The following is a 57,671-nucleotide window of genomic DNA, read 5'->3' on the forward strand; positions in this document are numbered from 1 at the left end:
TCCGGCGCTGTACTTCGGCAATCAAATTTTCCGGGATACCGCACAGGCCAAAACCGCCGGCCAGCACCGTCATTCCATCCGTTAACCCTTCCAGCGCCGCTGCGTAGCAGTCGACGCGCTTATCCAGTCCTGCCATGATTCACCTCTGCTGGCTTGCGATGGGGCTATCATTGGGGGCGCGGACTGATTTGATAATTTTGAATTTGTGACCCACTCATTTGGTTTTCTTATTAATTTATTGTTAACTAAATTTTTTCAATCAGTTAACAGGATGAAAAATGAGAATGAGTGTCAAACAGTTACGCGCGTTTTTAGCGGTAGCTCACACTCTGAATTTTGCCCATGCCAGCGAGCGACTGAATCTTTCGCAGCCGGCGCTGAGTTTGACCATCAAGGGGCTGGAAGAGGTGCTCGGTGGGGCTTTACTGCAGCGAAGCACCCGCAAAGTGACGTTGACCCAGGAGGGGGAGATCTTCTTACCTATGGCCCGCCAGCTGCTGGCTGACTGGGACAATGCCGAGGAGGCGATGCGCCAGAGCTTTACGTTGCAGCGCGGTAAAATCTCGGTGGCGGCGATGCCCTCTTTTGCGGCCAACGTGCTGCCTGAGGTGTTGAAAACCTTCCGCGACCGCTACGCCGGCATCAACGTGACGGTGCATGACGTGATTAACGAGCAGGTGATTGAGATGGTCCGCGAGGGGCGGGTGGAGATGGGGATCGCCTTCGAACCAGCGCCGACCAATAATTTACTGTTTACGCCGCTCGGGGTTGACCGGTTTATCGCCATAGTGCCGAAAACCTCGCCGCTCGCCAGCAAGCATCGTCTCTGCTGGCGCGAACTACTGAGCCTCGATTTTATTACCCTGCAGCGGCCTTCGGCGGTTCGCCTGATGCTGGAAGAGGAGCTGGCGCGCAGCGGGCGTAAGCTGGATGTGGCGCTGGAGAGTCACCAGCTGGTAACGGTGGGCAGAATGGTGGCCAGCGGCCTCGGTGGCAGTGCCGTTCCGGCATTATGTCAGTCACAGATGCAGGCGCTGGGCGCGGTGTGTCTGCCGCTCGACAATCCGCCGATTGAGAAGTGCGTTGGGGTGATTCACGCCGGGCATATGCAGCTGTCAAAAGCGGCGCAGGCGCTACTGGAGACGCTGAAGGGAGCGTATTCGCCGGGCTGAGTCGGCTGAGGCCAAAAAAACCGGCGCAGAGCGCCGGTTCAGAAATCAGATTTTGCAGGCGTCGCCGCAATCATCATCGGCAACAATCGCCTGGGCTTTTTTGTCGGCGTCTTCGAGGCGTTCGGCATTACGCTCTTCCGCTTCTTCCAGACCACTGAATACCAGGTTGTCGAGATCAATTTCCATGAGTTACCTACTTTGCTTCTGTTTTGACTGTCGACAGATTATAGAGCAAAACCCGGAGGGGATGAACCCTGCGCCAGCGCCTACCGCACATAGCGATAATGCGCGGCCCCGATTGTCCGTTCACTCGCGCGCTGAGATCCTCACTAATAAGTATTGACGAGGGCTGGTTTTAATTATACAGCGCAGAAAAGATTGTTTCGCTATATATTAAATGAAACGACAACGAGTTGGTGATTCACCGTTGACTTGAGTTGATTATGATATTATGCCCGCGATTATGGTTGATTCTATGGTTCTTCAATAATGACTCAAACAACAATAGTTGCCATCAAAGAATGGCGAAAAAATAATAAGTTAATCTGTCACATTAAACTCGAATATAAAAAGGTCTTACGTAAATGCAGAGAAATATCGCTGCCAGGAGGAAAATATAAAGAATACCAGGCGTTGTGCGAACAATATGCCTGCGCCCGTTTAACCGCTGCCACCGAAGGACTGGTGAGTTTTCAGGATAAGCCGTTCAAAGCCTACCTCAATAAAACCCTGTCCAAAAGAAGCAAGCTGGATATTGCGCACGGTTCTTTGATTTTTATGGAGAAAACCTTCAGCAAGGCGGCGCTGGCGGAGCTGTATAACGTCCGCGAATTTGGCCTGACGCTGGCGGAGATCCCGCTAAAAGACGGCGCGCAGATCACGGTGAATCTTCTGGCATCACCTTTTCAGGAAGAGGGCGAACTGATGCTGTTAATGCTGCAGGGCGAACAACGTCTCTACAGTATCTGTTTTTCCTGTACGGCAGATGGTCGGGCTTATATTGGCGGTATTCAGGGCGGGAAGGATATTTCCTCTGAAGAGATCAAGCTATTGACTAAAGCATTGCACGGTACCCGGCCGAAAAATTTAATTATCTCTTTGCTGTATGGCTTTTTACAGCATAGCGATATTAACGCGCTGTATGCGGTCGATTCTGATTTCCACGTGAAAAGCGAGCAGGTAAAAACCAGCTATGCGGCACTGTGGCTGGAAGTCGGCGGAGAAAAACATCGTCGCGGTTGGTATAAATTACCGGCACAGGAGGTCAGGAAAAATATCGCCGAGGTGAAAAGTAAGCACCGCAGCCAGTTTATCAAACGCGAAGGTTTGAAGGAGCTGGCGCAGCTGGAGATGCTGACCGTCCTGCGGCAAATTAGCGGGTCTTTGCCCGTCAGTTAACCTGTCGTTAACAGATTACCGGGCCAGCAGGGGGCTGTTGGCCCGGTATCTTCCGCCAAATCACGCCACGATTTCAATCAGGTTTCCATCCGGGTCTTTGATGACCGCTTCGTAATAGCCATCCCCGGTGGTGCGTGGAGGGGAAACCAGAATGCCCTCGGCCTGTGCCTGTGCCGCCAGCGCATCAACCTGCTGCGCGCCGCCGACCGAAATGGCCAGATGTACCCAGCCGGTGTGGTTATTATCCGCCGCGCCCGGCTGTAATCCTGGTTTACTCATCAGTTCAATGGCGATGTCGTCGCCGATCTTCACAAAGTAAGACTCAAAACCGGGGTTGGTCTGGCTGCAGTATTTCTCGTTAATCTGGCCGTTAAAGAACCCGGTCCAGAAACGGGCCTGCTGCTCAAGCTGGTGGGTCCATAAGGCGATGTGGGCGACTTTCATGGTAGCTCTCCTGAGAAGACGGGTTGACAGAGCAAGGGCCAATGCATGATCATGCTCTTTATTGCTCGATTAAGGTTAATAAAGGAGTTTGCGTGCTCGATTATGCAGCTTTCCCACAGCAGCGACAAGCGCTTATTTGTCAGATCCTTCAGGAGAACGGGCGGGTGGTATGTGCGGAGCTGGCAACCCGCTTAAACGTCTCAGAGCACACTATTCGCCGGGATCTGCATGAACTGAGCAAAGATGGCTTTTGCAAAAAGGTCTACGGCGGTGCAGTTATGAACCTGCCGGAAGCCGGCGACTACAGCGATCGCAAAGATAAAAATACGGCAACAAAACTCAGGATCGCGCAGAAATGCGCAAGGCTGGTGAAACCCGGCGGCTGCATTTTTATCGATACCGGCACCACCAACCTGGCGATGGCCGAAGCGTTGCCGGCAGAACTGGCGCTGACGGTGGTAACTAACTCCCCGGAAATCGCCGCGGTGCTGTTGAAAAAGCCGCGCTATGACGTGGTGATGCTTGGCGGGCAGGTGCAGCGGGCCTCGGGCGGTTGCGTCGGCGCCTCGGCGGTGGCCCAGCTGCAGGGCGTGTTGTTTGATCAAGGGTTTATCGGCGGCTGTGCGATGGCGCCGGAGTCGGGCCTGACCGGGTTTGACTACGCCGATTGTGAGTTCAAAAAAGCGGTGATTAAACAGTGCAGCGAGATAATCGTCGGCCTGACCTCCGATAAAATCCCGGCGGTGGCCCGGTTTGTGGTGACCGAAAGCAGCGGGATCGATGTGCTGGTGGTGGAGGAGAACGTCAGCCGACAGTACCGCGATGCCTTCCGCGAGCACGATATCCGCATCTATACCGTCTGACCCTCCGGTCTTGGGTCGCTGGCAGCCGCACAGGCGACCTTTATTAAATTGAGAAATTTCCCTTTATCACTTTGATAATTTCGCCGCTTGCCCGCCGTTTTCCGGCCCGGCGAGCCGCCAATCCTCACGATTTTTCCCTGCGGCCGCTGCTTTTTGCGTTTGCAGTCACAAAAAGCAGCGCTAACTGCCTGCCCGCATAACTCTGGCACAGATATTGGATTTGTTGTCCCCGATGAGGCTTTACCCGTGGTGAATCAGGCCTGCGCCGGGTTTGCCAACAACGGTCAATAATAAGGGGAATGCTATGTGTGCTTTACGTTCAGCGTCGCCAGGACGTGTGGATGGTCAGGCGAAAGTCAAAGGAACGGCCATTTATGGCGATGATATCACCCTGCCGGGCATGCTCTTTGGGGTTTGTCGCTATGCGGATATCCCGGCGGGCAAAATTGAACAGCTCGATTTAGACGAGGCGCTGGCGGTTGACGGCGTCGTGAAGATCGCCACCTGGCAGGATATTCCCGGGGAGTCGGTGGTGGGCGTAATTGTGAAAGACTACCTGCCGATCATCAAAGATGAGGTGGTCTTTCACGGTGACGTCATCGCCGTTGTTGCCGCAACTACCTATGAAGCCGCCTGTAAAGCTGCCGATAAAATTCGTGTCCGCTATACGCCCTATACGCCGCTCACCGATATCGAACAGGCACTGGCGCCGGACGCCCGTCGGATACACCCCGAACGCAGCGACAACATCGCCGCGCATCATCACACCCTCAAAGGGGATATCGACAAGGGGTTTGCCGAAGCCCGCCACGTGCTGGAACGCGAGTATGAAGTCGGTTTTCAGGAGCACGCCTACATCGAACCGGAAGTGGTTCTCAGCTGGTTAGACCCGACCGACGGCAGCCTGATTATCTCGGGCTCGATTCAAAACCCGCATCGGGTACGCGGTTTTGTCGCGAAATTTATGGGCTGCCCGCAAAGCATGATTAACATTAAGCGTGCGGTGATGGGCGGCTCTTTTGGCGGTAAAGATGATGTGATTGACCATCTGGCCTGTCGCTCTGCGTTGCTTACCCGCTTAACCGGGCGACCGGTGAAATTTACCTACACCCGCGAGCAGTCAATCATCGAAAGCTGCAAGCGTCACCCTTACAAAATGAAGTACAAGGTGGGTCTCAACGAGGCGGGACATATTGTGGCGATGAAAGTCACCATTCTCGCCGACAGCGGTGGCTATGCCGCCTCTTCGCCATTTGTCACCTGGCGCTCCTCGGTGCAGGCCGCGGGGCCATATCGTATCCCCAATGTTCACATCGATGTGAAAGCGGTCTACACCAATAACAGCTACACCTCGGCGATGCGCGGCTTTGGCTCACCGCAGGTGGTGTATGCCCATGAATCGCTGATGGATGAGATTGCGGATTACCTCAACATGTCGCCGGTGACGCTGCGGGAAATCAACGCGCTGCGCCAGGGAGACACCTCAATCACCGGGCAGGTTTTTGATAAACACACCGTGTCGGCGATCGAGGTGCTGAAAAAAGCCAGCAGCTCGGCGGAGTTTATGGCCAAACGCCAGCGCTATCATCTGCTGAACCAGCAGGGCGGCGTCTGGCGCTACGGTATTGGTCTGGCGCTCAGCTATCGCGGCTGCTCCATCGGGGCGGAAGGGGTCGATACCTCAACGGCGCTGATTCAGGTTAACGAAGACGGCAGCGTCAATATCGCGACCTCGGTGTCGGAAAACGGCCAGGGGCTGCAGACCACCATGTCGCTGATTGCCGCGCAAGCTTTTGGTATCGACCTTGCGGAGATCCACTTCAGCGAGCCGCCAACCTCGGTGATTGGCGACGGCGGTTCAACGGCGGCCACGCGTGGAACCATGGTCGGCGGCGGGGCGATTCTTGATGCTGCAGAGAAGATCAAGCAGCGCATTCTCAGCGTGGTGGGCGACACCATCGGTACCGAGGAGCTTGCGGACACCCTGTGGCAGGACGGCCTGATTATCAACAAACATGATCCTCGCCAGCAGATGGCTTTCAAAACCGCGGTGAACAAAACCAAGTGGGCCAGCGTCAGCCTGACTGAATACGGCTGGTTTGTGCCGCCGCCGATCCACTGGGACGAAGAAAAAGGCTGCGGCAGCCCTTATTTCACCTGGGTTTATGGCTGCCAGGTGGCGGAAGTTCGGGTGAACACCAGCACCGGGAAAACCGACCTGCTGCACGTGACCGCCGCGCATGACGTCGGGCGGATCCTCAATCCGGTGGGTTTCGAAGGGCAGGTGTGCGGCGGTATCGCCCAGGGGTTTGGCTATGCGCTGCTGGAAGATTTCAATATCGAGCACGGCCAGGTGAAGTCAGAAAACTTCGACAGCTACCTGTTGCCCACCATCAAAGATATTCCGCGCATGACGGTGATTGGCGTTGAGAACCCGGATATTGCCGGGCCGATGGGGGCGAAGGGGATCGGCGAGCCGGCCACCGAACTGGCTGCTGCGGCGATCAACAACGCGGTCAGTTTCGCGCTGGGGACGCGGTTCAATAAGCTGCCGTTGACGCTGGAGCAGGTGATCCTCGGCTATAACCTGAAGAAACCGGCGCGTCAGAGTGAACTGATGATCGAGGCGGATAATAAAAAACAGGTGCTGCGGTTGACCGACGTAGAGGTGGTTCGTCCGCAAAGTCTGGAACAGGCGCTTACGCTGCTGGCCCAGGAGGGGGTGACGGCGATTGCGGGCGGGACGGATGTCATTGTGCAGGGACGGTTGCAAACCCGGCCGATGAAGCTGGTGGATATTTCCCGCCTGCCGGAACTGATCGGGATAACGGAAGATCCGCACACCCATGAGGTGATGATTGGCGCTGCTATGGCTTTCAATCGTATTACCGAGCATCCGCTGCTGCGCGAACGCTATCCGCTGCTGGTGCAGGCCTGTCATACGGTAGGCTCGCACCAGATCCGCAACCGCGCCACCATCGGCGGCAATATCGTCAACGCCGCGCCCTGCGGTGATTCGCTCCCGCCGGCCATTCTCTACGATGCCAGTATCGAACTGCGCTCGCTGCACGGCGTGCGGCGGATGGCGCTGAGTGAGTTTGTGCTCTCCGGCTACAAAACCCAACGCCAGGCGGATGAACTGCTGACTAAGGTGATCCTGCCGCCGCCGGCCAGGCCGCACGCCGCCGGTTTTTATCATCAACTGGGGCGCCGCAATGCGCTGAATATCACCCGCCAGAGCCTGAGCGCGCTGATGGAGTTCGATAGCGACGGTGCCGTCAGCTACTGCCGGCTAGTGGATGGTGCATTGTTTAGCAAGCCGCAGCGGCTGTTGGATGTCGAACGTTGTCTGACGGGCCATGTGCTGAATAGTGACACCGTGGAGAGCGCCTGCGAGGTGCTGGATAAGCTGATCTATGCCGCCATCGGCAAGCGTTGGTCTGCCGCCTACAAACAGCCGGTCTTTATCAGCATGTTCCGCGACATGATGGCGCAGGCGCAGCTGGCCCACGGGAAATAATTATTACAACCGGGGCGCGGCGTCGCCCTGTACAGGACTGAGCAATGAGCACAATTAACGTGAAGGTGAATGGCAAGCTGGTGAAGGCAAAGGTTGAGGGCCGCATGCGGCTGCTGGATTTGGTGCGGGATACCCTGCATTTGACCGCTACCAAAGAGGGCTGCTCCATCGGGGAGTGCGGGGCCTGTACGGTATTGATGGATGGCAATGCCGTCTGTTCCTGTATGATTCTGGCGGGGCAGTGTGACGGGGCGGAGATAACGACCCTCGAAGGGCTGAACGATAACCCGCTGACGCAGAAGCTTCAGCAGGCGTTTGTCGAAAAAGGGGGCGTGCAGTGCGGTTTTTGTACGCCGGGCGTGCTGGTGAGCACCACCGCGCTGTTGACCGCCGAACCGCACCCGACAGATGAGCAGCTCAAGGATGTGCTGGAAGGCAATATCTGCCGCTGCACCGGCTATCAACCGATCCTGGATTCAATCCACCATGCCTTAAAGTCGTAGCCGTGCAGCACCGGGGGCGACGGGTCGTGCAGTCCGGCCGCCTCCGGGGAGGCGGCTTTGTTAACCCATGGCGCTTTCGCGCAGGCGGGCTTTCAGCTTGCTGTACTCGTCAATCACATACTGCTCGGCGGCGCGTTGATCGGCGATGCGCTCAACGTTCACGGCGCAGTACTTGTACTCCGGCGTTTTGGTAATCGGGCTCAGGTTCTCGGTCACCAGCTCGTTACAGGCGCCAATCCACCACTGGTAGGTCATATAGACCGCCCCTTTATTCGGCCGGTCGCTGACCTGGGCACGGGTGATGATCCGCCCTTTGCGCGAATTGACCCACACCAGCGCTTTATCTTCAATCCCCAGACGCGCGGCGTCGGCGGTGTTGATTTGCGCATAGCCCGGTTCATCCGCCAGCGCGGCCAGCGCCGCACAGTTGCCGGTCATCGAACGACACGAATAGTGGCCTACTTCACGCACCGTTGAGAGCACCATCGGGTACTCGTCGGTCAGCTTGTCAATCGGCGCAACCCAGTCGCAGGTATAGAACTGCGCCAGACCGTTCGGGGTATCAAACTTCTCTTTAAACAGATAAGAGGTCCCCTGATCGGCATCGGACTCGTCGCGACACGGCCACATGATGTAGCCCAGCTCGCCCATTTTCTCGTAGGTGGCACCGTAGAAATCCGGGCACAGATGCCGCAACTCGTCCCAGATCTCCTGGGTGTTGTTGTAGTGCATCGGGTAGCCCATCCGGGTGGCGATTTCACTGATGATCTGCCAGTCGGTTTTCAGGTCCCACTTCGGCTCTACCGCTTTAAAGAAGCGCTGGAAGCCACGGTCGGCGGCGGTATAGACGCCTTCATGCTCGCCCCACGACGTTGACGGTAAAATCACATCCGCCGCCGACGCGGTTTTGGTCATAAAGATGTCCTGGACGATAACCAGTTCCAGCTCTTCAAAAGCTTTACGCACGGCGGACAGCTCGGCGTCGGTCTGGAGCGGATCTTCCCCCATGATGTAAGCCGCCCGCACTTCGCCATGTGCCGCGCGGTGCGGCAGCTCGCTGATGCGGTAGCCGGTGTGTTCCGGCAGGCTGTCGACGCCCCAGGCTCTGGCGAACTTCTCGCGGTTTTCCGGGAACTTCACATACTGGTAGCCCGGATAGGTATCCGGCAGCGCGCCCATATCGCAGGCACCCTGGACGTTGTTCTGCCCGCGCACCGGATTGACGCCGACGCTCGGTTTACCGAGGTTGCCGGTCATGATCGCCAGGCTGGTCAGCGAGCGGACGGTCTCCACCCCCTGATAGAACTGGGTGACGCCCATGCCCCACAGGATCGCGGCGGATTTGGCGCTGGCGTACATCCGGGCGCATTCGCGGATTTGCTGCGCGCTGACGCCGGTGATCGCTTCCACCGACTCCGGCGTGTAGCCTTCGACGATTTTGCGATACTCCTCGAAGCCCTCAGAACGGCTGGCCACGAAGGATTTATCGTAGAGATCTTCCTCGATGATGACATGCCCGATGGCGTTGAGCAGCGCGATGTTCGAGCCGTTTTTCAACGCGATGTGCATATCGGCAATGCGCGCGGTTTCAATTTTGCGCGGATCGCAGACGATAATTTTCGCCCCATTGCGTTTGGCGTTAATCACGTGATTCGCCACGATGGGGTGTGAATCTGCCGGGTTGTACCCGAAGATAAACACGAGATCGGTGTTATCAATCTCTGTGATGGCATTACTCATGGCGCCATTACCGACCGACTGGTGCAGACCTGCAACCGAAGGGCCGTGTCAGACGCGCGCGCAACAGTCGACGTTATTGGTACCAATAACGGCGCGTGCGAATTTTTGCATCACATAGTTGGTTTCATTGCCGGTGCCGCGGGATGAGCCGGTGGTCTGGATAGCATCCGGGCCGTACTTGGCTTTAATCTCGCTGAGGCGGGTGGCGACGTAGTCGAGGGCCTCTTCCCAGGAGACGGATTCCAGTTTGCCGCCACGCTGACGGCGGATCATCGGGGTTTTCAGACGCGGGGTGAGGATCTGGGTATCGTTAATAAAGTCCCAGCCATAGTAGCCTTTCAGGCACAGGGTTCCCTGGTTATTTTTCCCCATGGCGGCTTCAGCACAGAGAATGTTCCCCGCTTCGGTCACCAGCCTGATCTTACAGCCGGCGGCGCAGTAGGGGCATACGGTCATCACGTTTTTCATTATGATAATTATCCTCGTCAGAGCGAAACGCAGGCTCAGTGGTTAAAAAAAAGCCAAAAATTAAAGCGACTATTGAGGCAAAGATAAATGGCGTGCTGGACCACAGGCAGGCTCAGCAGGGCAATAACGGTGGCAGCACAAGCAACGCGTAATAGCATGGCAATGGCTCCTGAAGTGGCGCAGGACCTGCGCGGAAAAAGCGAGTGGCGCCAGAACCAGCTCCGGCGCCACGGCAGCGAGGGTTACTCTTCGTTCTGGTGTTCTTTAACTTTGCGCATCAGTAACCACATGCGCATGGTGCGTGGCTGACGTTTCGCGGCCTGGCTGTCGGGGATCAGGCCGGTATGTTTGTTGTAACCGTTGAAGAACAGGTTGAGCGTCACCGCGCTGAATGTGGCCAGCATGATGCCGCTGTGCAGCAACGGCTGCAGCACTTCCGGGAATTTTGAGAAAAAATCGTGCGACAGGGTTGGCGTCAGCCCCACGCCAAGGCTGATGGCAACGATATACAGGTTGTAGCGGTTGGTGGAATAGTTGATGCGCGCCAGGATACGGATGCCGGTCGCCAGCACCATACCGAACATCACCAGCCCCGCGCCGCCCAACACAAACTGCGGGATAGAGGCCACCAGTACCGCCATTTTTGGCACCATCCCGAACATGATCAGAATGGCTCCCGATGCGACGCAAACCCAGCGGCTGTGGACGCGAGTCACGCTGACCAGACCGACGTTCTGGGAAAATGAAGTATGCGGGAAACTATTGAACAGTCCACCAAACAGCGTGCCGATACCATCTACACGCAGCCCGCGCACGATATCCTGCGGCGTGAGTTTGCGACCGACAATTTCCCCGAGCGCCAGAAACATCCCCATCGACTCGATGAACACGATGATCACCACCGCGGTCATGGTGATAATTGAGATCGGGTCGAAGACCGGCGTCCCCAGCGCCATCGGCGTGACTATCGCAAACCAGCTGGCGTCATTCAGGCCGGTCAGGTTCACTTCATTCATCATCATCGACAGAAAAAAGCCGAACACGATCCCCAGCAGCACGGCGACGTTCGACATAAACCCTTTAGCAAAGCGGGTGACCAGCAGGATAAACAGCAGCACGGCGAAGGAAATGCACAGATAGACCGGGTTACCGTAATCGGGGTTGCCTTTACCGCCGGCGGCCCAGTCGATCCCGACCTGCATAATGCTCAGGCCGATAGAGGTGATAACGACCCCGGTGACCAGCGGGGGAAACAGCGGCATCAGCCGCCCGATAAGCGGCGCCAGCAGGGTGGTAATGATCCCGGCGCCGATTGTCGCCCCGAAAATCCCCAACAGGCCAATATCGGGGTGCATACCGATCGCCAGCATCGGCGTCACGGCGGCAAAGGTCACCGACATAATGACCGGCAGACGAATCCCCATAAAGCGGCCGATACCGATACATTGCAGCAGCGTGACCACGCCGCAGCAGAACAGGTCGGAGCTAATCAGGAGCGCGACCGTCTCCTTACTTAACCCCAGCCTGTCCCCGATCATCAACGGCACGGCGACGGCGCCGGCATACATAACCAGAACGTGCTGCAAACCCAAAACAACCAGCTTCCCCGGAGACAAGACACGATCCACCTCATCTGTTGTGTGGGGGCTGCCAGAGACCGATGGTGGCTGAGAATCAATGGCGCTCATACTGTTTTACTCCTTATTATCCGACGTGCCTCTCTAAGAGACGGGGGTCGGGAAGAGGGATAAATAACAATGACAAAGACCTGCAGGGAATATGCTTAGGGAGTGCCAGTTTTTGGCAAGTGCGGCAGAACGTTGCTGAAATGCGTCGATGGTCACAGAACGTACCGTTTGTGTGACGGTCATGCGGGGTCTTGTGGCGGGCGAGACGCTGAAACGTCTCATTATGATAGGAATCAAATCATTCTGAATCGCAAGATGATTCAGCGTGCCGTGGGCGGGTGTTGGCCCGGCCGGAGAGCGGGTGCTTGTTTCTTTGAGGCGGTTCGCAAAAATGAACCTGTCAGACAGCGGGGCGTAAAAAGCGCCTGATTATTGCATCGTGACCCTGGTACTTATTCAGAATAATAAAAGGGACGCACATGAATCGATTTATTGTCGCCGATGCCGCCCGCTGCATTGGTTGCCATGTTTGTGAGATAGCTTGTGTGACGGGACATCATCAGGATGCCTGGCCGACACAGCGTCGTGACTTTCTTCCGCGTATCCACGTTGTCTTCTACCATAAGCAGAGCAGTGCCACTACCTGTCACCACTGCAACGATGCCCCTTGCGTCACCTCGTGTCCGACGCAGGCACTGTATAGGGCGAATAACAGCATTCAGCTTAAGCAGGCAGATTGCATTGGTTGTAAAAACTGCGTGATCGCCTGTCCTTTTGGCGCCATTGAAATGGCCGCCGCCGGGGATGAGCAGCCGCTGCTGGCGCAGAAGTGCGATCTCTGTAGTGAACATCCCTCTGGTCAGCCGTCCTGTGTAGCCGCTTGCCCGACGCAGGCGCTGACGCTGATGGATGATGCCGCTATCGAGCGGCTGCGCCGTGAACGGCAAATTCGTGCTGCTCAGGGGCAGGAGTTTGCGCCTCGGCAACAGGACCGACGCGAAGCCTTGCTGAATAAGGTACCGCGCGTCGGCGCGAAAAAAGCCGACGCTGAGGCGCGTAAGGCCCACTTCGCCGAGATTTACCACGGGCTGGACGCCGACAAGGCGCAGTACGAGAGCGAGCGCTGCCTCTACTGTGCACAGAAAGCCTGGTGTAACTGGACCTGTCCGCTGCATAACCACATCCCGGACTTTATTCGTCTGGTTCAGGAGGGCGATGTGATGGCGGCGGCGGAGCTGTGTCATCAAAGCAGTTCCCTGCCGGAAATTTGCGGTCGGGTGTGCCCGCAAGATCGCCTGTGCGAGGGGGCCTGCACCCTGAAAAAGGGCAGCGGGGCGGTCGCCATCGGCAACCTTGAGCGCTATATCACCGATACCGCTCTGGCGATGGGCTGGCGGCCCGACGTCGGTAATATCACTGCGCGAAAAGAGCGGGTGGCGGTGGTCGGTGCTGGCCCGGCGGGCCTGGGGTGCGCGGATATCCTCGCCCGTGCGGGCGTACAGGTGGAGGTCTTTGACAAGCATCCGGAAATCGGCGGCCTGCTGACCTTCGGCATCCCGCCCTTTAAGCTGGACAAAAGCGTGCTGCAGGCCCGAAGGTCGATCTTCAGCGAGATGGGGATTACCTTCCATCTCAATCACGAAGTGGGGCGCGATGTCGCCTTTAGCGACCTGGTGGCAGGATATGACGCGGTGTTTCTCGGCGTCGGGACCTACGGCCTGATGGCGGCTGGCCTGGAAGGTGAAGATGCGCCGGGGGTGATTCAGGCGCTGCCGTTTTTGATTGCCAGCACCCGTGAGGTGATGGGGATTGAAGAGAGTCAGGAGTACCCGCTGACCGAGATTAATGGCAAACGGGTGGTGGTGCTAGGGGGCGGCGATACGGCGATGGACTGCCTGCGTACCGCGATCCGCCGTGGGGCAACCAGCGTAACCTGCGCCTACCGCCGCGATGAGCTCAGCATGCCGGGGTCGAAAAAAGAGGTGGTGAACGCCCGCGAAGAAGGGGTCGAGTTCCAGTTTAACGTTCAGCCGCAGTACATTCTGCGTAACCGCAAAGGTCAGGTCAGTGCGGTCGGGATGATCCGTACCGCAATGGGCGAGGCAGGGGCCGACGGACGTCGTCGACCGCAGCCGGTGCCGGGATCCGAATTTGAACTGCCGGCGGATGTGCTGGTGATGGCGTTTGGTTTCCAGGCGCACGAGATGCCGTGGCTGCGCGGGCAGGGCGTTCAGCTCGACCGCTGGGGGCAGATCTGCACCGGCGGCAAAGGGCGCGGCGTTACGCAGACCGGTAATGACAAAATTTTTGCCGGCGGAGATGCGGTGCACGGCGCTGACCTGGTGGTGACGGCGATGGTGGCCGGGCGTCAGGCGGCCAACGACATGCTGGCGTTGTTCAGGCACAAGGAGGAGGTATGACGCATTTTATTGTTGCCAGTCCGCAGTCCTGCATTGGCTGTCGCACCTGTGAGGTTGCCTGCGCGTTGTCGCATGTGGCCGAAGGCGCGGCGTTTCATCCGCGTCTGAAGGTGATGCGCCTCGATACCCTCAGCGTGCCGGTGATGTGCCATCAGTGTGAAAACGCCCCTTGCGTGACTGCTTGTCCGGTCGGGGTGCTCACGATGGGGAGCTTGCGGGTAGAGGCCGATGCCGGGCGCTGCATCGGGTGTCAGGGCTGCGTGGTGGCCTGCCCCTTTGGCGCTATCACCGTTGTGACCGCCGCCGAACATCCACCGGCGATCGTCAAATGCGATTTGTGCGAGGGGCGCGAGCGCGGGCCTGCCTGCATGGATGTTTGCCCGACCGCGGCGCTTAGCGTGATGACCGAAGAGACGCTGGCGGCATTACAAAAGCAGCGTAACGTTGCCACCGCTAGTCTGTTAACGCTGTAAAAAAACATGCTGGCCACCTCGGGTGACCAGCATGATATTCAGTACGGTTGTTGGAAAAACGGGGCCGCCTCAGGCCAGGGCGTCCATCCGCTGCCACATTTTCGCCGCCGCTTTGCGGGCTTCGGCAAAAATCGGCTCACAGTCAAAGGTAAACTGCCGGTCTTCGTACACCATCACCCCATTGACCATCACGCTATGCACGTGACTGCTTCCCATCCCGAAGGCGAGGTGGCCGGCAATATTCTCCGCCACAAACGGCGTCGGAGAGAGGTAATCGTAGAGGGTTAAATCGGCTTTGTACCCCGCGGCAACCCGGCCAAACCGGGCGTTAAAGTTGCGGCTGAGCAGTTCATTGCCGTTACTCAACGCGCGGGCAAAGCTGTCCGGCCACAGCGGTCCACCGGCGTCGCGGTGTTTGAAGAAGGCAAACTTGAGCTCCTCGAACATATCCGAGCCGATGCCGTCGGTGCCGAGAGCCAGGTTACGGAAGGCCGCCAGCCGTTGGTTATAGCCGACGTGATTGTTCATATTGGAGCGGGCGTTATGCACCAGGAAACCGTCCCGGGCATTCAGCAATTCAATGTCACGATCGGATAAATAGAGCCCATGAGCAACCAGGGTTTTGTGGTCGAGCAGGTCGAACTCCGCCAGTCGCACCAGCAGGTCTTTGGCGTAATGATGGTGGCTATGGCAGACATCATAGCGGTCTTCCGCCGCGTGAATATGAAGCCCGCGGCCGGTGGCTTTCAGGGCTTCCGCCAGCATTGCCAGGCCCTCATCCGGCACCGTGAACGGCGCGTGAGCGCCGATATGCGCTTCGACCAGATAGGGCGTGCTGCCCTGTTCCCGGGCGCTGTCGATTTCCCGCGCAAAGCGGATATTTTCCTCTACGCCGGCCTGCAGCTCTTTGGCGCCGCCGTTACGATCGGTGGTCTCAAAGCAGGTCATCCCGCGTAGCCCCACCTGCAAAAAAGCGCGCCGCAGCTGGCTTAGCGACCCGGCAATATAGCCAGGTGAAGCATGATGGTCGATAACCGCGGTACAGCCGCTGCGGATCGCCTCCAGCGCGCAGATGACGCCGCTGTAGTACAGCGACTCTTCATCCAGCGTGCGGTCCAGTCGCCACCACAGGTTTTTGAGCGTTGAGATAAAATCCGGGCACGGTGGGATAGTGGCCTGAATACCGCGCGATAACCCGGAATAAAAATGGTTGTGCGAGCAGACGTTGCCCGGCATCACCAGCCGACCCTGCATCGCTTTAACGGTGGCCTGCGGATAGCGCTGGCTCAGGTCAGGGCCAACCTCGAGGATGGTATCGTTGTCGATAACAATATCGACATTGTCTTGTACGCTCGCCGGGTGCAGCTGCGCGACGGTGGCGTTTTTCAGTATCAGAATGCTCATACTTCGACGGCTCCTAGCAGGTAACGGTGGTGGCGATGAACATGGCTGATGATCCGGCACATGTCGGTCAGCGGTGAGGGAACGTCATCAAACTGGCTGTTGTCATCGATAGTCAGCTGCCAGGTCTGCTGGTTCTGGCGGATGTGCACCTGGCGTGCATCAATCAGAAAACCGGGGTTGCTGCTGTGAGTGAAATCCTCGGCGAGGCTAAAGACGGTGATTTTGTCTTTATAGGGTTTACCCTGCCACGGACAGAACTGCGCGCAGTTGCCGCATTCATTACAGAAAGCGTCAAGGTGCAGGGTCTGATAACGGTTCTTAAAGCCCGGTACCGCGATGGAGACGTTGGCGCGGTTAGGACATACATCCACGCATTTACTGCAGACGTAGTTGCACTCCAGGCAGCGGGCCGCTTCCTGCGTCACGAACGCTTCGCGGTCGTCCGGGCTGACCTCGGCAACCGCAATGGCGCCCTTGCGGCGGTAGATCTCCGCCGGGTCGACGTTATTCCAGTGCTTATTACCATGGTGACTGAGGATATTTTCGCGCGCCAGAATGGCGTCCGTGGCCCGCCGGGCATTGCCGATGGCCGAGACGATGGACGAGGGGCCGCGCTGCACGTCGCCGATCAGGAAGACGTTGGGCTGGCGGGTTTCGCCGTCAGCAGCCACTTCCGGCCAGCCGTGCTCATCGAGCGGAATGCCCATCGCCGCCAGCGCGTCGCTGTCCTGCTGCTCGCCAATGGCGGTGATCAGCGTGTCCACCTGCAACGTGCAGGTTTCAGGGGTGTCTACGGGGCGGCGACGTCCTTTTTCGTCCGACTCGCCGAGGGTCATCACGCGTAGCGTCAGCGTCCCGTCGGCGTCGTATCGTTCCGGGTTGTTGAGAAAACGGAACACCACGCCATCGTGCTGTGCTTCTTCAAACTCTTCGCGCCAGGCCGGCATCTCCTGTTGCGAACGGCGGTAGACGATCGTCGCCTGCTCGACGCCAGGGACGCGCAGGGCCGCGCGGGCGCAGTCCATCGCCGTATTCCCCGCGCCAACAATAGCGACATGTTTCCCCAGCCGCAGGTTATCGCCGCGGTTATATGCCCGCAGAAACTGTAGCGATTTGCGCACGTTAGGGTTATCACCGCGCAGCGTCACGCCACTGTTTTTATCGGTCCCGGTGGCGACCAGCACGTACTGGAACCCTTTTTGCTGCAGCTGTTCAACGTTCAGATGCGGGTCGCAGCCGTAGACAATATCGACGCCGTGACGGACGACAAAATCGATATCCTGCTCAATGATCTCGGCTGGTATACGAAACTGCGGGATGATATTGCGCACCACGCCGCCGGCGTTGGCCTCACGCTCAAACAGCGTAACCGGATGGCCGGCACGAGCGAGGAAATAGCCGGCAGCCAACCCCGCCGGCCCGGCACCAATGACGGCCACCGGATGGCGGCTGCCGGAACCCGCCGGTTTATGCCAGCGGCGTTGATAGTCGTCCCAACCTTTTTCCAGGGCAATTTTTTTCAGCTCACGAATGTTAAGCGCGCTGTCGTAATCCAGGCGAGTGCAATTGTTCTGGCACTGGTGGTCGCAGATATGGCCGGTAATCGCCGGCAGCGCGTTGCGCTGATAAATCAGATCCAGCGCCTCGGCATAGCGACGTTCCCCCATCAGGCGGATATATTCCGGGATATCCTGTTTGATGGCGCAGGCGGTCACGCAGGGGGCAACGTAACAGTCGGTCAGCGGCAGCGCTTCCCCGACATCAATGCGCTCATCGGGTTTCCACTGTTTCTGGGTGTAGTCCATGGTGACGGCTTTTTCCGCCAGGGCGTTCAGCCGTTGTACATCGACCTGTTTCATGTGCCAGCCGTCGGACTGCTCCAGTTCGCGCATGCATTCGCTAAGCCGCAAATAGCCGCCGGGTTTGAGTAGATCCGTCGCCATGGTAATCGGGTGGATCCCGGTTTCGAAGATCTCGCGAATGTTGAGCTGGCTGGCACCACCGGAATAGGAGATGGGCAGTTTGCCGTCGAACGCCCGGGAGAGCAGGGCGGCGACGTTAATGGAGAGCGGGAACAGCGCTCGTCCGGACATGTACATTTCGTCTCCGGGCAGCGCGCCTTTGTTGTTGACGGTCCCGAGGGTGTTGGTCAGTTTTACGCCGAAGCCGAGGTCTCGCGCTTTTGCCAGCTGCATCAGGCGCGCCAGCATCTCCAGCGCCCGGTCAATTTTCAGATCATGCTCGAACGACGCTTCGTTGAGGCCAATATAGCCAAAGCCGCAGGTATCGAGTATTTCACGCACCCGCGAATAGCCCAGTAGCGTTGGGTTGAGCTTGACGAAGGTGTTGAGGTTTTTGTCTTCCAGCATATAGCGGCAGATAGCTTCAATCTCGTCGGGCGGGCAGCCGTGCATGGTCGAGAGCGTGACGCCCTGCACCAGGGTGGCGGGGATCCGCTGCGCCAGCGTCGCCAGCCGTGGGCGGATATCGTCGAGCTGGTGGCGAACCAGGAACGCGTCGTCATGCAGCCAGCGGTCGAGGATTTCGCGATAGCGGGCAAATTCCGGCTGGCTGGTGGCGTTGAGCATGGTGTGGATAAACTGCTGCATCGGCGGCTGCTTGATGCCGTCGAGGTTGTAGCCGACACTCATATTGAAAATAAACGATTTCCCCGCCTCCATCGGCGTCAGGGGCAGGATCTCTTCCAGCAGATGCAGGATAAACCAGGCTTTCAGATACTCGTCGCTGGCCTTCTTCAGGGTAAATTCGGTCGACCATTCGGTGTTGAAACACTCATCTTCGGCGTCGATACAGGGCTTTTCCAGCTCCAGCCGGTCAAGGATCTGCACGGTTTTCAGTTCGATAAACCGGCCGCCGGTAAGCCAGGAGGTAATAATATTTTGCGCCAGCTGGGTATGCGGCCCGGCGGCAGGCCCGACCGGGGTCGCGCACGGTTCGCCGAACACGGTGATCCGCTGCTGGCGGGTTGGTGAGTAAAACTGCTGTTCGGGAATACCAAATATGGAACGATGATGGTGGTATTCATCAAAGATGCGCGTCAATAATTCCTCAAATGGAACCGGACGCATAATATCTCCCATAACCCTCTCCTTAAATGAATCGGTGAATGCGCATGGCCCGCAGGGCAAACGCGCTGACGAATTAAGAGAGCAGGAGCAACAATCACACCAGTTATTAAATAATGAACAGGGCTTGGTATGAAATTGTGAGAGGGATCGGATATTAATCGTGGTTTATGAAATGCATCACATGACGGAAATGCGAATTAAAATCACTCAGTGAGCGGGGTTTTATTTATTTCTCAAAATTATCGTGAGGCTATCACAATGATAATTTTGCCGCCGTGAACATGGGCGACTGTGGGTCATTGCAACGTCGCGGTATATTGATGCAGGCGAGTAAAGTCGGCAGGGGTATCAACATCAAAAATAATCTCGGGATAATCGAGGGTCAGCTGGCGATGCGGGCCGCTCAGCAAGGACTGGCGAACAGAAGTCGCGGTGGCGCAGAGCAGGCGCTGTAGCAATATCTCTCGCGCAATAAGAATAGGATGACCCGGCGTACCCTGATAGCAGGGCAGGATTGCGCCCTGATGGCGTAAAGGCCAGAGAGTGTGAAATACCCGTGGGGTGAGACAAGGGAGATCGCCATGGGTGATAAAACAGTATTCGCTGTTCACGGCAAGGGCCCCGGAGCGCACCGATGAGAACAATCCCTGAGCATAACCGGCATTATAAACCAGCGTTATTCGCGGGTCGTCAGCGTAGCGTGCCGCGAGCTGTTCGGCCTGAAAACCGGTGACCAGAATAATACGCGAACAGAACTGCAGGGCGTTTTTAATACTTGCATCAAGAATTGTTCCATTGCGCCAGGGTAACATCAATTTCCATTGCCCCATCCGGGTGGATAATCCTGCGGCAGTAATAATGCAGTCGATGTGCTTCATAGGCCTCTTTATATAATGGAGTTGCAGCTGAAGAATGGAGAATATACCGCACGTTGCCGATCTGTTTTGTGATTCAGACGCGTTTGCCCGTCCGTTGCTTATTGCTGCGGTGGGCGCCGGCGGTAAAACCAGCACGTTATTGTGGCTGGCTGAACTGTTTTGTCGGGCCGGGCGGCGGGTGTTGCTAACCACCACCACCCAGATGTATCTGCCGAAGCAGATGCCGGTGATGTTCTGTCGCGATCCGGGAAAACTGCCGGATGCGGTGTGGCAGCGTCCGCTGCTGGCCTGTTTCTCCCGCTGGCTGCCGCAGGCGGGAAAAGTGAAAGGCTTTACCTCGGCGCAACTGGATGCGCTGTTGACCCAGGCAAAGGTCGACGTGGTGCTGGTCGAGGCTGACGGCGCTCACGGTTTTGCACTCAAAGCGCCAGATCAGCACGAACCTTGCATCCCGTTATCCTGTCGCTGCGTTATTGCCGTGACGGGCGCCGGGCTGCTCGGGCAGTGCATCGGGCCAGACAGCGTTCATCGCTGGCCCCTTTTTTCCGGTATCACCGGGGCTGAAGCGGGCGTGAGGCTGGACTGGCCGATGTTGCATCGTCTGATTCAACATCCCAAGGGGGCTTTTAAAGGCGCGCCGCGACAGGCTCGCCGGATCTGGCTGCTAAATCAGCTTTCTCAAAATGAGAATTTGCCCGTCGACGACCTGCTTAAGCAGGGCGATGTGGATGCCATCTGGGCCGGTGCCGTGCAGGAACGACCGGCAATCAGGCGCAGACGAGTGAGACCCGTGCCGGGATGAAAGGGATAGCCATTGAGGTCGTTATGAATATTTTCTCTGAAGCTGCAAAATTCGAAGCACAAAACCGGCCGTTCGCCCTGGCCCAGATCGTCGACAGCCGGGGCTCGACGCCACGGCACTCGGCCCAGATGCTGGTCTGCGAGGACGGCACTATCGTGGGGACCATCGGCGGCGGCATGGTCGAGCGAAAGGTGATCGATGAGGCGCAGGCGGCGCTGCGGGAAAAAGCATCGCGCATGTTTCATGGCCGGATGGCGCGCAGCGGTAACGATGCCGTCGGCTCTGACTGCGGGGGCGCTATGTCGGTCTATATCAGCGTCCACGGCCTGCGCCCGCGGCTGGTGCTGATCGGCGCCGGACACGTCAACCGCGCCGTGGCGCAGAGCGCCGCGCTGTTGGGGTTTGATATCGTCGTCACCGATATCTACCGGGAGAGCCTTAACCCGGAATACTTCCCTCCTGCCACACAACTGATACATGCCGAATCATTCAGCGCCGCCGTCGAGAAGCTGGCGATCCGCCCGGACAATTTCGTGCTTATTGCCACCAACAATAAAGACCGTGAAGCGCTGGATCGCCTGATTATGCAGCCGCTGGCCTGGCTTGGTCTGCTGGCCAGCCGCCGCAAGGTGCAGGTTTTCTTACGCCAGCTGCGGGAAAACGGCGTGGCGGAAGCACAGATCGCGCGCCTGCATGCGCCGGTGGGCTATAACATTGGCGCCGAGACGCCCAATGAGATTGCTATCAGCGTCCTGGCCGAGATCCTGCAGGTCAAAAATCATGCCCCGGGAGGGCTGATGATGGCGGCTGCACACCCTTCACGACATTCGCTGGTGGTGATCCGCGGCGCTGGCGATATCGCCACCGGCGTCGCGCTGCGCCTGTGGCACGCCGGGTTTAAGGTGGTGATGCTGGAGGTGGAAAAACCGACGGTGATCCGCCGCAGCGTGGCCTTTGCCCAGGCGATATTTGAGGGCGAGATGACCGTTGAAGGGGTGGTGGCGCGGCGAGTCTCATCGGTATCAGAGGCGCTGAGCATCGTTGAAAGTGGCGCGATCCCGCTGCTGGTTGACCCTCTCTGTGATTCCCTGGCCGAGCTCAAACCCGCCAGCGTGGTCGATGCGATTCTGGCAAAAGAGAACACCGGCACCCACAGCGGGATGGCTCCGGTAGTCATTGCCCTTGGCCCCGGATTCTGCGTCGGCAAAGCCTGTCATGCGGTGATAGAAACCAACCGTGGGCACTGGCTGGGGCAGGTGATTTATCAGGGCAGCGCCCAGGAAAATACCGGGATCCCGGGCAATATTCAGGGCCACACTTCCCGGCGTGTGATCCGCGCGCCGGCGGCGGGGGTAATGAATGGCAGGGTACAACTGGGGGATATCGTCAAGGAGGGCGAGATCATCGCAACCGTCGGGAATCACGATATTCTGGCCCCGCTGGGCGGTATGGTGCGCGGTTTACTGAACGACGGGCTGGTGGTCAACAGCGGTTTTAAAATCGGTGATATAGACCCACGCGGCGCCGAAGCTGACTATACCAGCGTATCGGACAAAGCCAGGGCAATCGGCGGCGGGGTGCTGGAAGCGCTGATGACGCTGATGTACCGGGGAGTGAAAGCAAAAGAGGTGGTACTGACGGTAGCCTGATATTCGTGAGTACGTGGAGTAGCAACACGCCCGGTGATGTGCCGGGCGTGTTGTTATCTGGCGGACAGAGTTAACTCATGATCACCGTGCCGGTTTTTCCTTCGATGCCCTCCTGGGCTTTGCTCAGCACCGTAATTAAGGCTTTGCGCCCCGGGCGGGAGCGGGCAAAAGAGACGGCGGCCTCGACCTTCGGCAGCATCGAGCCTTTGGCGAACTGGCCCTCCTGAATAAAGCGTTCGGCATCGCTGAGCGAGAGGGTATCCAGCCACTGTTGCTCCGGTTTGCCAAAATTGATCGCCACTTTCTCCACTGCGGTAAGGATAATTAACATGTCGGCGTCAATCATCGCCGCCAGTCGGGCGCTGGCCCAGTCTTTATCAATGACCGCGCTGGCACCGCGCAGATGCTGGCCTTCGCGAATCACCGGGATGCCGCCGCCGCCGACGGTAATCACCACGTGGCCGGCCTCCATCAGCGTTTTCACCGTCTCTTTCTCGATGATATCCACCGGCTGGGGCGATGCCACAACCCGCCGGTAGCCGCGTCCGGCATCCTCTTTCAGGGTATACCCCTGTTCGCTCAGGCGGTCTGCCTCCTCTTTGCTGAAGAAGGAACCGATGGGTTTGGTCGGATGCTGAAAGGCAGGATCGTCTGCGCTGACTTCGACCTGGGTAATCAGGGTAGCGACCGGTACCGACAGGCCGCGGCAGAGCAGCGCTTCGCGCAGGGCGTTTTGTAAATCGTAGCCAATGTAGCCCTGGCTCAGGGCTACGCAGACCGACATCGGCAGCATCGGGGTGTGGGCTTCGGTTTTCGCCGCGGCTTCGAAGGCGAGATTGATCATCCCGACCTGGGGGCCGTTGCCGTGGGTGACGACCACCTGATGCCCCTGGGCAATCAGCTCAACGATGGCCTGCGCGGTTTTCCTGACGGCCTGCATTTGCCCGGCCAGATCGTCGCCTAAGGCATTGCCTCCGAGGGCGAGAACAATTTTCTTACTCATGGATTCCTCACTTTACGATGCGTGCCCGCTGATGGGGCGTGCGCGGTGGAGAAGGGACTGCGGCGCAAAAAACGGCCCTGGCCTGCGGTGCCGGTAAAGTGACCGTTATCAAAGATCACTCTGCCACGAGACAGGGTCTGGCGGATCGCGCCCTGGCAGATGAATCCCTCCCAGGGCGAGTAGTCGGCGTTGTCGTGGAGCATCTCGTGGTGAATGGTGGTGGTCCGCCGCGGGTCGATGATCACCACATCGCCATCGGCGCCGGGCGCAAGCTGGCCTTTTTGCGGCCACAGGCCAAACAGCCTGGCGGGGGTCGTGCTGGTCAGCGCCACGAAGCGCTCCGGTGTGATACGCCCGGTCATCACCCCGTGTGAAAACATCAGCAGCAGGCGGTTTTCTACTCCCGGCAGACCGTTCGGACAGCGGCTGAAATCGCCGCCAGAAAGCTGCTGACGCTGGGCCATCGAGAAGGCGCAGTGGTCGGTAGCGACCACGTCAATGGCGCCATCGCTGATGCCGCACCACAGGGCATCATTGTGGCTGGCGTTGCGCAGCGGCGGGCTCAGAAGATACTGCAGGGCGTCTTCCCGCTCGTAGCAACGGTCGTCGAGCAACAGGTATTGCGGGCAGGTTTCGACCCAAACCGGCTGGCGGCGGGCCTGGGCCAGGCGCAAATAATCCAGCCCCAGGCCGTTGGAGAGATGGACGATGTACAGCGGAGCATTGCCTGCCAGCTGTGCCAGATTGATCATCCGGGCAATGGCTTCGGCTTCGCACTCCAGCGGTCGGCTTAACGCGTGATAGCGCGGCGCGGTTTTCCCGGCGGCGAGAAACTCGGCGCGTTTCTGGGCGATGGCGGCATCATTTTCCGGGTGCACGGTCGTTAAGGCACCGGCACGATGCAGATGGCGCAGCGCCTGCAGGACTTCATCATCATTGAGTTTGTACTGGTAGGTCAGGTAGATCTTGAAGCTGCTGATCCCTGCCTCGACCATCATCGGAATTTCATCGAGGATGGCGTGGTTAATATGCTGGATAACGCCATGAAAGCTGTAGTCGATCACCGCTTTATAGGCGGCGTAACCGTGATAGGCCTCCAACTGGTGATGTAACCGACAACCGGCCGGGCCGAAGCCCATATGGTCGATGATGGTTGTTGTACCGCCACACGCGGCGGCGCGGGTGCCGGTAAAAAAATCATCACAGCTGCGGGCGAGTCCGGTATCAATATTAAAGTGAGTGTGAACATCGATTCCGCCGGGCATCACGTAGCACCCTTCGGCATCGATGGTGTCGCAGGGCTGCTCAGGGGTTATCTGGTGGGCGATGCGGCTGACCCGACCGTTTTCGATAAGCAAGTCCTGCTGTGTCTGACCGTCGGCGTTAACGATGGTGCCGTTTTTAATCAGTACGCGCATAAAGCCTCCAGACCCCCGTCGCCAGGCGACGGGAGGAGATGCAGACAAGATTATTCAGTTGCCAGCCAGCTCAACGGGATGGCGGCATACATCGCAGCGCAGGTCACGAGGTGCGATTTCCAGGTTTTTTCATTCGGCGCGTGGGCTTCCGGCTCTTTGCCCGGCCCGAAACCGATTACCGGAATGCCGTGACGGCCCATGATAGAGACCCCGTTGGTGGAGAAGGTCCATTTGTCGACCACCGGGGCTTTGCCAAACAGCCCCTCGTAGGCGTTGCTCAGGGCGCGGACGGTGAAGTGGTTCTCCTCCACTTTCCAGGTCGGGAAGTAGCATTCGGTCGGATAGACCAGGCCGGTCCATGACGGGCGCTCGTAGTGGTACATCGACACCTCGGCTCCGGCCTGTTGCACCGCAGGCAGGGCGCGGATCTCATCCAGCGCCCTTTCCCAGGTTTCACCCCAGGTGAGGCGGCGGTCAATGGAGACCGCGCAGCTGTCGGCGACGGCGCAGCGGCTGGGGGAGGTGAAGAAGATTTCAGACACCGTCAGGGTGCCTTTGCCGAGAAACTCATCATCACCGAGACGCTGAGACAACCCCTGCAGTTCGTTGAGAATCGGCCCCATTTTGAAAATGGCGTTATCGCCGCGCTCCGGCGCGGAACCATGGCAGCTGATGCCCTGGACATCGACGCGAATCTCCATGCGCCCGCGCTGGCCGCGATAGATTTGGCAGTCCGTCGGTTCGGTGCTGACGACAAACTCCGGGCGAATACCGCTCTGCTCGATGATGTACTGCCAGCACAGACCGTCGCAGTCCTCTTCCTGAACGGTGCCGGTAATCAGCAGGGTATAGTCGTCTTCCAGACCAAGGTCTTTGATGATTTTGCCGGCATAGACCATCGAGGCCATTCCGCCTTCCTGGTCAGAGGTCCCGCGACCGCCGATCAGCTCATCGGTTTCCATGCCCTCATAGGGATCGAAGTTCCAGTTGTTGATGTTGCCGATGCCGACGGTATCGATGTGCGCATCCATCGCCACCAGTCGCGGGCCGTGGCCGATGTAGCCGAGCACGTTGCCCATCGGGTCGATGGTGACTTTGTCGAAGCCGACCTTTTCCATCTCTTCTTTAATGCGGTGGACAACGCGCTTCTCGTCGCAGCTTTCGCTGGGGATCGCCACCATATCGCGCAGAAAACGCGTCATGTCCTGCTGGTAGTGGTTCGCTTTTTCAACAATCAGTTTAAAGGGAATTTGCTTAGCCATGAATCAGGTCTCCAGTTCGTGTTTCCCGCATCGCGGGATGAAGTCATAGGGTTCAGAGAGGGGCGGGTGCCGCCGGATATTTACCTTCCCAGACGATTTCGCGGTAGTGCGTCACGTCGGTGTCGCCTTCGGTGCTGATGGTTAACACCACCGAGTCGCGGTCGAGGCCCAGTTTGCTCATCAGCGCGTCGCGCTGCGGATGAAAATGAATGGCGGAGAGAATGCCCAGACCGACGGCGCCGGACTCGCCAGATATCACCCGTGGGTCATCGCCGGTGGGGTTGCCGAGGACGCGCATCCCAAGGGCGGCGACCGCGTCCTGACAGGAGATAAACTGGGTGGCGCAGTTTCGTAGCACCTCCCAGCCCAGCGGGTTGGGCTCACCGCAGGCGAGGCCGGCCATAATCGTCGCCATGCTGCCGCCAACGTTGACGATGTGGCCTTTGACCCCAGATCGATACAGGCAGTCCGCCCGTTCTGGCTCGACGATCACCGAATGAAGCTGGCGGGCGCCAAATGTATCCACCAGATATCCCAGTACTCCCCCCGCCATCGCGCCGACCCCGGCCTGCAGGAATACGTGAGTCGGGCGGGCTATTCCCATCGCCGACATTTGCTCGACGGCCTCATCGGCGAGGGTGGCGTAACCCTGCATGATCCAGGTCGGGATTTTGCTGTAGCCTTCCCAGGCAGTGTCCTGCACCACTTCCCAGCCGTTTTTCTGCGCGGTCTGCATGGTGAAGCGGACGGTATCGTCATAGTTCATTTCGGTAACGATGCACTCGGCGCCAAGGCGCAGGATGGCGTCAACCCGCTCCTGAGCAGATCCTTTCGGCATATAAATCACCGCATTCTGCCCCAGTTGCCGCGCCGCCCACGCGACCCCTCGACCGTGGTTACCGTCGGTGGTGGTGGCGAAGGTCATCTTGTCTTTCATGCCGGAGCGGAAGGTCTCAAAAGAGAAATCGGCAATATCGAGATGGTATTTTTCACAGAGCAGCTGCGCGATGGCGTAGGCGCCGCCCAGCATTTTGAAGGCGTTAAGGCCAAAGCGCTGTGATTCGTCTTTGACCAAAATTGTTTTTACGCCGAACAGGGTCGCCAGTGATTTCAGAGAATACAGCGGCGTCGGTTGGTAACCGGCGATTTTTTGATGAAAGTGACGTGCCTGTTGCGCCTGCTGGCGCGAAAACAACGGCGATGTTTCAGCGGTGAAAAAGCGGTTATCGGCAATATCCATTTTCAGAGAGAAAGCAGACATACACTATCCTTATCCTGCATTACGGAGGCGGTTATACTGGCCCGCAGGCCAGCCTGGTCGGTTACTTGACGCGTTTTTGTGCTTCGGTGAGCAGTTGCTGGAGTAGCTGGCCGGGTCTGGCGTATTTGCGGCACAGAATCATGGCGGCGATGATGTAGGGCTTCCAACTGGCTTCTTTGTAGGTGGCGATACGGTATTTTTCGAAAACGGCCTCGGTCACTTCCCCTTCTTCACAGGAGACGCCGGTGATATCGGCAGGCAGGCAGTGCATATACAATGCGTCACCACCGCGGGTGAGCGTCATCATCTCTTCGGTACAGTGCCAGTCTTTGTGGTTGGCGTTCTGTGCCAGACAGGCTTGTTCCAGGGCTTTCAGTCCATCGTGGTCGCTGGCGCGCAGCAGTTCGGTGCGTTTCTCCATGACCTTATAAGGAGCCCACGACTTGGGATAGACGATGTCGGCGTCACGGAACGCTTCCGCCATATCGGTGACCTGACGGAAGCTGCCGCCGGAGGCTTCGGCGTTGTTTATGGCGACTTCGATAACATCGGGGATGAGGTCATAACCTTCCGGATGCGCCAGGGTGACGTCCATCCCAAAGCGGGTCATCAGGCCGATAATCCCCTGCGGGACCGAAAGCGGTTTGCCGTAGCTGGGGGAGTAGGCCCAGGTCATGGCGATTTTCTTGCCCTTCAGGTTTTCCAGCGAGCCAAAATGCTCGCGCAGCCAGGCAAGGTCAGCCATCGCCTGGGTCGGGTGGTCGATATCGCACTGCAGGTTGATCAGCGCCGGACGCTGCGGTAGCACACCTTGCTGGAAGCCGTCATCCAGCGCATCGCCGACCTCACGCATATAGGCGTTGCCGGCGCCGAGATACATGTCGTCGCGGATGCCGATGACATCGGCACAGAAGGAGATCATGTTGGCGGTTTCGCGCACGGTTTCACCGTGGGCAATCTGCGATTTACCTTCGTCGAGGTCCTGCTGCGCGAGGCCTAGAAGGTTGAGCGCCGAGGCATAAGAAAAGCGCGTGCGGGTCGAATTATCGCGAAACACGGAAATACCCAGACCGCTGGTAAAAGCCTGAGTGGCAATATTTTCGGCCCGTAGGGTTTTTAATGCATCGGCGACATCCAGTACCTGTCGCAGTTCGTCCGGAGACTGTTCCCACGTCAGCAGGAAGTCTTTGTCATGAAGGTTAGAGTTGAGCTTATTGATATCCTTAATCAGTTCGTTAACAGTTTTCATTTTGCGATCCTGGTAGTGAATGACGAGCGTAATGATTGCTGAGCGGTAGACAGCCAGCGCTGTATATTCACTAACAATAACTGTGCCAGTTCCTGCTAAAGAAAGCGGAGGGTCATGCGGTGGGCGTATATATGCGATTAAGATCACAAAACAGGTCATATACCAGTCCTGGGTTAAATAAGATTCATTTCTATTTTGCTTGCTGTCCGGGGTTTGTATTTGGTGCAGATGGTTTACGGGGGGCGAAATGGCGACGACTAACGTCAAATTGATAAAAAATAGCTGCGGATTCTCATATTGATATAAAAGTGTGATATCAATTACATATTTTCAGTCAAAGACGGTAAAGGATGATTTATCTGCATCAAATAGTTTCAACCCAGGAGTAGTATCGGTAGAGAAAGAATAAAATAAATTAATCGGTTAGTGAGCGTAAGGGTTTATTATGATTTCCTCTAACACCTTATCCGTTTTGATGAACATTCAGCCTGTTATTCAACGATTTGCCCGTATGCTCTCCAGCGTTCTCCAGCTTGAAGTGGAGATTGTGGATAATGCCTTGTGCCGCGTTGCCGGGACCGGTGCCTACGGAAAATCTCTTGGGCGCACCCTCAACGAAGATTCGCGACTATTACGTTACATTATTGAAACAAAAAAAGAGAAGGTGGTCACCCATTCGCGTTTTGACCCGCTGTGTAAAGGCTGTACGAATAAAGAGCAGTGTAAAGAAAAGGCCTTTCTGGGAACGCCGGTAATTTATCAGGGGCAGTGCGTCGGCGTTATTAGCCTGATTGCCCTCACGCGGGAACAGCAGGAGCGTATAAAAGATAATATCCATGAGTTCTCTGATTATGTTCGCCATGTCTCATCTATATTTGTCTCACGACTGCTGGAAGATCAGGGCAACAGCGATAATATTCACAAAATATTTCTAACGATGATCGATAATATGGACCAGGGTGTACTGGTGGTGAGTCTGGATCAGCGGATTAAATTCGCCAACCAGGCGGCATTAAAGATCCTTGGCGTCACGCAGGGTAATATGATTGGCAAAACCATTCATTTCCGGCCATTAACCTTTGAACATAATTTCGTGCGCGGCCATATGCAGCACGTCATCTCTTTCGATGATAAAAAAGAAATTATTATCGGCCAGCTGCATGCTATTCAGGACCAATGGCTGTTCTTAATGGCCTTCCATCAATCTCACGCCTCGGCCGATTTTAGTGCGGCGCCGGATGAGCCGCAGATCGAGCAGTTGATCGGTGAATGCCGCCCGATGCGACAGTTGAAAAAGCTGATTAGCCGCGTCGCCCGCGGCCCTTCCAGCGTGATGATTGCCGGCGAAAGCGGGACGGGCAAAGAGGTGGTTGCCCGTGCCATTCATCAACTGAGCGACCGGCAGGCAAAACCGTTTATCGCTATTAACTGTGCCGCTATTCCTGAACAGCTGCTGGAAAGCGAGCTGTTTGGCTACGTCAAAGGTGCCTTTACCGGGGCCTCCGCCAACGGTAAAACCGGGCTGATTCAGGCCGCGAATCACGGCACGCTATTTCTGGATGAGATTGGCGATATGCCGCTGACGCTGCAGGCCAAGCTGCTGCGAGCCATCGAATCGCGCGAGATCCAGCCGGTTGGCGCCAGCCATCCGGTGCCGGTCGATATCCGCATTATTTCCGCGACTAACCAGAACCTCGAGCAGTTTATCAGCGAAGGGAAATTCCGGGAGGATCTTTACTATCGGCTCAATGTTATTCCCCTGCGGCTGCCGCCACTGCGCGAGCGTCAGGAGGATATCGAACTGCTGGTGCACCATTTCCTGCAGCTGCACACCCGGCGCCTGGAGTTAGTCTATCCCGGTATTTCGCCGGAGGTGAGCGCCTTGTTTAAAAGCTACCGCTGGCCGGGGAACATCCGCGAGCTAAGCAACCTGATGGAGTACCTGGTGAACGTGGTGCCGTCCGGGGAGGTCATCGACACGTCGCTGCTTCCGCCGAATGTGAGTAACAGCGCGAAAGTCGCAGGACGGACCGCCAGTCCGGTTGAGGCGCTGGCCGAGAGCAAAGAAGAGGAGGGCGTGACGGCGCTGGAAGCGATGGAAAAACAGATGATTCGTGACGCCCTGACGCGCTACAGCAATAAGAAGCAGGCGGCAGATGAGCTGGGGATTGGTGTGGCGACGCTGTATCGCAAAATTAAAAAGTATGAATTGCTGGGCGTATGATTTTGTCTGATGGAGGGTTCGGGGAAGTGATGCCCCGGGCGCCAGCGTGTATTATCCAGAGATCGGCATTGTTACAAAAAGATTCCATTTGAATAACGATTCCTATTCTCCCCGTCGGTGATACACTGAAGAACTGTGATCTTTGTCATACCATAATTCATACCGAGAAAAGAGACACTGCTATGCAACATATCATTGAGGGCTTCCTCAACTTCCAGAAAGAGGTCTTTCCGCAACGTAAAGAGCTCTTCCGTAGCCTGGCCTCCAGCCAGAATCCCAAAGCGCTGTTCATCTCCTGTTCCGACAGCCGCCTTGTCCCGGAACTGGTTACTCAGCAGGAGCCAGGGCAGCTCTTTGTTATTCGCAACGCAGGTAACATCGTTCCCTCTTTCGGGCCGGAGCCGGGTGGTGTGTCAGCCACTATTGAGTATGCGGTTGTTGCGCTGGGCGTGACCGATATCGTGATTTGTGGCCACTCTAACTGTGGCGCGATGACCGCGGTAGCGACCTGTCAGTGCCTTGAGCCGATGCCGGCGGTGTCTCACTGGTTGCGCTACGCCGATGCCGCGAAAGCGGTGGTGGAAAAGGGCACCTGGAACAGCGAAATCGATAAAGTGAATGCGATGGTGCGGGAAAACGTGATCGCCCAGCTGAACAATATCAAAACTCACCCGTCAGTTGCGGTTGGCCTGCGTGATAAAGGGCTGCGTCTGCACGGATGGGTCTACGATATCGAAAGCGGCGATATTAGCGCGCTGGATAAGAACACCAAGAACTTCGTGTCGTTGTCAGATAATCCGGAAGTCTACTTCGAATAACGTGTCTTCTCAGGGCAGGGAAGCCCTGTAAGTGTATCAGCATCCTTCAGTCAGACCTCTCTCAGTACTTCACACCATACCAACCTGACTATTGCCGGAGATGGCAATACAAAGCAGGCCGACCGTAGGCGGACGGCCCGGGATTATCGCTTCGTACCGCTATTAGCGCTGCAGTACTTCGGCAAATTTTGCCAGCCATTGCGGATGCGCGGGCCAGGCGGGGGCGGTAACCAGATTGTCGTCAACGTAGGCCTGATCTATGGCAATATCGGCATAGTGCCCACCGCTGAGCCGGACTTCCGGCGCACAGGCCGGGTAGGCGCTACAGGTGCGATCTTTCAGGATGCCGGCGGCGGCCAGCAGCTGTGGACCATGACAAACGGCGGCGATGGGTTTACGCGCCCGGTCAAAGGCCTGCACCAGCTTGATGACCTCGTCATTGAGGCGCAGATATTCCGGCGCTCTGCCGCCAGGGATCAGCAGGGCATCATAATCCTGCTCGTTGACGGTGCTGAAATCGGCATTGAGGGTAAAACGGTGGCCCGGTTTTTCGCTGTAGGTCTGGGCGCCGTCGAAGTCATGAATGGCGGTGATAATGTAATCGCCTTTGACTTTGTCGGGGCAAACCGCATCGACCTGATGGCCAATCATCTGTAATGCCTGAAACGGCACCATGGTTTCGTAATCTTCGGCATAATCGCCAACCAACATCAGAATCTTTTTGCTCATTATTATCGCTCCTGTAGGGATCAAGATGCCTAAGGTATAGCCCAGCGATTGGGGGAATGCGAACCGGTAAACGAGAAGAAGTTATCAGGGAGAGAAAAGAGGAGAATACGAAAACACACGATTCACTTGCTGGCAAACGAAAGTCTGGGCAACAAAGAATGGTGCGTCCGAGTGGACTCGAACCACCGACCCCCACCATGTCAAGGTGGTGCTCTAACCAACTGAGCTACGGACGCATTATGGTGCGTTTAATTGGACTCGAACCAACGACCCCCACCATGTCAAGGTGGTGCTCTAACCAACTGAGCTATAAACGCATTATGGTGCGTTCAATTGGACTCGAACCAACGACCCCCACCATGTCAAGGTGGTGCTCTAACCAACTGAGCTATGAACGCAATGTTGTGGTGACAACGGGGACGCATATTAGCGATCGGGAGGGGTTGTGGCAAGAGGCAAACGTCACTTTTCTTTCAGAACGCACGCGATTGCGGAAGTTTTACCCATATTGCTTATATTTTACTGATGATAAAGGAGAATACGTAGCCTGTTGGCTGTTTTTTGCTTACATCGTCAGGGCGACAGGGCACCGCCGGTAGCGGCAGAGCAGGAGAAAAAAGAGGGTAGCTATTTGAACATTAAGCGAAGGGCGAAAAGTGCGCACAGAATTAGCAGGATCAGAATGAGCTCAAAACGATAACGCCGCAGCATAGTGACCTCCTGGAAATAAAACCGGCGCTGAAATAGCGCCGGTTTACCATGAAACAGACTGACCTGAAGAATTATGCAGCTGGCTGTGCAGCGGGTTTAGCGGCCTGATGCTTGGTGGTTTTGTGGTGTTTCTTAGCGGCCTGGGCTTTCTGCGCTACCGCAGGTTTAGCTTCGGCTTTTTTGTGTTTTTTGGCAGCCTGAGCTTTCTGCTCGGTAGCTGGTTTAGCCGCCGCTTTGTGGTGTTTTTTGTGGTGGGTGGTTTTGGCAGTGGTGCTGTGAGCAGCAGCCGGAACCTGAGTGGTGCTTACTGCATCAGCAGCGAAAGCAGCAGAAGACAGACCCATAGCAGCGGCAACGACCAGAGCTAATACTTTTTTCATTCTGATATCCTCGAATTTGTTTCTTCAGTGAACCCCACTGCGGGGCTGTTGAAATCACTATAGGCTTCTGGTCAGGTGGCTTCAGTGAGTGTTTGGTATCGGCGCGTAACCGAATGTACAACGGGGTATCGGTGGGAGCTGTCCGCGTCGCGGACAACAAAAAAGGCACCCCGGAACGAGGTGCCTTAAGCCGTTAGCGCGCTGCGCGCTGCAATATGATGTTGGCCGGCTGGCGCTGCAGGAAGCGCATACGCAGCATCATCAGAATTGCCGCGGAGGTTAATCCGATGATAAATCCGCACCAGAAGCCCGCCGGTCCCATCCGCGGAACAACGATATCGGTTAAGGCCAGCAGATATCCGCTTGGTAAGCCGAGTACCCAGTAGGCGGTGAAGGTAATAAAGAAGATCGACCGCGTGTCTTTGTAGCCACGCAGGATCCCGCTGCCGATAACCTGCACGGAGTCCGAGAGCTGATAGATAGCCGCCAGCAGCATCAGATGAGACGCCAGGGTAACGACCTCCGGATTGTCGTTATACAGCAGGGCAATCTGCTCGCGCATGGCGACGGTGAAAATCGCGGTGATCACGGCCATGCAGACCCCAACGCCGACCCCGGTTCTGGCGGAGACCTGAGCGTCCGGCGTTGAGCCTTGCCCAAGGCGGAAACCAACCCGGATAGTGACCGCCGCCGACAGTGACAACGGGAGCACAAACATCAGCGAGCTAAAGTTGAGGGCAATCTGGTGGCCGGCGACATCGACAATACCCAGCGGAGAGACCAGCAATGCGACTACCGCAAACAGCGTCACCTCGAAGAACAGCGCCAGTGCGATAGGCAGACCTAATTGCACCAGGCGCGTCAGGACGCTGAAGTCCGGTTTGCTGAACCCGGTTTGATTGCGAATGTCGCGCATTGAACGGGCGCGGCGCACCCAGGTAATCATGCAAATGAACATCACCCAGTACACAGCAGCCGTCGCCACGCCGCAGCCAACGCCGCCCAGCTCCGGCATGCCAAAATGGCCGTAGATAAAAATATAGTTAACGGGAATATTGACAAGCAGGCCGATAAATCCCATGACCATCCCCGGTTTGGTTTTCGCGAGGCCTTCGCACTGGTTACGCGCAACCTGGAAAAAGAGGTAGCCGGGAGCGCCCCACAGCAGAGCGCGAAGGTAGCCAACGGCTTTGTCGGCGAGGGCCGGATCGATATTGTGCATCGAGCTAATAATGTACCCGGCGTTCCACAGCACCACCATGACCAGCAGCGAGACGAACCCCGCCAGCCAGAACCCTTGACGCACCTGGTGCGCAATTCGGTCGCGACGCCCGGAGCCATTCATCTGCGCGACCACCGGCGTCAACGCCAGCAGCAGTCCGTGGCCGAAAAGAATGGCGGGAAGCCAGATGGATGTCCCGATTGCTACCGCTGCCATATCGGTGGCGCTATAGCCACCCGCCATCACGGTATCGACAAAGCCCATTGCTGTCTGAGCAACCTGCGCAATGATCACAGGAATAGCCAGTGCTAATAACTGACGCGCTTCAATAAAATACTTCTGCACGTGAACACCTTTATATTGTTGTTATTTTGAAACTGAAAAGCGGCCTTAAATGGCAGCAAGAAGAAAGAGCAGAGGGGTTTTCCAGTCTATTGTAGCGAGGATACGCTATTAAGCCAGTGAAAAAATGGTAGGGCACGAAGGGCGCTGGCAACCTGTTTTAGCACCTGTTATTGTTCCAGGCAGATATAACGGTAATGATACCGTCACCAAAGTCTACAGGAGCAAAGCATGTTTACTGGCATTGTGCAGGGGACCGCGAAAGTGGTGTCCATCGATGAAAAACCTAATTTTCGCACTCATGTCGTGGAATTACCTGAGCATATGCTCGAAGGCCTCGAGACCGGCGCATCAGTGGCGCATAACGGCTGCTGCCTGACGGTGACCGAAATCGACGGTCCGCTTGTCAGTTTTGATCTGATGAAAGAGACGCTGCGCATTACTAACCTCGGTGCGGTCAAAGAGGGTGATAATGTCAACGTTGAGCGCGCCGCGCGTTTTAGTGATGAAATTGGCGGCCATCTGATGTCGGGGCATATTATGACGACCGCCGACATCGTTAAGATTTTAACCTCCGAGAATAACCGTCAGATCTGGTTTAAGGTTCAGGACCCGGCGCTGATGAAATATATTCTTTATAAAGGTTATGTCGGAGTAGACGGCATTAGCCTGACGGTAGGAGAGGTCACGCCGACCCGTTTTTGCGTGCATCTGATTCCGGAAACGCTCACGCGCACCACCCTTGGGGTGAAAAAACTGGGCGATCGGGTGAATATCGAAATCGACCCGCAAACGCAGGCGGTGGTGGATACCGTAGAACGCGTACTGGCGGCGAAAGATGCGGCGCAGAACGCCGCTGAAGAGTAATATCCCCTTCATCCTTCAAGTTGCCTGGGTGTTGGCTGCACCCGTTCGCCCCAGTCACTTACCTGAGTAAGCTCCTGGGGATTTACGGCTTTGCCGCCTACAAGCAACTTGAATTATTTTGGGTATCAGACCATACGTAGTAAAAGCATATCCCCCGTCGTAACGGGGGATGATTTAACGAGCCACCCGCAGGCCGTTTTCGACCCCGCGTGAAAAGACCACCTGCCATAGCTGAATATCGCGCGCGCGAAAAGCCCCGGCGCAAGCGTTCAGATAATAACTGAACATACGTTTAAATCGTTCTGAGTAGTTATCCGCAATATCCGGCCAGGTGGCCAGGAAACGCTCACACCACGCCATCAGCGTCGTATCGTAGTCGGCCCCCATATTATGCCAGTCTTCCATCACGAAATGCGATTCGCTGGCCTGGGCAATCTGCCGAACCGACGGCAGACAGCCGTTCGGGAAGATATATTTATTGATCCATGGGTCAACGCTGTGGTCGGTTTTTTTCGAACCGATAGTATGTAATAAGAAGCGGCCATCGGCATTCAGATTACGGTCAACCACATTAAAATAGGTGGCGTAATTTTTCGGGCCGACGTGTTCAAACATACCGACGGAGACAATCCGGTCAAAGCTGTCCTCCAGGTCGCGATAATCCTGGAGCAAAATCGTGACGTCCAGTCCCTCGCAACGCTGCTGGGCCATTTTTTGTTGTTCGGCCGAAATGGTCACGCCAACTACGCTGACCTGATAATGCTTCGCCATGTAATAGGCCAGCCCACCCCAGCCGCAACCGATGTCCAGCACCCGCATACCCGGCTCCAGCTGCAGCTTGCGGCAGATAAGATCGAGTTTTGCCTGCTGAGCCTCTTCCAGCGATTGGGCGTCTTTCCAGTAGGCGCAGGAATATTGCATGAACGGATCGAGCATCCGGCTGAAAAGGTCATTACCAAGATCGTAATGTTCTTTCCCGACAATCCAGGAGCGCTTTTTACTTTGCAGATTAAACAGGCGAGCGCCGGCAATACGTAGCGTATCTTTAAGATGGTGCGGGAGCTGATTTTCCAGCCCAGCGCGCAGCACACGGTGGAAGAATATATCCAGCCGCTCACAATCCCACCAGCCGTCCATATAACTCTCACCGAGTCCGAGTGAACCTTCTTGCAAAACGCGTTTAAAGAAAAGCGGGTTTTTTATCTGCAAATCGGAGGGAGCGGAGCCATTAATTTCAATGCCCGCGCGGCCGAGTAACTCGGCTACAATTCGGTACCAGTCGTCGTTTGGTACGCTTACTTCTTCTATACACGATGAACTCATAGCTTCTCCATCACGCCCAAGTGATCAGAACCTTAAAACAGCGTAGACGCTTTTTTGGCTTTGTGAGAAATCTCACGGAATATCCGTGAAGCTGCTATCCGACGTAGAACAGAGGAAGGGCGATAACCCTTGCCGAAAGGCCATCCATGGTGAAACGGGACGCATCCTGCCCCCGTTAAATACAATAAAAGGTCTATTTATGTGATGCCGGATCCAGTATAGGCTGCTGAAATCCGGCTTTCAATAAAAACCTCTTAGCATGCTAATTACTGGGCCTTAGCATGCTTATAACAGATCAGGCGTGCGATGACCCGACCGTCAGGCAGGCGCTCTGGCGCTGCATAACGTAGCCAATCCCGGCCAGCACAATAGAAACCAGCATCACGCTGGTGGTGGTCAGCAGCGGCGTGGCGATCAGCGCGGATACCAGCAGGCTGGTCAGGAAGCACAGCCCGAGCTGCAGGGTGTTCTGCAACGCCGCGGCGCGCCCGGTAGCCTGTGGGAATGGCTTCAGCGCCTGGGCGACAACAATCGGGTAAATCCCACCGTTCACAATCGCCATCACGCAGAACGGGATCATCACGCCGACGATTGAGGCATTTTCAAGACGCCCGACCATCCAGGTAGCGGCAACGCTGACGGCAAAAACCACCAGCAGCCACGGCAGCAGCTGTTGACCCTGCCATTTCTGCAGCGCCGCACGGCAGCCATAACCGCCAATCAGGAAGGCGATGGTTTGCGGCACGTAGCTCAGCCCGATAGCCGTCGGACCATAACCCATATCATGCAGAATAAACGGCGAGCCGGTCAGCCAGGCGAAGAAGCTGGCAGAGCAGGCGGCGTAGATCAGCACGTTACCGCTGTATTCACGAGAACGCAGCAGCGTCAGGAAGGTCAGTTTCTTCTGCGCATCGCCGGCTGGTTTGTGCACTGGCTTCAGGCGCAGGGCCGGGACCATCAGCAGCAGGGCGATGGCGAAAAGGGTAGCAAAAATCGCCTGCCATTCCAGATGGTTGAGCAGCCAGCTGCCGAGCAGCGGCGCCAGCGCCGGGGATAAACCGACCAGCGGCATGATGGTGGCAAAAATACGGTTTGTTTTCTGCGCCGGATAATAGTCCGTGACCATCGCCTGCCAGGTGACCGCGGCTGCACAGACGCCGATGGCCTGAATAAAGCGCAGGACCAGCATCAGCGTCGCGTCGCGGACCCACAGCATTCCCAGACAGCTGACGGCGAAGATCGCCAGGCCGCTCAGCAGAATCGGTTTACGCCCGTAACGGTCAGAGAGCGGGCCCCAGAACAGCTGTCCGATGGCGAAACCGGCAAGGAACAGGCTCAGGCTGGCGCTGACCGAAGCCGCGGAGGTGTTGAGGTCGTGTTGGATCGCCGCGAAGGCCGGTAGATACATGTCGGTGGCCAGGAAACCCAGCACGCTAAGTCCCGCCAGCCAAACTAAAAATCCTTTCCCAGGTTGTTGCATAACATTCTCTTCTGCTGATGCCGGAATAATGCCGCAGAGTGTAGGGAGTGCATTCTGGCTTGTGAAACGCTAATATTTGCTACATGCATTCAAAAATTTTGTAGGCAGAATATGTGGTCTGAATACTCACTGGAAGTTGTTGATGCTGTCGCCCGCAACGGCAGCTTTAGCGCGGCGGCACAGGAGCTCCATCGCGTCCCTTCCGCTGTCAGCTACACCGTTCGTCAGCTGGAAGAGTGGCTGGCAGTTCCGCTGTTTGAACGTCGTCATCGGGATGTTGAATTAACCCCGGCCGGGGTCTGGTTTTTACAGGAAGGACGCTCTGTTATCAAAAAAATGCAGATCACCCGCCAGCAGTGCCAGCAGATAGCCAATGGCTGGCGCGGTCAGTTGTCAATTGCCGTCGATGACATCGTCAAACCGGCACGAATGCGCCAGATGATTGTCGATTTTTATCGTCACTTTTCGGACGTTGAGCTGATTGTCTTTCAGGAAGTGTTCAACGGCGTCTGGGATGCGCTGGCGGATGGCCGCGTGGAGCTGGCGATTGGAGCGACGCGTTCGATTCCGGTCGGGGGGCGCTACGCCTTTCGCGATATGGGCATGCTGAACTGGCACTGCGTAGTGGCCAGCCATCATCCACTGGCGCAGATGACCAGTCCGCTGAGTGATGACGAGTTGCGCAACTGGCCCTCATTGGTCAGAGAGGATACTTCCCGGTCTTTACCAAAACGAACGACCTGGCTGCTGGATAACCAAAAGCGTGTGGTGGTGCCCGACTGGGAATCCTCTGCCACCTGTCTGTCTGCCGGGCTTTGCGTGGGGATGGTACCGACGCACTTTGCCCGTCCGTGGATCGACCGGGGAGAATGGGTCGCCCTTGAACTGGAAAACCCGTTTCCGGATGCGGCGTGCTGCCTGACCTGGCAACAGAGCGACGCATCGCCTGCGCTGCTGTGGATGCTGGATTATCTTGGCGATAGTGAAACGTTAAACCGGGAATGGTTGCGGGCGCCGGATTAGCCGGCGCCGGGAAGGGGACTAACGGCGGTAATCGACAAACGGGCCGTCAACGACGGAACGACGCTCCACCAGGCGCGGGTGAACCTCGATAGACTGGGACTCTTCACGCTTGTTGACGATACGATCCATCAGCATATTAAACGCGGCTTCGCCGAGGGAGTCTTTCGGTTGATGAATCGTGGTCAGCGCCGGGCTGAAATAGCGGGCGTTGCGCACGTTGTCATAGCCGATCAGCGAAATGTCCTGCGGTACGCGCAGCCCCATTTCATCCGCCGCGCAAATAGCACCCATCGCCATGATGTCGCCGCCGCAGAAGACTGCCGTCGGGCGGTGGTGTTGGTTCAGGATATGCTGCATCGCGCGATAGCCGGACTCCGGTTCGAAGTCACCCTGTTCAATCCAGTTATCCGGTACGGAAATCTGCGCTTCTTCCATGGCTTTCATAAAGCCTGCCAGACGTCCGGCACCGGTGTTACGTTCCAGCGGGCCGGGGATCACGCCAATTTCGCGATGGCCGCGTTCCACCAGATAACGACCGGCCATATAGCCGCCTTCAAAGGCGTTATCGATGACAGAATCGGTAAAGTCGGCCTTGGCCTCGCCCCAGTCCATCACCACCATTGGAATATGGCGGTACTCTTCCAGCATGCTCAGCACCGATTCCGGATATTCGGAGCACATGACCAGCAGGCCGTCGACGCGCTTTTGCGCCATCATTGACAGGTAAGCCTGCTGCTTTTCGAGATCGTTCCATGCATTACCCAGAATCAGGGTATAGCCTTTTTGGAAGCAGCTTTTTTCAACGGCTTCGATAATTTCAGCAAAATAGGCCGCTTCGCTGCTGGTTGCCAGCAGACCAATAGATTTGGTGTGATTAACCTTCAGGCTGCGCGCGACAGCACTCGGTGAGTAGTGCAGTTCTTTAATGGCGGCCCAGACCGCATTGCGCGTCTCTTCCGCAACGAAACGGGTTTTGTTAATAACATGTGATACTGTTGTAGTGGAAACGTTTGCGCGCTTCGCTACATCTTTAATAGTTGCCATTACTTCTCACTCCAGACCTTGACCTGAACGTCTGATAATCGGTACGTAAACGTTTGCCTAAACACACCCTGAATACAATGTTCAACATTGCATCACGTCGGGAAAACGACACAGAACGACAGGAAGGGGTCAATGGCCGATACGCTTTCAAATTAGCGTGGGATTTTGTCCGATCTTGCGGCAAAGGGGAAGAGCAAAAATGTGTATCACCCTAAATCCTGGAAGATTTTTATGCGATATTGTGCAAAAATGAGCAAGCTCACTTTTCGTGTGGGAAAAACAGGGGGAAAAATTGATGGATACAGATTTAAAATTTTCGCTGACAACAACGATTATTGTTCTAGGTCTAATCGTTGCCGCCGGGCTGACCGCAGTTCTGCACTAATTTTCCCGGGGGAGAGGTCACTTTCCCCCCGTTCCCGCCATTATTATCATTTTCGCAAAAATCTTTTGCCATTTCGTTTACTTTTGTTTTTCTGTGATTGATGTCATGCTTTTGACTTCTGATGAGATACCGTCGCCGATGACGGTCTGCTGGAGTCATGCAATGAAAATCAACTTTCCCCTGCTCGCGCTGGCGATAGGCGCATTTGGTATTGGTACGACGGAGTTTTCCCCGATGGGATTACTGCCAGTCATTGCCAAAGGCGTCGACGTGTCTATTCCGGCTGCGGGAATGCTGATCAGCGCCTATGCGATAGGTGTGATGGTTGGTGCGCCGCTGATGACGCTGCTGCTTTCTCATCGTGCGCGAAGAAACGCGCTGATTTTCCTGATGGCGATCTTCACCCTCGGCAACGTTCTCTCTTCCATGGCTCCTGATTACACCACGCTGCTGATTTCACGCATTATCACCAGCCTTAACCATGGTGCTTTCTTTGGCCTCGGTTCGGTAGTGGCCGCCAGCGTCGTCCCGAAAGACAAACAGGCCAGCGCGGTTGCCACCATGTTTATGGGGCTGACGATCGCCAATATCGGCGGCGTGCCGGCGGCGACCTGGCTTGGCGAGACTATCGGCTGGCGGATGTCGTTCCTTGCTACCGCAGGGCTGGGAGTGGTGGCGATGATCAGCCTGTGGTTCTCTCTGCCTAAAGGCAGCGCCGGTGAGCGTCCGAATGTTAAACAGGAGCTGTCGGTGCTGGTGCGTCCGCAGGTGCTTTCCGCCCTGTTGACCACGGTGCTTGGGGCGGGGGCCATGTTCACCCTCTATACCTACATTTCTCCGGTGCTGCATACCATTACCCATGCTTCGCCGCTGTTTGTCACCGCGATGCTGGTGTTGATTGGCGTGGGCTTCTCGCTGGGCAACTACCTGGGCGGTAAATTCGCCGACCGCTCCGTCTCCGGGACGCTGAAGGGCTTTCTGCTGCTGTTGATGGTGATTATGCTGGCGATTCCGTTACTGGCGCAGACGCAGCTGGGGGCCGCTGTCAGTATGGTGGTTTGGGGTGCCGCGACCTTTGCGGTGGTGCCGCCGTTGCAGATGCGGGTGATGCGCGTCGCGCATGAAGCGCCGGGTCTCTCTTCGTCGGTCAACATCGGGGCGTTTAATCTGGGGAATGCGCTGGGGGCGGCCGCCGGTGGGGCGGTGATCTCGGGTGGTCTGGGTTACGCGTTTGTTCCGGTAATGGGGGCGATCATTGCCGGTCTGGCTCTGCTGCTGGTGGTGGTGGGCAGCCGTTCGCAGCCGGAAGAGGCGCTTGTCGGGCAGTGATGCTATTTGCAGAAGGGTTACCCCTTCTGCAATATCGTTTTATGCCGCCAGTCTTTCAGCAACAAACTTCCAGTTTACCAGCGCCCAGAAGTGCGCCAGATACTCAGGGCGGGCGTTACGGTAGTCGATGTAATAGGCATGTTCCCAGACATCCACCGTCAGCAGCGGGGTCGCGTCGCCAGTCAGCGGCGTGCCAGCGTTGCTGGTGGAGACAATGCTCAGGCTGCCATCGGTATTCTTGACCAGCCAGGTCCAACCGGCACCAAAGTTTTTCGCCGCGGCATCGGTAAACTTAGCTTTGAAATCAGCAAAGCTGCCGAAAGCGCTGTTGATGGCTGCCGCCAGCGCGCCTTCCGGTTCACCGCCAGCATTCGGTGCAAGACAGTTCCAGTAGAAGGTGTGGTTCCAGACCTGAGCGGCGTTGTTGAAGATGCCGCCTTCGGAAGTGCGGACGATCTCTTCTAACGATTTGCCCTCAAACCCGGTGCCTTTGATCAGATTATTAAGGTTAGTGACATAGGCCTGGTGATGTTTGCCGTAGTGGTATTCCAGGGTTTCAGCGGAAATGTGCGGCGCCAGGGCGTCTTTTGCATACGGTAATGCAGGTAATTCAAACGACATTGTTACTCTCCTTATAACTTCTTGATTTCTTCTCACATTTAAAGGACGTATGACCATCCGGATACAGCATGTACTGTGGATTGCCGTAGCGAATACCACAGGTTTTTATTGTGATCAGGATGCTAACACTTGCCGGAGAGAGTTAAAAGCCTTGCATTCATAAAGGGTATATTTAACAAACGCGATCGAAGAAACCGTGACCCGTCACGAGGAAAAAGAGGTCAGATAAACGAGGCTGAAGAGGGGGGAATGTGATGCTCATTGCGCGTAACCGGTAGCCTGCCGCTGATGCGGCAGGGGGTTAGCGAATGGTTTTCGGGGTCATGACCCGACGCGCGCCTACGTAGTGACGGATCCAGTAATCCTCGCTTAATGAGGTTATCTGAATATCGCGACCGGTACGCGGTGACTGGATAAATTTGCCGTTGCCGACATAGACGCCAACGTGGTCGGCGGTGCCGCGCCCACGGGTGCGGAAGAAGACCAGGTCGCCGCTTTGCAGCTCGCCGCGGTCAACCGGACGGGCATCGCGCAGGTGGTACATCTCATTGGCGGTACGTGGAATGCGAATTTTCACCAGATCTTTATAGGCGTAGTAGACCAGGCCGCTGCAATCGAAACCGGTGCGCGGTGAGGTTCCACCCCAGCGATACGGTTTGCCAATCTGGTCCATCAGCTTCGACATGGCGGTACTTTGCGCTTTCTGGACCCGGGCCTTATGGGCGTCCGCCAGCGTCAGCGGCTGCGCTTCAGTCACCGGTTTACAGCGTTTTTTATAGCCTTTACGCACCACACATTTAGTCTGCAGGCTGGCCATGACCGGTGCCGGCTCTGCGCTCGACGTCAGCGATTTGGCACACTGCTTTTTATACCCTTTACGCAGGACGCATTTTTTGCTGCTACCGACGGCCTGGCGGGTTAATGCCGTTTGGCTGGCGCTGGTGGTACGGGTAGGGTGTCTGCTGCGGGACGTGGTGGCGGTTTGCTTGTTGGTGGTTTTGGTGGTGGACCTGGATTTTTGACTGCTGGCTTTTTTCTTACGTTCTGTAGTGCCTTTGGCCGGGTGCGCTTTTGGCGTAGCAGAGCTGTGCGTATGCCCTGAAGCATGCGCCAGTGGTGTAAATGAGATCGATGTAAACAGTAATGCACAGAGCGAAATCGCGATTTTGTTTAGCCGCGCCACTGAGCAATCCCCTGATTAATGACAGATATATACATACCTGACGGTGAATGACAAAACTCAACGATTCTAAAGCATAAAAACCGGGATAGTTAATACTCTTTTGTATCTAAAGTGTGAGTGAGTATTTTTACCATATAATCAATACGTTGCAAGGTGTAATTCAAAATCATTCAAAACAAATTCATTACACTATTTCAATCATGTTCCACTCTCTCCCCCGATCATCACGATATTTTGCAGTCATGGCACCCGATCGATGCCTGGCGAGGTGAGTGGGCAGCAGAACAGAAGCGAAATAGCAACAAAAAATGACTTACCAATATTGGTAATGGCGCTTTTTTGCCCTCAATTCCATGTGTGATAGGATGTTTCCGATTGTAATCAAAGGAAATATGGAATGAAAAAAATATTGGCAGTAGCATTGGGTGCGCTTTTGTTGACGGGATGTACGGTTCGCGTGGCAGACTTAACTGTAGCGAGCACTAAAAACTATAACCTGAATGGTGGCAAGTTCTATAAAGGTAAGCGAGTAACCGCGGAAGATAGCTATCCGGTTATCATCTTCCCTACAGGGATTCCAAACGTTAAAACTGCTGCTGACCGCGCGATTGAAAAAGATCGCTGTGCAGTTGGTCTGTCTGACGTAGTTGTCACTCAGCTTAACCACGCTTTCCTGTTCGGTAAGATTGGTCTGCGTGTCGAGGGTAACCTAATCATCGACCGCAGCCTGCCAGGCTGCGAGAACGCTGGTTGATCTGTCTGGCCACCTTCGGGTGGCTTTTTGCTAATGGGGGATTAAGACGTGAAAAAAGTTACGCACACCGGTTCCCACCTGGATAATCTGGCTACCTATTTTCAGTACTTGACTGACCATTAGGTTAACCGGGACGCTGAACTGATTATCCCGCCAATCATAGGTAGATTCCGTATTTATTGACACAGAACTAGCGGTCGGCCAGGTGTGGCATTTGGTCAAATCACAAAGAATGATTTTATCTGCTCAGGGTGAGTATAAAAAATTAAATATGTAAAAGCAGCCTTGGCAAGCAATAGAAGCTTTTTACTCATTCTCATTCGCATCTGATAAATAGAGTAAGCACACAATTAAACGTAAATCAGAGAATATAATAAAATGCTATAAATGTTTTTTAGCAGCATCGAAAATCTCTTGTGAGGATAACTCCCTGTCAGAAGCCACGTAAACAACACAATTATCGCCGGTTAAGGAAGGAAAACCAGCGGACATAATCCGAAGATGTGTTTCTTCACCGCTTGGATATTCCTGTCTGATAGAGGATATACCATCCAGAACGGTCATGACTTTACAGGACTCGGCATTAAAGAAAACAAGGACTTTTATCATATGCCACCATGGTTCTGTTAGTCTTTTCCATCACCCTGTTTTCATCAGCGATGTTAACGGGTTAATGCCATTAAGGTAAAAGCAAGGACGTGATGTAATGCTTTCGGAGGCTGCTAAGGCGGTTGCTAACCTTGTTATTTAAAAGGTAGTTAACTTATTATTTCAAATTTTTCATTCAGCAGTCTTGCTCTTCATTACAGCGACCAGAATTCTAATACATACGCAAAAATATGCTGGCTGGATATCAAGGATAAAATACTTTATGGATCTGTCCACTCAGGAGAAACCCTTCATCGTTGTCGCAGATCCACAAAGTTTTATTTATCGCAAAGTATTACGTTTGCAGCAGCAGGGCCTTTGTCACCGCTGTGGATGGCGAATTCAACTTTCTGTCCTTCAAATAAAGTTTTAAAGTCGTCGCCGTTAAGTGCAGAGAAATGAACGAAAACATCTTTGCTGCCATCAAGAGGGGAGATGAAACCAAACCCTTTGTCATCGTTAAACCACTTTACCAGGCCTTTAATTCTTAAGGTCATACTGATTCCTGTTACACATGATTGTATTGATAATAAACGTATAGTATTAAACGTATGGACTCAAAAGGAGGGGGTATCAGCGATAACGCCTGGTAATGAGGACTGCCCGGAAAATGTTTAACGTTCGGTTGTACATTGAACTGATGAGGTTCATTAAGGCACGGAAAATCATAATAAGCAAATTATATTTTAGCCCTCCAGATGTCCTGCAATGAAATTAAAAGTGGCAGGGTACTATTTTCAATGTTTAGCCCTTGCATGTTTTCAATAAGGAATTAAGTTGTCCCATAAAATGACAAAAATTGTTAAAAGCATTGATATCCTCAGTGGTAAAAGCCTCATCCTCCAGATGGCCGAAAAGATGTTCTGCTTTACATTTCAACCACTAACTCCCGCGAATCAAAATTACTCATCCCAGGAAGTCGCATTGAAATTTGTCGGATAAACGGTCTTAGGGACTCTGTGGTTACGAACATTTATCTTTTCTGAATTTCAGTGCCTCAAAATAAATAGGTTAAAACTTAATCATACGTGATACGGTGAAGTTCATTCATTGAAAGGTTAATGGTTATGTCTATTATCAATTACGTAATGAAACTCTTCAGCAATGCATCTACCGCCACTGCCGTTTGCACTGTTTGTGGCTTAAAATCAGCGCAGCCGCTGTCAAAAATCCGGCGCAATCAGGCCATGCTTTGCCCCGGGTGTAAGGCTCTGTTTATCTCTCAACGCTAGCTCGCCAAAATCATTCTTGAAGGTTTGCAAACCGTTATGTTTATCAGCGGGGATAATTACCGACCGCGCGATTCACTGCCGCCCATGCTGTCATTACATCACGCTGACCCAAGGCCAGTGCCTGCCTTGCCTGGATATTACTGCGCTGCGCATCCAGAACATCAATGAAATTGCTCAGCCCGCCATCATAGCGTGCCTGAATTAGCGCCAATGCCTGCCCGGCACTGTCTGCGCGTGTCTGTTGTTCGACGAGTTTTTGCTGCGCCGAAGTATAACGGCTTAAAGCATCATCGATTTCCTGCCAGGCTTTCAAAACGGTTTTGTGATAATCGACGGCCGCCTGCTGCTGATCGGTTTCCCGTAACACCACCGTCGCTTTACGACGACCACGACCAAACAGGGGCAGATTCAAACTCGGCCCTACTGACCAGCTGCGGCTACCCCATTCAGTGAAGTTATCCGCGCTGTAGGTATCCATGCCAATTCGTGCGCCAAGTGTGATGCTCGGATAAAGTTCGGCCTCCGCGACGCCAATTCGTGCCGTTGCTGAATGCAACTTCGCTTCTGCCGCCCGGATATCAGGTCGGTTGAGCGCCACTTCGGACGGTATCCCCATTTGCAGCGCCGGCAGTTTGTCCGATTTCAGGTTTTCCGGGTGATATTGCAGTTGTTGTTGCAACGCACCAGGATGTTCGTCCAACAGCAGCAATAACTGGTTCATCGCCACACCTTCCTGTGCCTGGAGATCAATCAGGTTGGCTCGAGTGGCCGCCAGTTCGCTGCGTTGTCTTTCCTGACTGGTCTCATCCAGCGCCCCACCTTGCGTTCGCGCCTCGATCAGCGACAGCCGTTCATTCAGCGCTTTTTCGTCCTGTTTGGCGAGCTGGATTTGTTGCTGAATGCCTCGCAGATTGTAGTAGTTATTCACCACATCGCCGACGATACTGAGCCGGGCCAGTTCCAGCATTGCTTTCTGAGACTGGACATCGGCATCGGAGGCTTCCACGGCACGACGGACGTGCCCCCACAGGTCGATCTCCCATGAGAAATCCAGCCCACCCTGATACCAGTTTGATGGTGCCGCCATCAGGTCGATCAGCTCATCCGGATTCGGCAGTGCCTGTTTCAGGGCACGCGTTGAGGGCGCGTTTTCACTTTGTTGAGTTCGGGTGACGCTGCCGGTGGCGTTCACCGTCGGCGTTTGCTGCGAAGCGGTTATTTGTTGTTGCGCACGGGCACTGGCGAAACGCAGCGTCGCGCTGCGGATATCCGGACTCGCGGTTAGCGCTTTATCGACCAACTCGTTGAGCACCGGATCGTTGTAGCGTTTCCACCACTGGTTATCTGAGACAACATTGCCTCCCGGTAACGCGTGCAATGCGGCATCGCCACTGCGCCAGGTTGTCCAGTCGCTCGGCGCCTCGGCGGTTGGCTTTTTAAAGTCCGGGCCAACGGTACAACCGCTGATGAGGGTTATCGCCAGGACCGCCGCTACAGCGGATAAAGGGTGGCGAGTCAGAGTAGAAAAACAGTTATTCATCTTAATTCCTGCATCAGTACAGTCGGTTACGGAACAACCACGCGGCCAGCGGCATCGTGATGACAGTCAAAGCAATCATGGGGATAAAATCAAACGCGACGTCGCTCAGCCCGGCGCCTTCCATATAGACCCTGCGTACCAGATCAATGGCAAAGCGCAGGGGATTGGCATAGGTCAAAGTATCAAGGGCCGCAGGCATGGTTTGTACCGGCGTCAGCAACCCGGAAAGCAGCATCAGCGGCATGATAAGTAAGAAGGTGTACAACATCGCCTGCTGCATGTTGATGGATACGGCAGAAATCGACAGTCCCAATCCGACGGCAGCGATATTAAAACTGAGCAGCCCGAAATAAAGCACAAACAGTGAACCGTTCATCGGGATCTGGAACCACAGCAAAATAACCAACAGAATGATGGTGGATTGCACCAGCCCTACCAGCACCGGTGGAATGGCTTTACCAATCAACAACTGCATCGGCGTAAATGGCGTCACCAGAAGCTGGTCAAACGTTCCCTGCTCACGCTCTCTGGCAACCGAAAGCGCTGACAGCAATAGCGTCTGCAACATACTGATTGCCGCAATCAGTGTAGGCATGATCCCCCACCGTGATTCCAGGTTCGGGTTATACCAGGCTCTGACTTCCACATTCAGTCCGGGCCCGCTTCCTGATCTGCGCTGATTGAAATCACTCACCACCGCGTTGATATATCCCGCTGCCGCTCCCGCGGTTGATGAGTTACGGCCGTCGAGAATAACCTGCATCGGCGACGTTTGCCCCTGATTGAGTTTGTTCTCAAAATCAGGGGGGAATGTGAGCACCATCAGCGCTTTTCCATCCATGACGATCTGCTGAATCTGCGATGCTGACGTCAGCGTAGCGGTACGGTTGAATACACCGGTTCCGTCCAGGTGCGTGATGATTTGTGTTGAGGCTTGTCCACGGCTTTGATCCAGCACGGCGTAGTCAACGTGATTAACATCGTAGGTAGCCGCATAGCCAAACAATAAGGCCTGCATCAGCACAGGAGCAATCAGGATCACCCGGTTGGCGGGTTCTTTAACAATTGTCAAAATTTCTTTTCTGACCAGAAAGCTGATGTGCCGCAGCCATTGTTGGAGTTCGGATATCATGCGCTACCTCAACCGTTTGCGAAGGGAAAGCCGTGAGGCGTTAATCAGGATCACCGCGTAAAACAGCAGAATGCTGCACTGCTGGAAATACATTGGCCAGTCGTCGCCGCCAAGAAACAGGGTCTTCGTCAGCGACATAAAATGGGTAGCGGGTAAAATCTGGCTGACGACCTGAACCACTATCGGTAAGTTGCGAATATCAAAAACAAAACCCGAGAGCATCATCGCGGGCATAAAGCTCGCGATCAGCGCTATCTGGCTCGCCAGAAACTGACTGGGCGCGAAGCCCGAGATGGTCAGTCCCATTCCGAGCGAAACCAGCAGATACAGCAGCGAGGAGGTGATAATGGCAAAGAGAGAGCCTCTGATCGGGATCGCAAACAGATAGTGCGCAGCGAGCAGGCAAATAACGAGATCAACGGCTCCAATCACCATATACGGTGCAAGTTTTGCCAGCACCAGTTCCAGTGGCCGCACGGGGGTAACAAACAAGGCTTCCAGCGTCCCCCTTTCACGTTCACGGGCAATCAGCAATCCGGTCAGAAACGCCCCAATCAGCGTCAGGATCAGCACCAGGATCCCGGGCACAATAAACCAGGTACTGATCCCGGCTTCGTTAAACCACATTCTTTGCTCAATGGAGACCGCGCCAACTGTCGACGTGAGATTTTGCCGGTCAGAATCAATGGCGGCCTGCGTGCCCAATGCACCAGTGATATAGCTTTGTGCCGACGAGGCGACACTGGTGACGGCACCATTGAGTAATACCTGAATTTTTCCCTTTCCGGATGCGGCGTTTTCGGCATAGTCGGAAGGTATGCGAACGATGGCATCCGTTTCATCTTTCTGAAGTGCCGCCTGCGCCGCCGCGAAACTCGGGTACGCCTGCACGGCAAGATAAGGGCTGCTTTGCAACGCGGTCATCACCTGATGGCTTTGGGTTGTATGCTGTTCCTGCACTACCGCGACGCGCGCCGAATTCAGATCAAAAGACACGCCGTAACCAAACAGCAAAATCAGCACGATGGGCAGCAAAAATCCGACGGCAAGGTTACTTTTATCACGCACCAGTTGGCGGGTTTCTTTGCGGGTCAGCGAGATGAGACGGCGAAGGAACGTTGAGTCATTCATGGCTGTGCTCCTTCTTTGCTGCTTCTGCACGGGAATTTTCAACGATGGCAATAAACGCCGTGTTCATATCAGCAGTGTGATCCAGCCCTGCCTGTTGGCGGACTTCTTTCGGCGTACCTAGCGCTAAAAGTTTTCCTGCATCCTGAATCGCGATCCTGTCGCAATATTCGGCTTCTTCCATAAAGTGCGTGGTGACAATAATGGTGATGCCTTTGTTTGCCAGTTCACCAATGGTGTACCAGAACAGGCGACGGGCCAGCGGATCGATTCCGCTGGTGGGTTCATCAAGGAAAACGATTTCAGGTTCGTGCAACAGGGCGACGGCCATCGATAAACGCTGTTTGAATCCGCCCGGCAGCTCGCCGCTGATGGCGTCCGGACTCAGCTCAAATTGCTTTAGTGATGCTTCAATCTGGCTGTTCAGTTTTTCACCCGACAGACCATATGCCCCGCCGAAGAACGTCAGGTTATCCCGTACGCTGAGATTGCTGTAAAGCGCAAACTTCTGCGAAACATAGCCAATTCGCGCGCGTGCTTTGGCACGAGCAGTGCGCAGATTCATTCCGGCGACTTCCAGTTGCCCGCTGGTTGCAGGAAGTAATCCACACAGCATACGGAACGTGGTGGTTTTCCCCGCCCCGTTTGGCCCCAACAGGCCAAAAATTTCGCCACGCTTAACCTCAAATGAGGTACTGGCGACGGCGGTGAAATCACCAAATTTTCGTACCAGATCTTTTACGGCAATGACCGGTTTATCACTATCGGCGTTGTTGTCTTGTGTAGAGACCATTTCTGCTTTTACCGGGCCGGAAAGCGCTGTTGAATCTTGCTGCTGCGCCTGATGCAACAGCAGCATAAAACCGTCTTCCAGCTCAGCTTCCCGGGGAGTAGCATTCACTTCCTGCGGCGTGGTTTTGTCATCAGGTGACAGACAAATAAATCGAACCGCGTCGCCTTTGGGTACCGCGTCGGCAATGGTGTCGCGTTTTTCCAGTAGATGAGCCTGTAAAATGCGTGATTTTGTCCCTTGCGGTGGAACGGCGAGCCATGTTCTGCCCGCGGCTTTCTGACGTAACGTCTCCGGTTTGCCCTTGGCAAGGATTTTGCCGTGATTCATCACGTAGATTTGTGCGCAACGCTCGGCCTCGTCCATGTAGGCTGTGCTGATGATGACGCTCAGTTGTTCATCCTGAACCAGCTGTTCGATGATTTTCCACAGGTCACGACGGGAAAGTGGATCGACTCCGACGCTCGGCTCGTCAAGCAGCAGCAATTCCGGAGAACGAACCAGCGTGCAGGCCAGCCCCAATTTTTGCTTCATCCCGCCGGAGAGTTTCCCGGCAGGGCGGGCCGTAAAGCGGGCCAAATCGGTTATCGACAGCAACCGTTCAAAGCGCTCTTTCCTGACTTGCTCGGGGACGCCATGCAAATCGGCATACAAATCAAGATTTTCCTGAACGCTGAGATCTTCATACAACCCAAAGCGCTGAGGCATGTAGCTGATACGGTTTTGCACTGACTGCGGGTCGGCGGTCACATCGGTGCCCAATACGGTCAGGCTGCCAGACGTCGGTTCATAAAGTCCGGCAATCAGCCGCTGGAAGGTGGTTTTCCCCGCGCCATCCGGGCCAACCAGCGCCGTTAACTCGCCCGCCCGAATGTTGAGCGTCAGGCCGTCGAGCGCTCGCGTTTCCGGCGCATTTTTGGTAACACCTGGAAATAAGCGCACCAGATCACGGGCAATGACGACATCCTGATTTTCAGTTATCGGCATTACGTTGATTCTCTTGCTGGGTGTTGATGCTTACTGTGGCAGGCTGACCCATGCGCAGAACATTTTCCTGGTCATCAACGACAATGCGCACTTCAAATACCAGATTGGTTCGCAGGTCTTCCGTCTGAACGGATTTCGGTGTGAATTCCGCGACCGAAGAGATAAAACCGACTTTGCCTGTCACTGGTTTATCCGGGAATGAGTCAGTGGTGACCTGCGCAGACATGCCCGATTTCACGCGGCCTAAATCACTTTCATTCAGCCACACGCGGACCCATTTCGGCTGGCTCAGGGCCAGGGTATAAACCGATTTTTGCGGGCCAGTCATGTCACCAGGTTCCTGAAGTCGGGCCCGAACAATCGCGTCAACAGGTGAGCGCAATTCAGCCTGCGAGAGGTGATATTGCATCAACGCCAGTTGTGCCTCCGTAGCTTTAACCTGCGCCACGGATGCTTCACGTTGCTCTGAGCGCACCCCTTTTTCCATCAGAGTAAGACTGGCCTGCCGCTCTTTTACGCTGGCCTGGGCAATGCGAAGATTACTGCGAGCCGTGTCCATTTCCTGCTTACTGATGCCTTTCCCGCCTGTGCTGGCAGAAATGCGCTGAATACGGCTGATGTCTTCCGTTGCTTTCTGTAACTGTGCCTGAGCGGAGGCTAATTGAGCCCTGCTCTGAGCCACTTCTTCCGGTCGGGCGCCTGCCTGCTGCTCAAGCACAGTTTGCTTTTGCGCATCCAGTTGTGCCAGGGCCTGCTGTTCCTGAATCTTCAGCGCCCGCGTGTCCAGCGTGGCGATAACCTGTCCCGCATGAACCTGATCGCCTTCATCCACGGCAAGTGTGCTGATACGGCCGCTGTCTTCAAAAGCCAGCGAGACCTGGCGAATATCGACATTGCCATGCAGCGTTAACGTATTGTTGTCATTCCTATTTAGTCCGAACAACCAGATAGCTCCAGCGGTAATAATCAGAGCGGTAACGACAGCTCCAGCGATGATTTTTTTATTCATAGTATGATGCCCTGCTGTTCTTCGGATGCATTAGTTTAAATTCAATTTAAACTTTATTTATGCAATAATAAACCCTTATTCGTGAAATTACCTTATCCGGAATCTGTTGATTATGAGCCGAGCACGCAGAAGCGACGGGGATATCACCCGGGAAAGTATCCTTGAAGCCGCAGGAGAGCTGATTGCGGAAAAAGGATTTGCGCAGACCACCAACAAAGAGATTGCTAAAAAAGCCAAAGTTGACCTGGCTGCAATCAACTATCACTTTGGTGGTCGGGATGGACTCTATCTCGCGGTTCTTGTACTGGCTCACCACCATTATCTGGACGGAGAGCATCTTGCCCAACTCGCTGCGTCGGATCTCCCTGCAGAAGATAAGTTAGGTACTTTTCTGGAGATGTTTCTGACGAAACTGAGCAACCCTAACAACTGGCACGGGCGGGTATTTGCGCGTGAAATGCTGTCTCCTTCTGCGCAACTTGGTGATTTTCTAAATGCTGAAGGAGCGAAGAAAATTCAGTCTGTAAGACGGATTGTGGGTGAAGCGGCAGGGCTTACAGAAGATGATCCTCGTCTGCTCCCTTGTATGCTGAGTGTGGTGGCCCCATGCATGATGCTGATGGTAGCAGGTAGTCGTATGCCAGGGCCCATTCAGGAAGTTGTGGCAATGCAAACAAAAGCCCTGACCGCCCATTTTAAACTTTTTTCTCTTGCCGGATTAAAGGCTATACGTGAAACCAACCTTAGCTGAGTGACCCAGTTGCCGTTAATCGCGATAGGTTTGGCTTTGTGCCATAGATGTATCAGTTCAAGTCTGAGCTGATACACTAAATGTATATATCTTTCGGAAATTACTGCCAAACCTATTCACCTATTTTCACAGCTGCAAGGATCGCCTTGTCGGTTTCCTTGTGAAAATTTGGAGTAGCCAGCTCCCTACGTCCATTTTTTATGCGCCATCAGCTGGTAATCTACAATCAGACCCGGATCTCGAACGACTGCAAATATCAGCATTTCGGAGATGGTGACATTCACCATTATCGATGTGAGAGAGGTGCGGGGCCCTGTTTAGGTTGTTACATAGGTGGGGTAACTAAACGATACAGTAACGCTGCATTTGCGGTGCCAAAGTGATATTTCTAAAGCAACTTCTGGGCACAGAAGATAAACTGTCGCGAGTGAAAAAAATGTTATTATCCGTCCAGCGTCCAGGACGCTACAATGAAAATTACTGCCGTATAGAAGTTAAGGAAGCATGACAATGACCACGACTGTAGAAAAAATCCAACGTCAAATCGCTGAAAACCCGATCCTGCTGTACATGAAAGGGTCCCCGAAACTGCCAAGCTGCGGTTTTTCCGCCCAGGCAGTGCAGGCACTCTCTGCATGTGGCGAACGTTTTGCTTACGTTGATATCCTGCAGAACCCGGATATTCGCGCGGAAATGCCGAAATACGCGAACTGGCCGACCTTCCCGCAGCTGTGGGTGGATGGCGAGCTGGTTGGTGGTTGCGACATCGTGATTGAAATGTATCAGCGCGGCGAACTGCAGCAGCTGATCAAAGAAACGGCGGCTAAGTACAACAGCGAAACGCCGAAAGCAGAATAAACCTGCGAAAAGTAAAAAGCGACTTCCGTGGAAGTCGCTTTTTTTTGTCTTTTATTCTTGTCCGGCGAGTGGCAACGGCCAGCCGCCAAGGCGTTTCCAGCGATTGACGATTTCGCAAAACAGCTGGGCGGTCTGATCGGTATCGTACAGCGCCGAGTGCGCCTTGCTACCATCAAACGCCATCCCGGCGGCCAGACACGCTTTGGACAACACCGTCTGACCCAGCGCCAGTCCGCTCAGCGCGGCGGTATCAAAGGTCACAAAAGGGTGAAATGGATTACGTTTAAGCCCGGCGCGTTCGGCGGCAGCCATCGTAAAGGTGAGATCGAAGGTGGCGTTGTGCGCCACCATGATGGCACGATTACAATCGTTATCCTTAATCCCTTTACGCACCATTTTGAAAATGGCGTGCAGGGCGTCGTACTCGCTCACTGCGCCGCGCTCGGGGTCGTTCGGATTGATGCCGTTAAAGGCCAGCGCTTCAGGCTGAAGATTGGCGCCTTCGAAAGGTTCAACATGAAAATGCAACGTTTCGTCCGGCATCAACCAGCCTTGCTCATCCATTTTTAAGGTAATGGCGGCGATCTCAAGCAGGGCATCGGTTTTCGCATTAAATCCGGCGGTTTCTACATCAATAACCACGGGGTAGAAACCACGAAAACGGTCGCACAGACCATTAAGTTGAACGTTCTCGGACATCAGATTCTCTTCACTGGAAAAAAGTAGCGCGCATTATGGCAAATTTTGCCGTGCCTTGCAGCAGGAAGGGGGAGAAAACAGCGGGCGCCGGTGCGCCCGAAGCCGGTTAGTGACCGAGACCTTTGCCAGCGTCTTTCTCTTCAATCAGTTCGATTTTGTAACCATCAGGATCTTCAACGAAAGCGATAACCGTCGTGCCGCCTTTGACCGGGCCGGCTTCGCGAGTGACGTTGCCGCCGTTCTGGCGAATCAGCTCACAGGCCTCGGCTGCGTTCTCTACGCTCAGCGCGATATGGCCATACGCGTTACCGAGGTCATACTTGTCGACGCCCCAGTTGTAGGTCAGCTCGATGACGGCGGTATCGGTTTCTTCACCGTAACCGACGAAGGCCAGCGAGTATTTATACTCGGTGTTTTCGCTGGTGCGCAGCAGCTTCATGCCAAGCACGTTGGTGTAAAACTCGATAGAACGCTGCAGATCGCCAACGCGCAGCATGGTGTGAAGTAAGCGCATGATTTTATACTCCTTTATTACAGCTTTCAGACAGAAGCCGTATATACGATGGTCAGAATAGTGTCAGTAAACGGCCAGGACGTTTTCTGACACAGAGGCACTATAACGCAAAAAAGCCGCCATTTCAGGCGGCCCTGACAATCTCATCCCGATTAGCGCCCCGATGTGTACGCTGAGCGGGCAAAGGGGAGCATGGCGGCAGTAAACCGTCTCGCTAATCCGGGAGATTACAGCATCGGATAATCGGTATAACCTTCTGCGCCACCGCCGTAGAAGCTTTCCGGGCGCTGCGGGTTCAGCGGTGCTTTATGCTGCAAACGAGCCACCAGGTCCGGGTTGGCGATATAGTCGCGACCAAAGGCCACAGCGTCGATCAACCCTTTGCCGATCAGATCGTTGGCTTTTTCCACGGTGTAGGCACCGGCACCAATAATCGCACCAGGGAAACGGGCGCGAACTTTCTGACGGAACGCGTCGCTATACGGTTGACCACCGGCCCAGTCCGGCTCGGACATGTGCAGGTAGGCGATCCCGCGTTTGGCCAGCTCTTCAATCAGATACAGCGCATCTTCTTCTTCATTCGGACCGTTATCGACATTCTGGAAACTGCCAATCGGCGAGACGCGGATGCCGATACGATCGGCGCTCCACTCTTTGCTGACCGCATCAACCACTTCCAGCACCAGGCGCGCACGGTTTTCGACGCTGCCGCCATACTGGTCAGTACGGTGGTTGGAGGACGGGGAAAGGAACTGGTGCAGCAGGTAGCCGTGGGCCGAGTGCAGTTCAACAAGGTCAAAGCCGGCGTCGCGGGCGTTACCTACCGCCTGGCGGAAATCGTCAACGATACCCGGGATTTCGGCGGTTTCCAGCGCGCGCGGCATTGAGGTATCGACGCGGATCGCATGGCCGTTTTCATCACGCAGGGAAGTTCGGGTGCCTGCGCTCAGAGCGGAAGGCGCTACCGGCGCTTCGCCGCCAGGCTGCAGGGAGTTGTGGGAGATACGGCCGGTGTGCCACAGCTGAACGGCGATATGCCCCTCTTCAGCGTGAACGCCAGCGGTAATTTTCTGCCATGCGGCGATCTGTTCCGGACTGTGCAGACCTGGTGCACCGGCGTAGCCTTTCGCCTGGGCCGATATCTGCGTGGCTTCGGTGATAATCAGGCCGGAGCTGGCGCGTTGACGATAATACTCTGCCATCAGCGGGGTCGGGATATCGCCCGGCTCAATGCTGCGCAGACGCGTCAATGGAGCCATAAATACGCGGTTAGGTACGGTTACCGCACCGACTTTCAAGGGGGA

General features: G+C 55.4%; 51 protein-coding genes and 3 tRNA genes (2 of these 54 running past the window's edge). 19 read left to right on the forward strand and 35 right to left on the reverse strand.

Features of this window, described 5'->3' with window-relative positions; translation table 11 throughout:
• Positions 1-136, reverse strand: the start of a protein-coding gene (locus ACMYSN_RS00795; RefSeq protein ID WP_462496633.1) for a CoA transferase subunit A. 572 nt of this gene lie to the left of the window's left edge; 136 of the gene's 708 nt are visible here — the first part of the coding sequence; the start codon lies at positions 134-136; its stop codon lies beyond the left edge, outside the window.
• Positions 137-278: 142 nt separating this feature from the next.
• Between ACMYSN_RS00795 and ACMYSN_RS00800 the strand changes: the two genes are divergently transcribed.
• The gene (locus tag ACMYSN_RS00800) at positions 279-1,172 is read left to right on the forward strand and encodes a LysR family transcriptional regulator (RefSeq protein WP_462496634.1); all 894 of its coding nucleotides are present in this window, start codon (positions 279-281) and stop codon (positions 1,170-1,172) included.
• Positions 1,173-1,217: 45 nt separating this feature from the next.
• On the opposite strand, the gene ACMYSN_RS00805 is transcribed toward ACMYSN_RS00800, so the two are convergent.
• Positions 1,218-1,358 carry a hypothetical protein gene (locus ACMYSN_RS00805; protein ID WP_434584464.1) on the reverse strand — a complete coding sequence of 47 codons (141 nt, stop codon included), beginning with the start codon at positions 1,356-1,358 and terminating at the stop codon, positions 1,218-1,220.
• 303 nt (positions 1,359-1,661) lie between these two features.
• On the opposite strand from ACMYSN_RS00805, the gene ACMYSN_RS00810 reads away from it, so the two are divergent.
• Entirely contained in the window at positions 1,662-2,570 is a 909-nt protein-coding gene (locus tag ACMYSN_RS00810; protein WP_462496635.1) for a VirK/YbjX family protein, read from the forward strand.
• A 60-nt stretch (positions 2,571-2,630) separates the two neighbouring features.
• Here the strand turns inward: ACMYSN_RS00810 and ACMYSN_RS00815 are convergent, their stop codons facing one another.
• Positions 2,631-3,014, reverse strand: a complete 384-nt coding sequence (locus tag ACMYSN_RS00815) for a VOC family protein (RefSeq protein WP_331850958.1) — start codon at positions 3,012-3,014, stop codon at positions 2,631-2,633.
• 92 nt (positions 3,015-3,106) lie between these two features.
• On the opposite strand from ACMYSN_RS00815, the gene ACMYSN_RS00820 reads away from it, so the two are divergent.
• The 3 genes from ACMYSN_RS00820 (at position 3,107) to ACMYSN_RS00830 (ending at position 7,900) form a co-directional block, all read left to right on the forward strand.
• Positions 3,107-3,877, forward strand: coding sequence for a DeoR/GlpR family DNA-binding transcription regulator (locus ACMYSN_RS00820; protein WP_174510005.1), 771 nt, complete (start codon positions 3,107-3,109; stop codon positions 3,875-3,877).
• Positions 3,878-4,181: 304 nt separating this feature from the next.
• Complete coding sequence (locus tag ACMYSN_RS00825; protein ID WP_462496636.1) at positions 4,182-7,397, forward strand: molybdopterin cofactor-binding domain-containing protein; 3,216 nt, start codon at positions 4,182-4,184, stop codon at positions 7,395-7,397.
• Positions 7,398-7,441: 44 nt separating this feature from the next.
• The gene (locus tag ACMYSN_RS00830) at positions 7,442-7,900 is read left to right on the forward strand and encodes a (2Fe-2S)-binding protein (protein ID WP_462496637.1); all 459 of its coding nucleotides are present in this window, start codon (positions 7,442-7,444) and stop codon (positions 7,898-7,900) included.
• Positions 7,901-7,960: 60 nt separating this feature from the next.
• Here ACMYSN_RS00830 and fdhF read toward each other — a convergent pair whose 3' ends face one another.
• Entirely contained in the window at positions 7,961-10,108 is a 2,148-nt protein-coding gene (gene fdhF / locus ACMYSN_RS00835) for a formate dehydrogenase subunit alpha (protein ID WP_462496638.1), read from the reverse strand.
• Positions 10,109-10,350: 242 nt separating this feature from the next.
• Complete coding sequence (locus ACMYSN_RS00840; protein ID WP_123754625.1) at positions 10,351-11,796, reverse strand: nucleobase:cation symporter-2 family protein; 1,446 nt, start codon at positions 11,794-11,796, stop codon at positions 10,351-10,353.
• A gap of 419 nt (positions 11,797-12,215) precedes the next feature.
• Between ACMYSN_RS00840 and ygfT the strand changes: the two genes are divergently transcribed.
• On the forward strand, positions 12,216-14,156 hold the full coding sequence (gene ygfT / locus ACMYSN_RS00845; protein ID WP_462496639.1) for a formate-dependent uric acid utilization protein YgfT: 1,941 nt from the start codon (positions 12,216-12,218) through the stop codon (positions 14,154-14,156).
• Positions 14,153-14,629 (forward strand): 4Fe-4S dicluster domain-containing protein, encoded by a 477-nt coding sequence (locus ACMYSN_RS00850; RefSeq protein WP_462496640.1) that lies wholly within the window; start codon positions 14,153-14,155, stop codon positions 14,627-14,629. Before ygfT ends, ACMYSN_RS00850 begins: the two co-directional genes overlap by 4 nt.
• A gap of 69 nt (positions 14,630-14,698) precedes the next feature.
• On the opposite strand, the gene ssnA is transcribed toward ACMYSN_RS00850, so the two are convergent.
• From ssnA to ACMYSN_RS00865, 3 genes are all read right to left on the reverse strand, one after another.
• A complete protein-coding gene (ssnA, locus tag ACMYSN_RS00855; RefSeq protein WP_462496641.1) occupies positions 14,699-16,033 on the reverse strand; it encodes an amidohydrolase family protein in 1,335 nt (444 codons plus the stop codon).
• Positions 16,030-19,134: a putative selenate reductase subunit YgfK gene (ygfK, locus tag ACMYSN_RS00860; RefSeq protein WP_462496642.1), complete on the reverse strand. Its 3,105-nt coding sequence runs from the start codon at positions 19,132-19,134 to the stop codon at positions 16,030-16,032. Before ygfK ends, ssnA begins: the two co-directional genes overlap by 4 nt.
• 284 nt (positions 19,135-19,418) lie before the next feature.
• Positions 19,419-20,000, reverse strand: coding sequence for a glycosyltransferase family protein (locus ACMYSN_RS00865; RefSeq protein ID WP_462496643.1), 582 nt, complete (start codon positions 19,998-20,000; stop codon positions 19,419-19,421).
• A 34-nt stretch (positions 20,001-20,034) separates the two neighbouring features.
• Between ACMYSN_RS00865 and yqeC the strand changes: the two genes are divergently transcribed.
• Positions 20,035-20,802 (forward strand): putative selenium-dependent hydroxylase accessory protein YqeC, encoded by a 768-nt coding sequence (yqeC, locus tag ACMYSN_RS00870; RefSeq protein ID WP_462496644.1) that lies wholly within the window; start codon positions 20,035-20,037, stop codon positions 20,800-20,802.
• 23 nt (positions 20,803-20,825) lie between these two features.
• Positions 20,826-22,451 (forward strand): bifunctional XdhC family protein/EF2563 family selenium-dependent molybdenum hydroxylase system protein, encoded by a 1,626-nt coding sequence (yqeB, locus tag ACMYSN_RS00875; RefSeq protein WP_462496645.1) that lies wholly within the window; start codon positions 20,826-20,828, stop codon positions 22,449-22,451.
• 70 nt (positions 22,452-22,521) lie between these two features.
• Here yqeB and arcC read toward each other — a convergent pair whose 3' ends face one another.
• The 5 genes from arcC to ygeW form a co-directional block, all read right to left on the reverse strand.
• Positions 22,522-23,454 (reverse strand): carbamate kinase, encoded by a 933-nt coding sequence (gene arcC / locus ACMYSN_RS00880; RefSeq protein ID WP_462496646.1) that lies wholly within the window; start codon positions 23,452-23,454, stop codon positions 22,522-22,524.
• Positions 23,451-24,872 carry a dihydropyrimidinase gene (gene hydA / locus ACMYSN_RS00885; RefSeq protein WP_462496647.1) on the reverse strand — a complete coding sequence of 474 codons (1,422 nt, stop codon included), beginning with the start codon at positions 24,870-24,872 and terminating at the stop codon, positions 23,451-23,453. The genes arcC and hydA overlap by 4 nt, the downstream gene beginning before the upstream one ends.
• Before the next feature lie 50 nt (positions 24,873-24,922).
• Positions 24,923-26,134, reverse strand: coding sequence for a M20 family protein (locus ACMYSN_RS00890; protein ID WP_462496648.1), 1,212 nt, complete (start codon positions 26,132-26,134; stop codon positions 24,923-24,925).
• Between the two features lie 52 nt (positions 26,135-26,186).
• Complete coding sequence (gene dpaL, locus ACMYSN_RS00895) at positions 26,187-27,395, reverse strand: PALP domain-containing protein (RefSeq protein ID WP_462496649.1); 1,209 nt, start codon at positions 27,393-27,395, stop codon at positions 26,187-26,189.
• 61 nt (positions 27,396-27,456) lie between these two features.
• A complete protein-coding gene (gene ygeW, locus ACMYSN_RS00900) occupies positions 27,457-28,644 on the reverse strand; it encodes a knotted carbamoyltransferase YgeW (RefSeq protein ID WP_462496650.1) in 1,188 nt (395 codons plus the stop codon).
• 445 nt (positions 28,645-29,089) lie between these two features.
• On the opposite strand from ygeW, the gene ACMYSN_RS00905 reads away from it, so the two are divergent.
• A complete protein-coding gene (locus ACMYSN_RS00905) occupies positions 29,090-30,868 on the forward strand; it encodes a sigma 54-interacting transcriptional regulator (protein ID WP_462496651.1) in 1,779 nt (592 codons plus the stop codon).
• A gap of 182 nt (positions 30,869-31,050) precedes the next feature.
• Positions 31,051-31,686, forward strand: coding sequence for a carbonic anhydrase (locus tag ACMYSN_RS00910; RefSeq protein ID WP_462496652.1), 636 nt, complete (start codon positions 31,051-31,053; stop codon positions 31,684-31,686).
• 162 nt (positions 31,687-31,848) lie between these two features.
• Here ACMYSN_RS00910 and ACMYSN_RS00915 read toward each other — a convergent pair whose 3' ends face one another.
• The 7 genes from ACMYSN_RS00915 to mdtK all read right to left on the reverse strand — a co-directional run bounded on the left by ACMYSN_RS00915 (position 31,849) and on the right by mdtK (position 35,073).
• Positions 31,849-32,415, reverse strand: coding sequence for a DJ-1/PfpI family protein (locus tag ACMYSN_RS00915; protein WP_462496653.1), 567 nt, complete (start codon positions 32,413-32,415; stop codon positions 31,849-31,851).
• A 159-nt stretch (positions 32,416-32,574) separates the two neighbouring features.
• Positions 32,575-32,651 (reverse strand) — tRNA-Val (locus tag ACMYSN_RS00920).
• 4 nt (positions 32,652-32,655) lie between these two features.
• A tRNA-Val gene (locus ACMYSN_RS00925) sits at positions 32,656-32,732 on the reverse strand.
• A 4-nt stretch (positions 32,733-32,736) separates the two neighbouring features.
• Positions 32,737-32,813, reverse strand: a tRNA-Val gene (locus tag ACMYSN_RS00930).
• 229 nt (positions 32,814-33,042) lie between these two features.
• Positions 33,043-33,126 carry a small membrane protein YdgU gene (gene ydgU, locus ACMYSN_RS00935; protein WP_462498174.1) on the reverse strand — a complete coding sequence of 28 codons (84 nt, stop codon included), beginning with the start codon at positions 33,124-33,126 and terminating at the stop codon, positions 33,043-33,045.
• Positions 33,127-33,197: 71 nt separating this feature from the next.
• On the reverse strand, positions 33,198-33,506 hold the full coding sequence (gene asr / locus ACMYSN_RS00940; protein WP_462496654.1) for an acid resistance repetitive basic protein Asr: 309 nt from the start codon (positions 33,504-33,506) through the stop codon (positions 33,198-33,200).
• A gap of 193 nt (positions 33,507-33,699) precedes the next feature.
• Entirely contained in the window at positions 33,700-35,073 is a 1,374-nt protein-coding gene (gene mdtK / locus ACMYSN_RS00945; protein ID WP_462496655.1) for an MATE family efflux transporter, read from the reverse strand.
• A 228-nt stretch (positions 35,074-35,301) separates the two neighbouring features.
• Here mdtK and ACMYSN_RS00950 point away from each other — a divergent pair, with 228 nt between their 5' ends.
• On the forward strand, positions 35,302-35,937 hold the full coding sequence (locus ACMYSN_RS00950) for a riboflavin synthase (RefSeq protein WP_462496656.1): 636 nt from the start codon (positions 35,302-35,304) through the stop codon (positions 35,935-35,937).
• A 174-nt stretch (positions 35,938-36,111) separates the two neighbouring features.
• Here ACMYSN_RS00950 and cfa read toward each other — a convergent pair whose 3' ends face one another.
• Positions 36,112-37,260, reverse strand: a complete 1,149-nt coding sequence (gene cfa / locus ACMYSN_RS00955) for a cyclopropane fatty acyl phospholipid synthase (RefSeq protein ID WP_123754607.1) — start codon at positions 37,258-37,260, stop codon at positions 36,112-36,114.
• A 295-nt stretch (positions 37,261-37,555) separates the two neighbouring features.
• Entirely contained in the window at positions 37,556-38,740 is a 1,185-nt protein-coding gene (gene punC, locus ACMYSN_RS00960) for a purine nucleoside transporter PunC (RefSeq protein WP_174509371.1), read from the reverse strand.
• A 111-nt stretch (positions 38,741-38,851) separates the two neighbouring features.
• On the opposite strand from punC, the gene punR reads away from it, so the two are divergent.
• Positions 38,852-39,763, forward strand: a complete 912-nt coding sequence (punR, locus tag ACMYSN_RS00965; RefSeq protein WP_462496657.1) for a LysR family transcriptional regulator — start codon at positions 38,852-38,854, stop codon at positions 39,761-39,763.
• Between the two features lie 18 nt (positions 39,764-39,781).
• Here the strand turns inward: punR and purR are convergent, their stop codons facing one another.
• Positions 39,782-40,807 carry an HTH-type transcriptional repressor PurR gene (gene purR, locus ACMYSN_RS00970; protein WP_123754604.1) on the reverse strand — a complete coding sequence of 342 codons (1,026 nt, stop codon included), beginning with the start codon at positions 40,805-40,807 and terminating at the stop codon, positions 39,782-39,784.
• 295 nt (positions 40,808-41,102) lie between these two features.
• Between purR and cydH the strand changes: the two genes are divergently transcribed.
• Positions 41,103-41,192 (forward strand): cytochrome bd-I oxidase subunit CydH, encoded by a 90-nt coding sequence (gene cydH / locus ACMYSN_RS00975; protein WP_004862736.1) that lies wholly within the window; start codon positions 41,103-41,105, stop codon positions 41,190-41,192.
• 162 nt (positions 41,193-41,354) lie between these two features.
• On the forward strand, positions 41,355-42,521 hold the full coding sequence (locus tag ACMYSN_RS00980) for an MFS transporter (RefSeq protein ID WP_462496658.1): 1,167 nt from the start codon (positions 41,355-41,357) through the stop codon (positions 42,519-42,521).
• Between the two features lie 39 nt (positions 42,522-42,560).
• Here the strand turns inward: ACMYSN_RS00980 and sodB are convergent, their stop codons facing one another.
• Entirely contained in the window at positions 42,561-43,142 is a 582-nt protein-coding gene (gene sodB / locus ACMYSN_RS00985; protein WP_462496659.1) for a superoxide dismutase, read from the reverse strand.
• Between the two features lie 301 nt (positions 43,143-43,443).
• Entirely contained in the window at positions 43,444-44,325 is an 882-nt protein-coding gene (locus ACMYSN_RS00990; RefSeq protein WP_462496660.1) for a C40 family peptidase, read from the reverse strand.
• 397 nt (positions 44,326-44,722) lie between these two features.
• Here ACMYSN_RS00990 and ACMYSN_RS00995 point away from each other — a divergent pair, with 397 nt between their 5' ends.
• Positions 44,723-45,079, forward strand: a complete 357-nt coding sequence (locus tag ACMYSN_RS00995) for a hypothetical protein (protein WP_462496661.1) — start codon at positions 44,723-44,725, stop codon at positions 45,077-45,079.
• A gap of 381 nt (positions 45,080-45,460) precedes the next feature.
• On the opposite strand, the gene ACMYSN_RS01000 is transcribed toward ACMYSN_RS00995, so the two are convergent.
• Both ACMYSN_RS01000 and ACMYSN_RS01005 read right to left on the reverse strand, forming a co-directional pair.
• Positions 45,461-45,688, reverse strand: coding sequence for a hypothetical protein (locus ACMYSN_RS01000; protein ID WP_462496662.1), 228 nt, complete (start codon positions 45,686-45,688; stop codon positions 45,461-45,463).
• 317 nt (positions 45,689-46,005) lie between these two features.
• Positions 46,006-46,224 (reverse strand): cold shock domain-containing protein, encoded by a 219-nt coding sequence (locus ACMYSN_RS01005; RefSeq protein ID WP_462496663.1) that lies wholly within the window; start codon positions 46,222-46,224, stop codon positions 46,006-46,008.
• Between the two features lie 591 nt (positions 46,225-46,815).
• Here ACMYSN_RS01005 and ACMYSN_RS01010 point away from each other — a divergent pair.
• Complete coding sequence (locus ACMYSN_RS01010; RefSeq protein WP_462498175.1) at positions 46,816-46,959, forward strand: YnfU family zinc-binding protein; 144 nt, start codon at positions 46,816-46,818, stop codon at positions 46,957-46,959.
• A gap of 43 nt (positions 46,960-47,002) precedes the next feature.
• On the opposite strand, the gene ACMYSN_RS01015 is transcribed toward ACMYSN_RS01010, so the two are convergent.
• The 5 genes from ACMYSN_RS01015 to ACMYSN_RS01035 form a co-directional block, all read right to left on the reverse strand.
• Positions 47,003-48,499 (reverse strand): outer membrane factor lipoprotein domain-containing protein, encoded by a 1,497-nt coding sequence (locus tag ACMYSN_RS01015; RefSeq protein ID WP_462496664.1) that lies wholly within the window; start codon positions 48,497-48,499, stop codon positions 47,003-47,005.
• A 13-nt stretch (positions 48,500-48,512) separates the two neighbouring features.
• Positions 48,513-49,571: an ABC transporter permease gene (locus tag ACMYSN_RS01020; protein ID WP_462496665.1), complete on the reverse strand. Its 1,059-nt coding sequence runs from the start codon at positions 49,569-49,571 to the stop codon at positions 48,513-48,515.
• A gap of 63 nt (positions 49,572-49,634) precedes the next feature.
• On the reverse strand, positions 49,635-50,762 hold the full coding sequence (locus ACMYSN_RS01025; protein ID WP_462496666.1) for an ABC transporter permease: 1,128 nt from the start codon (positions 50,760-50,762) through the stop codon (positions 49,635-49,637).
• Positions 50,755-52,536: an ATP-binding cassette domain-containing protein gene (locus tag ACMYSN_RS01030; protein ID WP_462496667.1), complete on the reverse strand. Its 1,782-nt coding sequence runs from the start codon at positions 52,534-52,536 to the stop codon at positions 50,755-50,757. The genes ACMYSN_RS01025 and ACMYSN_RS01030 overlap by 8 nt, the downstream gene beginning before the upstream one ends.
• Positions 52,523-53,545, reverse strand: coding sequence for an HlyD family secretion protein (locus tag ACMYSN_RS01035; protein WP_462496668.1), 1,023 nt, complete (start codon positions 53,543-53,545; stop codon positions 52,523-52,525). The genes ACMYSN_RS01030 and ACMYSN_RS01035 overlap by 14 nt, the downstream gene beginning before the upstream one ends.
• Positions 53,546-53,657: 112 nt before the next feature.
• Here ACMYSN_RS01035 and ACMYSN_RS01040 point away from each other — a divergent pair, with 112 nt between their 5' ends.
• Positions 53,658-54,296, forward strand: coding sequence for a TetR/AcrR family transcriptional regulator (locus ACMYSN_RS01040; RefSeq protein ID WP_462496669.1), 639 nt, complete (start codon positions 53,658-53,660; stop codon positions 54,294-54,296).
• A gap of 510 nt (positions 54,297-54,806) precedes the next feature.
• A complete protein-coding gene (locus ACMYSN_RS01045; protein ID WP_462496670.1) occupies positions 54,807-55,154 on the forward strand; it encodes a glutaredoxin in 348 nt (115 codons plus the stop codon).
• A 51-nt stretch (positions 55,155-55,205) separates the two neighbouring features.
• On the opposite strand, the gene rnt is transcribed toward ACMYSN_RS01045, so the two are convergent.
• The 3 genes from rnt to nemA all read right to left on the reverse strand — a co-directional run.
• Positions 55,206-55,853: a 3'-5' exonuclease family protein gene (rnt, locus tag ACMYSN_RS01050; protein ID WP_462496671.1), complete on the reverse strand. Its 648-nt coding sequence runs from the start codon at positions 55,851-55,853 to the stop codon at positions 55,206-55,208.
• A gap of 106 nt (positions 55,854-55,959) precedes the next feature.
• Positions 55,960-56,367: a lactoylglutathione lyase gene (gene gloA / locus ACMYSN_RS01055; RefSeq protein ID WP_123754597.1), complete on the reverse strand. Its 408-nt coding sequence runs from the start codon at positions 56,365-56,367 to the stop codon at positions 55,960-55,962.
• A 227-nt stretch (positions 56,368-56,594) separates the two neighbouring features.
• Positions 56,595-57,671: the 3' portion of an alkene reductase gene (gene nemA / locus ACMYSN_RS01060; RefSeq protein WP_462496672.1), read on the reverse strand. The gene runs 21 nt beyond the window's last position; the window shows 1,077 of its 1,098 coding nt (coding positions 22-1,098); the start codon falls outside the window, past its right edge; it ends in the stop codon at positions 56,595-56,597.

The organism is Klebsiella sp. R445 (assembly GCF_051131755.1).
Classification (GTDB): domain Bacteria; phylum Pseudomonadota; class Gammaproteobacteria; order Enterobacterales; family Enterobacteriaceae; genus Klebsiella; species Klebsiella lignicola.

Coding starts and splice junctions, on each gene's coding strand:
- ACMYSN_RS00850 (WP_462496640.1), top strand. CDS start 14,153: ATGACGCATTTTATTGTTGCCAGTCCGCAGTCCTGCATTGGCTGTCGC.
- purR (WP_123754604.1), bottom strand. CDS start 40,807: ATGGCAACTATTAAAGATGTAGCGAAGCGCGCAAACGTTTCCACTACA.
- ACMYSN_RS00865 (WP_462496643.1), bottom strand. CDS start 20,000: ATGAAGCACATCGACTGCATTATTACTGCCGCAGGATTATCCACCCGG.
- punR (WP_462496657.1), top strand. CDS start 38,852: ATGTGGTCTGAATACTCACTGGAAGTTGTTGATGCTGTCGCCCGCAAC.
- ACMYSN_RS00830 (WP_462496637.1), top strand. CDS start 7,442: ATGAGCACAATTAACGTGAAGGTGAATGGCAAGCTGGTGAAGGCAAAG.
- ACMYSN_RS00805 (WP_434584464.1), bottom strand. CDS start 1,358: ATGGAAATTGATCTCGACAACCTGGTATTCAGTGGTCTGGAAGAAGCG.
- ACMYSN_RS00810 (WP_462496635.1), top strand. CDS start 1,662: ATGACTCAAACAACAATAGTTGCCATCAAAGAATGGCGAAAAAATAAT.
- ACMYSN_RS00825 (WP_462496636.1), top strand. CDS start 4,182: ATGTGTGCTTTACGTTCAGCGTCGCCAGGACGTGTGGATGGTCAGGCG.
- ygeW (WP_462496650.1), bottom strand. CDS start 28,644: ATGAAAACTGTTAACGAACTGATTAAGGATATCAATAAGCTCAACTCT.
- yqeC (WP_462496644.1), top strand. CDS start 20,035: ATGGAGAATATACCGCACGTTGCCGATCTGTTTTGTGATTCAGACGCG.
- ACMYSN_RS00950 (WP_462496656.1), top strand. CDS start 35,302: ATGTTTACTGGCATTGTGCAGGGGACCGCGAAAGTGGTGTCCATCGAT.
- ACMYSN_RS00815 (WP_331850958.1), bottom strand. CDS start 3,014: ATGAAAGTCGCCCACATCGCCTTATGGACCCACCAGCTTGAGCAGCAG.
- yqeB (WP_462496645.1), top strand. CDS start 20,826: ATGAATATTTTCTCTGAAGCTGCAAAATTCGAAGCACAAAACCGGCCG.
- ACMYSN_RS01040 (WP_462496669.1), top strand. CDS start 53,658: ATGAGCCGAGCACGCAGAAGCGACGGGGATATCACCCGGGAAAGTATC.
- ssnA (WP_462496641.1), bottom strand. CDS start 16,033: ATGAGCATTCTGATACTGAAAAACGCCACCGTCGCGCAGCTGCACCCG.
- ACMYSN_RS01015 (WP_462496664.1), bottom strand. CDS start 48,499: ATGAATAACTGTTTTTCTACTCTGACTCGCCACCCTTTATCCGCTGTA.
- ygfT (WP_462496639.1), top strand. CDS start 12,216: ATGAATCGATTTATTGTCGCCGATGCCGCCCGCTGCATTGGTTGCCAT.
- ACMYSN_RS01000 (WP_462496662.1), bottom strand. CDS start 45,688: ATGATAAAAGTCCTTGTTTTCTTTAATGCCGAGTCCTGTAAAGTCATG.
- ACMYSN_RS01035 (WP_462496668.1), bottom strand. CDS start 53,545: ATGAATAAAAAAATCATCGCTGGAGCTGTCGTTACCGCTCTGATTATT.
- ACMYSN_RS00980 (WP_462496658.1), top strand. CDS start 41,355: ATGAAAATCAACTTTCCCCTGCTCGCGCTGGCGATAGGCGCATTTGGT.
- hydA (WP_462496647.1), bottom strand. CDS start 24,872: ATGCGCGTACTGATTAAAAACGGCACCATCGTTAACGCCGACGGTCAG.
- gloA (WP_123754597.1), bottom strand. CDS start 56,367: ATGCGCTTACTTCACACCATGCTGCGCGTTGGCGATCTGCAGCGTTCT.
- punC (WP_174509371.1), bottom strand. CDS start 38,740: ATGCAACAACCTGGGAAAGGATTTTTAGTTTGGCTGGCGGGACTTAGC.
- ACMYSN_RS01030 (WP_462496667.1), bottom strand. CDS start 52,536: ATGCCGATAACTGAAAATCAGGATGTCGTCATTGCCCGTGATCTGGTG.
- ACMYSN_RS00915 (WP_462496653.1), bottom strand. CDS start 32,415: ATGAGCAAAAAGATTCTGATGTTGGTTGGCGATTATGCCGAAGATTAC.
- sodB (WP_462496659.1), bottom strand. CDS start 43,142: ATGTCGTTTGAATTACCTGCATTACCGTATGCAAAAGACGCCCTGGCG.
- ACMYSN_RS01025 (WP_462496666.1), bottom strand. CDS start 50,762: ATGAATGACTCAACGTTCCTTCGCCGTCTCATCTCGCTGACCCGCAAA.
- ACMYSN_RS00840 (WP_123754625.1), bottom strand. CDS start 11,796: ATGAGCGCCATTGATTCTCAGCCACCATCGGTCTCTGGCAGCCCCCAC.
- ACMYSN_RS00995 (WP_462496661.1), top strand. CDS start 44,723: ATGAAAAAAATATTGGCAGTAGCATTGGGTGCGCTTTTGTTGACGGGA.
- ACMYSN_RS00910 (WP_462496652.1), top strand. CDS start 31,051: ATGCAACATATCATTGAGGGCTTCCTCAACTTCCAGAAAGAGGTCTTT.
- arcC (WP_462496646.1), bottom strand. CDS start 23,454: ATGAGTAAGAAAATTGTTCTCGCCCTCGGAGGCAATGCCTTAGGCGAC.
- ACMYSN_RS01005 (WP_462496663.1), bottom strand. CDS start 46,224: ATGACCTTAAGAATTAAAGGCCTGGTAAAGTGGTTTAACGATGACAAA.
- ACMYSN_RS01045 (WP_462496670.1), top strand. CDS start 54,807: ATGACCACGACTGTAGAAAAAATCCAACGTCAAATCGCTGAAAACCCG.
- ACMYSN_RS00890 (WP_462496648.1), bottom strand. CDS start 26,134: ATGGCTAAGCAAATTCCCTTTAAACTGATTGTTGAAAAAGCGAACCAC.
- ACMYSN_RS00800 (WP_462496634.1), top strand. CDS start 279: ATGAGAATGAGTGTCAAACAGTTACGCGCGTTTTTAGCGGTAGCTCAC.
- asr (WP_462496654.1), bottom strand. CDS start 33,506: ATGAAAAAAGTATTAGCTCTGGTCGTTGCCGCTGCTATGGGTCTGTCT.
- dpaL (WP_462496649.1), bottom strand. CDS start 27,395: ATGTCTGCTTTCTCTCTGAAAATGGATATTGCCGATAACCGCTTTTTC.
- ACMYSN_RS01010 (WP_462498175.1), top strand. CDS start 46,816: ATGAAACTCTTCAGCAATGCATCTACCGCCACTGCCGTTTGCACTGTT.
- rnt (WP_462496671.1), bottom strand. CDS start 55,853: ATGTCCGAGAACGTTCAACTTAATGGTCTGTGCGACCGTTTTCGTGGT.
- cydH (WP_004862736.1), top strand. CDS start 41,103: ATGGATACAGATTTAAAATTTTCGCTGACAACAACGATTATTGTTCTA.
- ygfK (WP_462496642.1), bottom strand. CDS start 19,134: ATGGGAGATATTATGCGTCCGGTTCCATTTGAGGAATTATTGACGCGC.
- cfa (WP_123754607.1), bottom strand. CDS start 37,260: ATGAGTTCATCGTGTATAGAAGAAGTAAGCGTACCAAACGACGACTGG.
- ydgU (WP_462498174.1), bottom strand. CDS start 33,126: ATGCTGCGGCGTTATCGTTTTGAGCTCATTCTGATCCTGCTAATTCTG.
- ACMYSN_RS00905 (WP_462496651.1), top strand. CDS start 29,090: ATGATTTCCTCTAACACCTTATCCGTTTTGATGAACATTCAGCCTGTT.